Here is a 57,671-nt window from a genome sequence, read left to right as displayed (position 1 = left end):
AGTCTTGCTGTCTTATCTAAATGAATAGCTGATGTGAGCGAAAATCCTGTCAATACTCTGGCAGCCTGTTGCACATCTGTTTCTGTGTAATTGGTATAGTTTCCGGTGGCAATCTGTGGCCCTTTTAAAATGGTGAATAGTTCCAGAAATTCCCGCGCATAGTTTTGGTTCGGACTTGTATTTTGGTTGACATTATTATTTAAATAGGTCAACATTCTAGGGTTTTGTGTCACTCTTACGGCCAAATCTTTGAGACTTCCATTAACGTGAAATCTAAGAAGTTCTTTGTAGTCATAATTGGTCCAGAATGAGGTGTTGTCATCGGTTATAAACAGGAGATGAAGGAAAAAAGCAATTTTATGTTGTGCTGAAGGGTCTTTCAGCGCACTGTACAGCCACCAGTAAAGGTCATTCCTCACGTTGTTTGCTGTTGCCTGGGTGTCTGTAATGGTAGAATTCGCTGCTGTAGGAATAATCGTTTCTCCAATATTATTCAATGGAGATGGCGGATTGGGTGTAGTGAAAGTAAACAAAGCCATTATGGCTTCCGTAGGAGTTTTGGTTGAAAATTCTGTAATTTTTGCTTTCGTTATATTGTACGTCGTGCGTCTCAAAAGATGGTACGCATTTGAAAATCCAAGGACGTTTGTTTTGGGAGTAAGGCTTGGCATAATGGTACAAGTTTTTAGTCAAATATATGTTTTTTATTGAAATTAAGATAAATAAATTATTATTATCGTATGAATATGATAATTGTAATTGAAATAGACCTTCTTTAATAATAAATTTTTTGAAAGGGGGGATGTTTTATTTTTCTCCTGGAAGAAATTTTCTCTAAAAAAGAAGGTAAAAAAGCATCTGCATCAGCAGATGCTGAATAATTAAAGATTTTCTTTAATATAGTTAAACGCCGTGAAGTTTTTACTTTGCGGCGTTTAGCTTTATATAGAATGATGGAATTTATTCTACTCTTCCCCCGTAAGAGGAAATGGATTGTTCATGGCCTTTTCTTTTATTGTAGAAAGTATTTCAGAGGCATCCTGCTGACTATCCTGGGTTAATGAATTGTCATTTCCGGCATTGATTTCTATAAGCTTTAGTCTATTATCATGCTCAAAATAGCCAAGAAAAAGATAATATAAGCTCGGAATGGTTACGATAAAGAATTTCGAATGGATATCTTTTAACTGTTTCCTTAGAGAAGTAGCTTCTTTAATTAATGGAGAATCTCCAATACTCTTTACTTCCCATTTTTCATGGTTATCCAGACGAATGGTAATGGCCGATACCACTTCATTCTCATGAATTACAGGATACATTCTTTCATGAAGATCAATCAGGATATCGGAAGCAGAGCCATTTTTATTAAAAGTCAATAAACTGTCATATCTGATGAAATAGACTTCTAGATAATTTGAATCTGCCTGAAGCGAATCCGGATTACTTACCATTTTTCCTAATCCCATTTTTCTGTAATTTTTATCATCTGCCAGGTATAGAAATTTATTCAGTCCGTCGTTGACAGCTTCATCAGGATTGCTGAAAGGATTAGGTTTTATATTTGAATTTTTACTACTCATAGATGTATTGGGAATGAGGTTTGTATTTTTGTAAATATTATAAAAATCTTCTCCATGTCTATAGGTAGAACCTTGAACATAGGCGCTGTAAGATAACCACTTAAAAGTACCTTTTTGTGGCGGCCACGGGTCGTTCACGGCAACCATTTCGGAAAGCGATGAATATCCTATGGCTACCTGTACATGGCCTCCGCCTCCATTCCATCTCCAGGAGAAGGCAACCGGCATATTTGAATCGAACTGATTTTGAAGCTCATCAAAATACAAGGCATCACCCGGATTGGTAAGGTCGTAATTAAATCCCCAATGGTTAAAATCTGGCGACCCGCCACGGACACAGTTGGATGGAGTAGGGGTAATACAGCAATTGTTTAATCCGAAGCGATAATTGGCCTGTTCACATTGGCTGATATTGGTGCCCAAATATTTCATGATCATCTGCCCGCTGGCAGCCCAACACCAGCTGTTGGTTTCCTGCCCGATAATATCTACATCAAGTACAACGGTTTGTTCTGTTGCTGCGAGATATCCGTAAGTACCAAGATAAAGCTGGTAGTTTTCACTGTCAATTCTTATTTCATGGTTGCTCAATCCCGGAAGACCATAGACCACCATAATGTTACCGCTGTTACCGGATAACTGATAGGCGTATCCATTGGACGCTGCAAAAATCACATCTCCTTCAGATTTTACGGAAACAATGTTAAAGTCACAACCCGGAAGAGAGATATTGAGATTCAGGGTTGTATCTCCAAAGCTATTAAGTGTAACCAAGACAACATAACCGTTGGTTCCTGCAATAAGATAAGTGGAATTGAGTGCCAGACGGACTTCCTTATGATCCATTCCCGGAAGATTATTGCTGGCTATGAGATTCCCGTTCAATTCAAATTGATAAACATATCCATTTGAACCTGCGTAAATGTAATTATTATCGGACAGTACAGAAACGGTGGCATATCCGCTTCCCGGCAGAGAGATATCGATATTCCGATCAGTATTGTCAAAATCTGTAATCAAAACTAAGGTGATATATCCGTATATTCCAGCGACAAGATAGGTGTCGGTAGTGGTAAGACGTACTTCGTGGTTACCTCTTCCCGGAAGCGTATTGGTGGCAAGCAGTTCTCCGCTAAGGCTCAGTTGGTAAACGTATCCGTCTGAACCCGCAAAAATATAACCATTGCCTGCAAATACGGAAACGATGTTGGTATCACATCCGGGAAGCGAAGTGTTTATATTGGCATTCGTATTATCAAAATCTGACAGTGAGATCAGCACCACATATCCGGTGGTTCCCACGACAAGATAGTCATCGGTAATATCCAATCTGATTTCTCCATGGCCTCTTCCCGGAAGATTATTTGTTTTCAGGACTTTTCCATCCATATCCAATTGATAGACGAATCCATTGGAGCCTGCGTAGATGTAATTATTACTCACCAGTACAGAAACGATTTCGTTACCACATCCGGGGAGTGAAGTTTTCCACAAGTACTGCTGTGAAGGAGGTATGCCGTCTGTTACGGATATTTTTTCATCTGTTTTGAAAATTAATTTGCCGGAATTTGTCTCAGCCAAAGTTTTCAATACTGCTTTCTCAGCTTTTTGCTGAGTTTGTTCTTTTTCAATTTGTTTCATGATTAATATAGTTTTTAATGGTTGGTTAGATTATTTTCAATAAAAACTGTTTATTGTTTTCATTTTACAATATTAAAGTTATTAATATTTCTCCATATAATGATATAGTCAGTTGTTATATTTAATTATTTTGAATTGAATACTAGTGTGTTATATGACTTTTAGTATCTGGTTTTTAATATGGGAATTAAATAATCATTTTTTTATAAACAATGAAAAAGATAAAACAACAGCTTGTTTTTTTAATATTATTCAGTGAAGTATTGATAATGATGAGAAATAAAAAAACCGCTGTACATAAGCACAGCGGTTTTTATTTAGAGATTTTATTTTTTACCATTCAATATCGAAACTGTTAGTTTGATAATTTCACAGAATAAGAAGTTGAAATGAATTTAGTAGACTGGTACGAAGAATTACAAAGCATCCCGGATAGTTTATAATTCTGGTTTTTAGGAACCATGGTATATCCCACTTTACCGGAAGCTATGGGAATCTTTTTGAAAAATCCGTTTCCGCTTACGGTAAGAACCATATTGCATCGTGACTGATTTTCCACGGAAATTGAAGTTTTGGGGTTACCGGGAGAATCTGCGTTAAGAAGATCATTTAAAACATCCGCTGTTTCGGGCTTATAGGTTTTAATCAGCTCAGCATATTCTCTTTCTGTATTGGCTGAACTATTGCTTCCTGACCCGGAAGGGTAGGTGGTTCTCACAGGATAGCTGCCGTAGTTGGCATTACAGCTAATGAGAATAAGCGAGAGGGTAGAGCATACAAATAGCTTTTTCATACCGGTTGTTTTTATGATCTTTTCTTTTTTACTGATTTTGCCGGTACCTTTTCCTTCTGGCCTTCTGCCAGATCTTTTTCTGGTTGTGGCTTGTTAGGTATGCCGGGGTTTTCAATCACTACAAATATACTTTTTTTTATGTCTTTTGAAGACGCGTATTTAATATCGCAAACATTGCTGTTCAGCGTGTATGAACCCTTATTGAGAACGATAAAGTTTTCTCCATGGGCCGGAACAGCCAGGTTATAAAAATCCTTGCCTTCAATTTTCAGAATGATATTGCAGTCCGAATTATTTCTAAACAGCAGAACTGCCTCCTTTCGGGTGATGTCTTCATCAAACATGGCGTTCAGAAGCTTCACTGTTTTTTCTTTATGCTGATCAGACGTTTCCGCGAGAAGTCTTTTAAACTCTTCTGCATCATCGGAATTGGAATTCTTCATAAACCTCTTGGGGATATCCGTCATAACGGGTCTGGCCTCCATAGGTTTGGCTTTTGCGGCTCCTTTTGTCCATTCAGCATTTTTAAGAGCGATAAGCTTGGGCTTCAGTACGCTTCTTTTAGGATCTTCGGGATGTGCATTTTTGAGATAGTCTTCAATTTCCCTGATATTGGTGCTTTTTAGAATTTCTTTGCTGTTTTTCTGCGCAGTAGCGAAACCCGAAATCAGGAAAATGAAGAGAAAGGTCGTTAATTTTTTTTTCATCAAGGTGTTTATGTCATTAGCTTATGCGGAATTTTATATAAGTAATCGTTTTTCCTTTGGCTGAGAAGAGCTCTTCGTAGTATGTTTTTATATCTCTCAGGTGTTCTGTGTTCGGATCGTATTCCGGAGCGCCGTAAATATCATGGTGAGCCGTAATAATTTCATGTCCTGCTCCTTGTAAATAACCCAGTGTGTATCCGTGCAGGAATTCAGAATCTGTTTTTAAATGGATGATTCCGCCCGGCTTCAGGAATTTTTTATAACGGGCTAAAAAGTCAGGATGGGTAAGTCTGTGCTTGGTACGCTTGTATTTAATCTGTGGGTCAGGGAAAGTGATCCATATTTCATCTACTTCATTTTCTGCAAAAAAATGATCTACCAGTTCGATCTGTGATCTCAGGAATGCCACATTATTCATACCGTTTTCAACAGCTTCTTTAGCTCCGAACCAGAATCTGGCTCCTTTAATATCTATCCCGATGAAGTTTTTTTCAGGAAATGTTTTCGCAAGTCCTACAGAATATTCACCCTTTCCACAGCCTAATTCCAATACGATTGGATGATCGTTCTTAAAGAATTCCTCTCTCCATTTTCCTTTAAGCGGAAAGCCGTTCAGCGCATCTTCTCTGGTTGGCTGAATTACGTTTGGTAAAATCTTGTTTTCTGCGAATCTTGCTAATTTATTTTTGCCCATCGAGTCATTTATAAAATCCCGCAAAAATAGCAAATTTTATATAGATTACCTTGCCTTTTACGTATAAAAGACATGTACTGAGTATATTTATAGAACGTTTATGGAGCTGCAGAACTGCCCAGCGCTACCATAATTGCCTTCTGAATTGTTTTTTGCGAAGCATACTGCGCGCCACACACCAGACTGGTGAAAAGATACTGTCCCTTATCTATTACAATGGAGCTCTCATCATGAGCAGGAACGGCAAGCCGGTATTTGGTGGTTCCCACGCCTTCCATCCTTACAATGATATTGCAGTCCGATTTATTCTGAATAAGAACGATACTTTCCTTGCTGTTGGGATCATTATCGAATAATGAATTTAAAATTTTTACGGTTTTGTTTTGATGTTCTACAGGATTTACAGCCATCAGCATATTAAATTCTTCTGCTTCTGCATTAGGAATAGCTGCATTGGCCGTTGTATTCACAACAAAAGTATTTTGGGCATTACTTGGAGTATAGACTGCGGTAGACTTCTTGGCAGCGAGTTCTGCCTTGTATTTGGCGATTTGTTTCTGTTTGATAATGGCGTTCATTTCATCAAAGCTGATCTTTGTAGAAGGTCTTCTTTTCAGTAAAGCGAGCATTTCCTGCATGTCTTTTACCTTTTGATCCGCCGGGTGGGCATCCTTGATGTAAGCTGTCATCATTTCCATTACCCGGGGCTTCAATACAGATCTGCGGGGGTCGTCAGGATGAGCATCTCTTAGAAAAGCATTGATTTCGTAGATGTTTTTGCTTTTTAAAATATTACTGTAGTCTTTTCCCTTTTTTTGGGCAGACAGGCTACAAAACAATATGGAAGCAAAAAGTAAAAATATTTTTTTCATTGACAAAATATTAAGTAAAAGTTGGTGTTCTTTCTTAATTGGTGTTTGGCAATTAGTTTTTTCCTCTAAATAACGGGATACTTATGGTTTTATTTTAAACACTTGTTTGTGATATGAAATTTAAGAATATTTTAAATAAAAAAAGACATGTATACTATAAATTTTGAATGGTATACATGTCTTTGAAGGTTTTTAATATCGAAAAAACTATTTTACGATCTCCTGTAGATTCGAAGTTTTGAGCCTTTTCTGATAAATAGGAAGGTATTTTTCTATCGGTATTTTGATGGCTTCAAAATTGCCGGCCAGCACATAAGCTTCAATGTTTTCTGAAGTATAAACGAACTGAAGGAAATTATCAATCAGGTTTTCCGGGATTTTGAACTTGGTGAAATAATCTTTCCCCATATAATTTTTAATCTGCGTCACAGAATTGTTCATCCTTTCATAAGCCATATACCTTTGCTTTTTCTTTCTGTCGCCCGAAAGAATATCGTAAATACTCTCTAAGCTGAAGGTAAGCCCGCCATCTCTTAATCCTGCTACAGGAAGTTCCGGCGAAGTTCCGTCTCCTTTAGGTTCAGGCAGCCCGATTACTTTTTTTATGGCAAGTCCTTTATCTTCTTTTCTTATGGAATTAACGTCATACCTTAGATTTCCGGTAGGTTTGAATCTGGTCAGAACAATTTCCTGAATTTCATAATACGCAATTTTTAATTCAATTAAATTTTTCTGCTGCATCATTTGGGGCGTAAGTTTCACGTCTTTTCGCTCCGTTACAATAGAGGTAAAACGAATAACATCACCCGCAGCGGCAGGAATATTGTAGCTCCCGTTATAATCGGTAAGTACAGTTTTCTGGGTATTCAGATTGGTCACATAAACCTGATTGAGATACAGGATTGAGTTGTCTCTTAAAAATACCTCTCCGGAGTATATCTGTGCACTGATTTTCACCAGAAAAACCAGCATCAAAAGGGTAATTAGCTTCTTCATATAATTAGGGCAAAATTACGTAGAAATACAGCAATTCATGCCTATTAAGATCATAATCACAGGTTAAAGTTATATTAAACTTTAATACTAAACTGTTAATGAATGTTATAAACTTACATTAATAAGAAAGATACGGCGAATTTTTAACCGATAATATGCCTTATTTGTTTTTTACCAACAGCCAGCTAGAGTATTTTACAGAAGTAGAAGTTCCGTACTCTGTCCAGCTGATGAAATACCAATAAGTAGCTGTAGAAACAGGTCTTCCGCCTACTCTTCCGTTCCAGGTAAATCGGTTTTCCGGGCTTCCTCTGAAAATTTCCGCACCGTATCTGTCAAATATTCTGAATTCCAGATTGGTATTGGTCATTAAAGCAGAATAATCAATCTGTTCATTGTGTCCGTCAAGATTTGGGGTGATGGTATTAATCAGGTTAATGATGGCAAATTCTCTTGTTACTTCGTCACACAGTTTAGAATCGCGTACAAATACTTTGTACCTTCCTCTCGTCAGATTGTTGAAGACATTCGAAGTCTGCCAGTTGACGCCATCCAGGGAATATTCATAAGGAGGTGTTCCGCCGCTTGCTCCTATTGTTACTGTAGATCCGTTGATCTCAATAGAGCTGATGACTGGAAGCGGTGATTCTGTAACGTTCACATACTGTCTGTAAACACAGCCGTTGAAGGTAAGATCTACCCAATAGCTGCCTACCGGGACATTCGTAATGGCAGGGGTAGCTGCTCCGGTACTCCACAGATAGTTTTCAAATCCCGGACCTGCATCCAGATTGGTAGTTGCTTTAGGACAAATGATCTGATCTTTTAATATGTCTGATTTTTTAGGCGTTTTAACGGTAATTCTGATGGATCCTACTTCCGGACAGACTCCGTTTTTCTCAAACCGGATGTAATAAGTCTGTGTTCCTGTAATATTCGCTGTTGCGGCTATGGCGTTGCTGTCGTTTTGTGCGTCAGCTAAACTTATATGGAAGGTGTAGGTTACATTCGGGTCTGCTGTAAACTGCGGGATGAATTGGGCGAGGTTAACGGCTTTTATTCCATCCAGATCATCATCACATGCATTGGTGACTGCGGCATTTGTGATTAAAGGAATTCGGGGCCCGATACTGAACTGTAAAGGTCGTACAACAACAGCACAGCCATCCGGAGATTCTACCCGGATAAAAATAGTCGTAGCAGCGTTGTAGCTCCAGTTGTTAGGCAGCGTATTGGCATTGCCTGCGTTGGCATCAGCCAGTGTGGCATAGTATCTTACATTGGTAAAATATCCCGGATTATTAAGAACAATACCTGTTATATTGGACAATATCACCGTAACGGTTCCATCCATATTATCATCACAGAAAACACCGTTATAGTTATTCAGTACAATCGCAAGGTTGTATAATGAAAGGGTAATCTGAGCAATACTTTTACATCCTAAGCTATTTTTCACAACAGCAAACACAATAGTCCCATCCGGAGCATTATAGGCATTGGAATTGGTAATAAGTGCAGCCGCATTTTCCGTCTGGGCATCTATCAGGGTAGGATAATAAGTAATGGTGACCGGATTATTGTTGGTTACATTGGCTGTAGTAAGGTCAAATGTACCCTGACCATTAATATTACAGGCCTTTAAAGTAACATTGTTGACTGTAATGGATTGGATATTAATGGTAACAGTTACGGTTTCACAATCTGTAAAGACAGGATCATTCCCACAGAATGTATAGCTGAAGGTATCCGTTCCGGCGGTTCCCGGGTTTGTAACCGTATAGGTGATAATGCCGGTTGCAGGATTTATTACTGCGGTTCCCAGTGTAGGAGCTGTAACAATAGCTACGGTAGCAGGTACCGGGGTTTGGGCAGAGCTGCTGAATGCAGGCGTGATGGTCTGCGTGGCACAAACAGGATAGGTAGCTGTACTTAGTTTGGTACAGTTAAGAACTTTAAACTGTTCCGTAACCAAAGGTGCGCAGCTTCCCATAGTTACTGAGCAGGTATAAAATCCGGACTGCGTAGGCGTTATGGATGATCCGTTGGCTCCCGGAATGATGTTTCCGTTCACAAACCATTGATAGGTATCATAAATAATCGGGTCAACCGTAAGTACAATGCCCGGAACACAGTCTCCTCCTGATCTTAAAATAACAGGCTGTGTGGGAAAACCGGCAAAAAAACCTCCGTATCCCACCGCATCACTTCCCGCATTGATCCCTGCGGTAATGGCTTTATCCGAAACTACAGTGATGGTTCCGGTTACATTGGGAATTCCATAAGTAACCCAATTGGTGGTTCCTGTCATATTGAACGGTCCTGTTGCAGCGGGCGGAACACCTCCGTTGACTGTAACATTCGCGCCTCTTTGCGTAATAAGATTGAGCTTGGTGGGAATATTCAGGATTCCACCGGGATTGATATTGGAATGAACAAAGTTTTCATTGATGAGACCCAATTCATTGATTTGTTTGGGAAGATAACAGTTGAGGGCAGGAATAAAATTGAATCCTCCTGTGGCTACTTCACTTCCCGAAGCAGAATCTCCGGCAAGAACCTGATAAACGTAAGCATTCTTGGTAGTTCTTAAATAGAGGTTATAATGAGTTCCCCCCTGCAATTTATATTTAGAGTCGGGAACAACGAAATATTGTCCGGTATTTAAAGTTGTAAGAGGAGGAATTTCATCGTTAACAAAAATCTGGGTATTATCCTCTGTAGCAATGATAATGGCACCTTCCATATTAGATCCGATGCTCCCGTTTCCTTTTACAAGCGCGAATTCTGTTCCCAGTCTTTCCACAGGAACAGCCTGATCCATTAAAATATCAGAGCTCGTAGGATAATCTCCGGCATACTGACCGTTGAAATTTCCATTGGTAACATTGACGGGTTTATTGGCTGTGACTTTAGCCCCTATGAAACCATCAAAATTGTCTGCAATGTTGCCTCTGCCATCTATGATATAAGATTGCCCTTTATTGAGGGTGAAGGTCATATTAGGGTTTGCGGCTCCGGTTGTTCCGTTCGAGAACTGTACCGTTGGTTTATAGCCGCTTACGGTTACTGTGGTATTGTCTTCTGTAGCCAGAACGCTGGCCATAAAATTTAAAATTCCGTTGTTGACACTAATGGGTACATTGGCAACATGAAAGTTTTTCCCCGTGGAAGGTATTCCTTTTGAAGTGATGATTTCCGCATGATTAAACACAGAAAATCTAAGATTGGCATAAAAAGGAAATTCAGCTTTGAGATATAATCCTTTCGTGGTAGGAGTGAACAAATCTGCCTGATCAGTAGTGATGATGTAACTTCTTAATACATCAAATTTCTGGGGACTGTTTTTACTGATGTTGACTGTTCCGATAAGGACATTGTTGTTGTAAATATTAACCGGAAAAGGGGTCGTTCTATTGGTAGATAGATATAATTTCTGATACGGATTCGGACTTCCGCTCCTGTCCATCATAGGAGCAAACCAATGCTCTCTGTCCAGCTGGGCAAAGGTAAAGGTGAAAATACAAAATATAAATAAAAAAGATAGAGTTTTCTTCATTCAGGGTCTGAGTTTAACACAAATTTAATAATAAAAAGTATTCATGGCTTGAAAAAATAATAAAAAAACCGCGATAAAAAAATCGCGGCCGTAAAATTGATATGATAAGATTATTATTCTCTGCTTTTAACGATGATCCAGCCTGTATATTTTACCGGAATCTGCTTGCCGTTGGGCTCATTCCAATGAATCTCAAACCAATAGTTGCCGGTAGGTACTTTTTTGCTTCCGCCTAAAGTTCCGTCCCATTTGTAGTCATTGGATTTATCTCCCTGGAATATTTTGCTTCCGTAACGGTCAAAAATACTGAACTCAAGATTTTTTTTGCCGGATAAAAGGGAATAATCGAGTACATCGTTTACCCCGTCTCCGTTCGGAGTAATTGCATTAATCAGATTCGGAATGGTAATTTCCACTTTGATAGGCTCACAGTTGTAGTTGTCCTTTACATAAACGGCAGATATTCCTCTGGCTACATCTTTAAATATATTGGAAGTCTGCCATTGAATATTATCAATTGAGTACAAATAAGGAGGAGTTCCGCCTATTGCATACACAGTAACGGTGGTATTTGAAATTTCTATGTTTGAAACAACTGGCTGCTCCGTAGCATATACTTTTACATGCTGAAGAGTGACACAGTCCCCTGTTTTAAGTTTTACCCAATACGTTCCTACACCGGCATTCTGGATAGCCTGCGTTGTAGCACCCGTGCTCCATTCATAGCCATTGAATCCAGGTCCTGCATCAAGTGTTGTCTTATCTTCTACACAAATGATTTTGTCGACAAGTACGCTGGATTGTACAGGCGGAAGAACGGTAAGTGTGACTTCTGCAATTCTGTAACATCCGTTAGCATTAATCACTTTTACATAAGCAACTCCTGTAGGGGCTGTATAGTTGGTAGGGTTTAAAATTTCGTTAGTACTGTTGTCCGCATCGGTAGGAGAAGGGTAGTACTTTTTAGTGACACCTGTCTGCGTCGTTACAGCGGCATTGGTCAGGTTGAATAATCCTGTAGCATGATTTGCTTCCAGAAAACAAGCTCTTAAAGATGCATTGTTTACAATCGGGCTTTCAGAAACTGTTAAATTCAGGGTTACTAGCTCACAATCCGTAAAGTTGGGATTGTTTCCACAGAATTTATAAACAAAAGAGTCAGGGCCTATATAATTGTAAGCAGGAGCATAGCTGATTACACCGGTCACTGGATCTATCACAGCATTACCGTTGAGAGGTGGAGTAATAATAGTTACAGTGCCGGGTACTACAGATTGTGTAGAATTGGTAAAAGTGGGTACAATTAATTTTACTCCGTCACATACCGTTTGGTTCAGAGTAGTTTCTGTAAGGCAGGTGTATACTTTATATACCGGAGTAACGATAGGAGGGCATGAGCCTACAGTAATCTTTACGGTATACTCACCTGATTGGGTAGGCGTGAAAGAATTGGTTACCGCTCCGGGGATAGGGGTGTTGTCTCTGTACCATTGATAAGAATCAAAGCTGTCATCTAATTCCAGCACAATTCCGGGAATACAATCACCAGTCTGTTTGGCAATGACAGGGATTGAGGAAAAGCCTGCAAAATATCCGCCATACCCTACAACACCGCTTCCTCCGGAAATTCCTGCAGTTACTGCTTTGGATGAAGTGATCGTAACATTTCCTGTCACATTCGGAACGGAATACGATACCCATGACGTGGTTCCTGATACAGGATATGGTCCCTGTACAGCAGTAGGTGTAGCCCCATTTACCGTAACTGCGGCTCCTGTTTCTGTCAGGATATTCAGTTTTACGTTATTGGTTGTGGGAGGCAGAATATTAATGTTTCCAATTTCGTCAATTTTTCGGGGTAGGTAACAGTTCAAAGGAGGAATATAGTTGAATCCTATTGTTGCGTTACTTGTGGCAACACCTGCCAATAGCTGATAGACATATACATTTTTTGTGGTCTTGATGTACATATTGTAATGGCCGTTACCCTGATTGATGTAATTGGTGTTGCTCAGTGCGTTCACTCTGTAGCTGTCTCCTTCATTAAGGGTTACCGCTGGCGTTGCACCATTGTTGATATATACCTGTGTTCCGCCTTCGGTGGCAACAATCAGAGCATCTTCCATTCTCTCACTGATATCGCCATTTCCTTTTACAACAACAAATTCATTTCCCAATCTGTCTGTAGGCACAGACTGGTCCATAACGATATCAGATCCGTCGAAGAAACTGCCCGGAGGAATTATCGCAAACTGGCCGTTGAAATTACCGTTGGTTACGGAAATCGGTTTGTCGGCTTCTATTTTAGCTCCGATAAAACCATTTTTATTGGGGGCTTTATCACCGGTTCCTTCAATAATATAAGATTGGCCTTTGTTCAGCGTGAAGGTAAGAGTAGGATTGGTAGCACCTGTCCATCCATTGCTGAATATGATGTCCGGAGAATAATCCGAAACGGTAACCACCGTATTGTCCTCGGTCGCCATAATACCTGATGTAAAATTCAAGGAAACGATAGGATTTTCTATAGGAGATACTACTGCGTAGAATTTCTTACCAATTCCGGCCTTACCTTTAGAAGTAAGAATTTCGCCGTGGCTGGTTACGGAAAACCTGTAAGTTGCAAAATAAGGTTTTGTCCCTTTTGTGTACAATCCTTTATTGACAGGCTTGAACATTTCGGAAGTATTGCTGGTAACCATACTTCCTAAAGGGATCTGAAAAGTTTGAGGAGCTCCTTTAGCTACCGTTACGGTTCCGAGCAGGATATTGTTGCTGTAGATTTCCACAGGAAACGGAGTAGTGGAATCTGTTGAAAAATACAGCGCCTGCTGAGGAGAGCTAACGTTGGTGCTTGTTGCTGCCATAGGAGCAAACCAGTGTTCTGTATCTCTTTGGGCAAATAACAGATTACTTGATGCAAAGAAAAAAAGAAAAGTAAGTAAAAAATTTTTCATTGATACGGGAATTAGGATTCCAGCAAAAATAACAGAATATTTTAAGAAGGATTGTAAAATATGCAATAAATATTCATTTTAAGGCAAAAAAAAACCGCGATATCAAATCGCGGTTATCTATTTTACTAATCAGGGTAGGTTATTCGATATTTTTAACTAAAATCCATCCTGTATATTTGATTGGCGTTTTTTCCTTATTGGATTCATTCCAGTTGATATGATACCAATATGTTCCTGTAAGAAGTTTCTTGTCATAATGTTTTCCATCCCACTTGTAATTGTTGAACTTATTTCCGGTAAATACCATATTTCCGTATCGGTCATAAATTACAAAAGAAAGGTTTTCTTTATATGCCAGCTCACTGTAGTCGATAAAGTCATTTCTATTATCCCCGTTAGGAGTAATGGCATTAATCAGGTTAGGAATAGTAACTTCTACCGTTGTAGGATCACAGTTGTAAGCGTCTTTTACATAGAAAGTATGCTGTCCTCTAGTAAGTCCTGTAAATACATTGGAATCCTGCCAGTTGGCCTGAGTATCTACCGCATATTGATAAGGAGCTTTTCCACCGTCTACAATAACTGTTGCTGTTGTATTGGAAATTTCAATTTTAGTAATTACCGGGTCTTCAGCTTTTCTTACTCTTACAGTCTGTTTAAGGAAACATCCGTTTTTACCCAGAATTACAGAGTATTCTCCAACTCCTACATTTTGAATAGCAGGCGTAGTTGCTCCGGTGCTCCACAGGTATGAATCATATCCCGGACCTGCATTCAGATTGGTCTTGCTGTCTACGCAGATAATCTGGTCAACAAGGACAGGAGATTTTTTGATCGGAAGGGCAATCAGCTCTACTTTTGCATTGGCTGTACATCCTTCAGCGGTTGTTATTTTTATATACACATATCCTCCGGCAGACGGATAATTATCAGGAGTGGTAATCTCATTGGTTCCTGCAGTAAGGTCAGCAAGTGTAGGATAGTATTTTTTTACAACCGGATTAAAGTCTGTTACACTGGCTTTTGTAAGATCAAAATAAGCATACGGATCTACATCATACTGACATGCCTTAAGCATTGCATCTCTCACTACGAAAGGTACTACAGTAAGGTTCAGGGTAATCTGCTCACAATCTATAAACTCAGGAGCATTTCCACAGAACTTATAAACAATTCTATCCGGGCCTAAATAATTTGCATTAGGAGTATAAGTAATAGTTCCGTTTGCATTAACTACTGCCGTACCGTTGGTAGGTGCTGTAACAATAACCAGCGTACCCGGAACAGGAGTTTGTGTAGAAGAGGTAAATGCAGCGGTAATCACTTTAGTAGAACATGCATTCAATGCCTGTGTAGTCAGTTTTAAACAGGTAAATACTTTATAAATTGGCGTAGTAACCGGCGGGCATGTACCCATAGTTACTTTTACAGTATAGTTTCCTGAGGTAGTAGGTGAGAATGTATTGGCTACCGCTCCGGGTATAGCATTTCCGTTTACATACCACTGGTATGTTTCGTAACTGTCGTCAACTTCCAGTACAATACCGGGTGCACATTCACCTGTTTTTTTCGCAATAACAGGAATTGAAGAGAATCCGGCAAAATATCCACCATATCCTGCAGTACTGTATCCTCCATTAACCCCTGCAGTTACAGCTTTGGTTGATGTAATAGTGAGGTTACCTGCTATTCCTTCTATGGCATAAGTTACCCATTGGGTATTTCCTGTAAGAGGATAAGGTCCCTCTGCTACTGCAGGAGGGTTACCGTTTACCATGACAACGGCACCTGCTTCAGTCAGGATATTAAGTTTTAAGCTGATGGTTGAAGTAATCCCCGGCATTTCATTAATCTTACCGATTTCATCAATTTTCCTCGGAAGGAAACAGTTTAATGGTGGTATATAGTTAAACCCGCAAGTCGCATTATCGTTATTTATGGCAACAAACTGATATAGGTATACATTTTTATTCGTAGAAATATACATATTGGAATGAGCTCCTGCACCGGGTTGCGTGATGTAATTAACTTCGTCAATTCTATACCAGGCACCCGCAGCAAGTGTTGCAGCAGGAGTTGTAGAACCGTTTATATATACTTCTGTATTGTCTTCAGTTGCGATAATAATTCCTCCTTCCATATTGGCAGCGGGTTTCGTAGACTTGGTTTTTACGATAGCAAAAGTGTTTCCGAGTCTTTCAGTAGGAACAGACTGATCGAGTACGGCATCTGATCCTCCCGGAGAATCTACTCCGAAGTTACCGTTACTGCTTCCGTTGGTAAGGGTTACAGGCTTGTCTGCTACCACTTTGGCTCCGATAAAGCCGGATAGGTTGGCCGCCGTAGTTCCGGGACCTGCAAAAATGAACGACTGCCCTTTGTTTAAAGTAAACGTTTGGGAGTTTCCTGTAGGAGCCCCTCCATAAAATACGAGTCCGGTGGCATTCCAGGTTACGGTTACGTTGGTATTGTCCTCGGTGGCCATAATCCCTGCAGTGAAATTATAGTTACCGGTATAGGTAGCTGATGCAGGTGTATTAGGACTGGATGCTACGTAGAACTGTTTACCGATACCGGCTTTTCCTTTACTGGTAACAATTTCTCCGTGAGAAAACTGTGCTAGTCTTAAACTGCAATAAAAAGGTTTATCTCCGTTAAGGTACAAACCTTTAGTAGTTACTTTAAATGCGTCAGCCGCCGCCGTAGCCGTTATAAAATTGGCATTAGGGGTATAAGTTACCGGGTTACCCTTACTTACGGTAACTGTGGTTAACAGAGCATTATTATTGTATATTCTTACATCAAACGGAGTCACTGAATCTGTAGACAAATACAGGGTATTAGTATAAGCTGTTACAGTGTTATAATATGGCGCAATCCAATGCTCCGTATCTCTTTGGGCAAAGAGCGTATTAATGGTTAAAAAAAACAACACAAAACTGAGTAGATATCTTTTCATTCGTATAGGAATTAGGATTTCTACAAATTTAAAATAATATTTGAAATAGTGTTAAATAAATATGACAAAAGTTAAAAATTATTCACGATTTTTAATTAAAAGCCATCCAGAGTACGAAACTGGTAATTTTGTATCAGGCTCAGTCCATGTGATTACATACCAATAAGTTCCCGTAGGAAGGTTCCTTCCGTTTACTTTTCCATCCCACATATAATTTTTATCAGAAGACTTGTAAACAGGGGCTCCGTAGCGGTCAGCAACCTCTATGCTTACATTCTGTTTGATCCTTAAATCAGAATAATTAAGAACATCATTAAGCCCATCCCCGTTGGGTGTAATGGCATTCACCAGATTCAATACCAAAAATTCTTTGGTCACTGGCTGGCAGCCGTCTGAACCCAGTACATATACTTTATGGATACCTCTTGAAAGCCCCATGAAAATATTGGAAGTCCGGTAATTGATTCCATCCAGAGAATATTGATAAGGAGGAGTTCCGCCCGTTACATATACGGTTGCATTAGATCCGGACATCTCTATTCGGGTAATGGTTGGAGCCTGAGCAGTTGTTACACTTACATTCTGGCGGTATACACACCCGTTGAACCCAAGATCTACATAATAATTTCCAACGCCTACCGTAATACTCTGTGTGGTAGCACCATTACTCCACAGGTAAGATGTAAATCCAGGTCCTGCGTCAAGGATCACTTTTTCATCTGAACAGACTACCTGATTGAAAAGTCTGGTGGATTTCTTTGGTGTTTTTAAAGTCAGTTTGAGAACCCCCGTGTTAGGACATCCTGTACTGCTTTGAAATCTTACATAATACGTATGGACAGAAGTGATATTCTGATTAGCAGAAATAGGATTTGTTCCGGCTTGAGCATCTGCCAGCGAAGCATAGAATGAAAGAATTACCGCTGGATCTGTAGTGAATAAATTTTTATAGTCATTAAGATTGGCCGGTTCAGATCCGCCGAGATCATTATCGCAGACATCTGCTGAAACAGAACTGCTAATCAGCGTGATTTTATTTCCGATGGTAAAATTGATCTGCCCGAATGCCGGAGGACAGTCGTTGGTATTGCCTGAAACTCTTACATAAACCGTTGTATTGGTATTGTATGTCCAGTTCATAGGAAGCGTATTGTTGTTTCCTGCAGTGGCATCTGCCTGAACAAGGTAATATTTTACAATGAAATTATTTGCATTGGTGACAATCTGAGGGGTTACGGTAGCAAAGTTTACACTGATAATTCCATCAAAATTATCATCACAGAAATTTGCATTGAAGTTGCTGGTATTGATGTTCGGGGAAGGATTCAGCGTTAATGAAATCTGTGCCGTTTTAGAACAGCCGAAAGCAGAAGTTACATTCGCATAAATAGTTCCCGCAGGGCCAGAATAAGTAGCTGGATTGGTAATTTGCCCTGTTAAATTGGCATTCGTATAATAAGTAGCTGTTGTTCCCGTATCCGGACTTAAAACGGCAGAGGTAAGATTAAATGTTCCGTTTCCGTTGGCGTTAGCACACGAAGACAGACTTGCATTCTGGGTCTGAAGAACATCAATATTCACTACCACTTTGAAATATTCAAAATCTGCAGGATTTCCGTTTCCGTCAATATAATAGATGAAAGAGTCCGTAGTATCGGTTGTAAGCCCTGCATTGGGAGTATAAGTAATTTGCCCTGTCACCGCATCTACCGTGGCCGTACCATTGGTGGGCGGAGAAATAATGCTGGTATGGGAAGGAACAATAGCCTGTGAAGAACTTGTGAAAGCCGGAGTAATCACTTTTGTATTGCACGATCCGATATTGTAGGTCGTAGTAGATATCGGTGGACATAAAGTGTACTGGTATTCGGAAGTTAATCTGGATTCGCAGTTGTTTTTGGTAATAAAGCAGGTGTAGGTTCCTGCACCATATAATTCTGGATTGATAAAATAAGAAGTAGCTCCCGGAATTAAAACTCCATTGAAATACCATTGATATGAGTCATAGCTGTTGTCTACTTCAAGACGGATTCCTGCATAGCAATCTCCTGTTTTGGTAATGGCAGGTACCGAAGAAAACCCGGCAAAATAGCCTCCATAGCCTACAGCACCGTTTCCGGCTGCAATTCCTGCTGTAACAGGTTTGGTAGAATTGACAGTGATATTTCCGGAAACATTCATCACGGAATAAGTAACCCAGCCCGGATTTCCGGTTACAGGAAAAGGACCCGTAGCTGGTGCCAGAGGATTTCCGTTCAGAGTTACCGCAGCACCCGTTTGTGTGATGATATTGAGTTTAGTATCATAATAAGTGGTTCCTATTCTGTTAATGAACCCTATTTCATTGATTTCCTGAGGTAAAAAGCAGCTTAACGGCGGGATGAAATTCATTCCTCCTGTCTGATACACTGTATTTCCTGATGTTCCAGCCAAAAGCTGATATACATAAACATTCTTATTGGCAGAGATATTCATATTATAATTTCCGTTCCCCTGGTTGATATAGTTGGTCCCTTCTATCAAATAATATCCTCCCTCATTAAGATTGACACCGGCCACAGGATTTCCGTTAACGATAAGCGTGGTATTGTTTTCTGTAGCAACAATCAGGGCCTTTTCCATTCCTGAGTTGGAAGGACCGTTTCCTTTTACCATGACAAAGTCTTTTCCTAAACGATCCACAGGAACCGCCTGATCCATCAGGATATCTACATTGCTGTTGTTCTGAGTAGTATAAAGACCGTTGAAGTTTCCGTTGGTTACCGACACGGGTTTATCCGCAACAAGCTTTGCCCCTAACAATCCCTTTCTGTTGCTGGCTCCGCCCATATCACTTATGACATCCATGATATAAGACTTCCCTTTATTGATGGTGAATGTTCTGGCGGGCATCACACTGCCGTTAGAGAAGACAATGTCAGAATTATACCCGGATAAAGTAACCGTAGTATTGTCTTCCGTGGCAGTTACTCCTACGGTAGAATTTACATAGTCTTTTGGATAGGTAGTAGGAGCTGTTCCAATGAAAAAAGTTTTTCCGATACCTGCCAGTCCTTTAGATGTAATGATTTCAGCCTGGCTCGGAACCGAAAACCTGAAGTTGGCAAAGAATTTTTTAGGACCTTTTACATGCAGACCCATATTGTTCTGGGTAAAAAGGCTGCCTGCAGAAGAAGCAATCATGTAACTGCTTGGAACGGTAAGCTGTACAGGATTTCCTTTACTTACCTGTACGGTGGAAAATACCGTGTTGTTATTGGAAACCTGTACGGAAAACGGGACTGTTTCGTTGGTAGACAGGTATAAATAACATTGGGGTGCTCCCTGAAGAGAACTTGCAGACATTGGAGCAAACCAGTGCTCGGTATCCAGCTGCGCATTAACGGTTAAAAAAAGAAAAGCGCAGATCGCGAGTAGAAATTTTTTCATGCTTTATTATAAGGGGCAGCAAATTTAAACATTAATAATCAATTTTTTAATTAAAATATTTCACAAATCTGCGTTTGTGCTGATGTTGTTAAATATTTAAAATTGGCTTCATATTATCTTAACAACCCGGGGCATGAACCATAAAAAAATCCCGGTGAAATTTCACCGGGATCCATATTTTAATCTGAAAGATGATTAAGCCAGGCTTACTCTTACAAATCCTGTTACTTTAAGATCAGCATTTACAGATTTTACATAGTCAGCAACAGAAATAGAGCTGTCTTTGATGAAATCCTGGTGTACCAAAGTATTGTCTTTGTAGAATCTCTGCATTTTACCTTTCAAGATATTGTCGATAATGTTTGCAGGCTTACCTTCTTCAGTAAGTTTATGTCTTTCGATTTCTAATTCTTTGTCGATAGTTTCCTGAGAAACTCTTGTTTCGTCAAGAGCAATTGGGTTCATTGCAGCAGCCTGCATAGAAACAGCTTTAGCAACTTCAAGAGCTCCGTCTACTTTAGCAGAAAGAGCAGAAATAGCAGCAATTTTGTTTCCAGCGTGGATGTAAGCTCCAAGGAATGGTCCTTCGATTCTTTCGAAAGCACCGATCTCGATCTTTTCACCGATAACTCCTGTCTGCTCAATTAATTTGTCAGCAACAGTCATTCCGTGGAAATCTGTAGCTAAAAGCTCTTCTTTAGTAGCAGCGAAAATAGCCATTTCAGCCAATTCGTAAGCAAGCTCGATGAAAGCTTCGTTTTTAGCAACGAAGTCAGTTTCGCAGTTCAAAGAAATAACAACACCTAGAGTGTTATCTTCGTTTACTCTTGCGATTACTGCACCTTCACTTGATTCTCTGTCAGCTCTGTTTGCAGCTACTTTCTGTCCTTTTTTTCTAAGGATATCTACTGCTTTTTCGAAGTCTCCTTCAGCTTCAACTAAAGCTTTCTTGCAGTCCATCATACCTGCACCTGTTTGGTTTCTTAATTTTGCTACGTCTGCAGCAGCTGGTGTATAAGACATAATATCTATTATTTTTTATTTAAGATTAGTATTAATTTTTAGCTTAATTTTAGAGCAGTGCAAAGATAATGATTTTAATGATAAACTAAAAAATGACTTTTCACGTTATTGATATATTTAATACTATTTTAAAGACTTGATTAATGAAAAAAATCTTTCTCCTTCTGTTTCTATGCATTTTTGCTTTAGGTTTTTCACAAAAAAAGAAAAAATCGAAATCTAAGGCTGTTGTAGAAAAGGAAACGGTAATCATCTATACAGAGCAGGATGCTGAGGCTTCAAAAGAAGCAAGAGTGATTGCCGGTTTTCTGAAACAGAATCCCGGGCATGCCAAGTCGGATTATTTTAAAAGAAAGCTGATCGATATGATCATGGCTGATAATTCCCCTGAAGCTAAGCCGACGATTAAGCCTATCAGCAAAGAGAAGATTGAAAATATTGTTAAAAATAACGAGTTGAACAGCGGAAAAACACTGGCTACCAATACAGCTGCAACCGGAGCAAAACCTGAAAGAACTGTGAATTATGCTTCTGTAAGATCTGCCAACAAAAGCAGTGCAGGAAAGTCCTCTAAAGCTGAGCCCACTGATGAAGCCAAAAGAACGGCCGCCATGCTTACCCATCTTTTTAATAATGATACGAGTAAAAATGATGCCTATATTAATATCAAAAACAGATCAAGCTGTAATCTAGTTGTGAAAATAAGCGGCAAAAAATATTATAACCTGAGTGTTCCTGCAAAAGGACAGAATTTTATCCTGATAGATAAAGGAGAATATGTACTTACCACGATGGTATGTGATGCCAAATATTCTTCGCTGAAAAAGATTGATAAAGATATTGAGATTGCACTCAATGTATCTGAATAGAAAAAAAGAAGAAAACTATACATAAAAACGGTTAAGAAAATTTTCTTAACCGTTTTTATTTTATAATTGATAATATTTAATGGCAGCCGTATTTTGTTTCATTTTCTTCCAGTCGTTCCATTGATCAGAATAAGGATCATATCCACATTTTAATGGCTTTGAATAAAGATCATCAGGATTTTGCAGATAAGCCCTGCAGTCAAAACACAAATATTTGAATTGGCAATCTGAACAAATTTTTATGGAGTCTTTGGTTATAGATCCAAGCTGATCAAATTCTGTTGTAGAGATGATTTCATTCAAAGAAGATGTGTTTATATTTCCAAAGGTGTTTTCTAAGGAAGGACAGTTTTTAATATTTCCTTTTTCATCTACAGCTATTTTTTTATATAAACAGGAATTGCAGTTTTTGTTGTGCAGATATTGCGTCAGATTTATTTTAAAAAAAGCATCTGCATTGATATTGCCACAGTCATTGTTTGAATTGATGGTCTGAACTGTATATATTATATTCCGTTTTCCAATATCTCCGTAACCAATACTTTTTGCATTTCTTTCATTTAGCGGGGCAGAATGAATAAATAAATTACTTATGATGGGAAAATCTTCAATGATCTTCCAGTAATCTTTTTTTTTCAGTTTTTTATCAAAACGGGTAATCAGATTAATGCTGTTAATGAAGTTAAAAGTATACTTACTGATGGTCTTATCAAGTAAATCTTTATTAAAGTCTACAAACAGTCTCAGCTCAATATGTTTACATCCTAGCTGGTCAAGACTCATAATACAGTCTTTGAGCTGGGAATAGGAATAAGACCCGTCGAAAACTATTATGGCAGTATGAATTTTCTGCGAGCTTTCATATTGCTCATTAATATCCGGAAAAAGGGCAGGATTTTCTACGAATTGGGCATATTCATTTTCCAGCAGAAAGTCGGCAAGACTTTCAACATGATCCTTATTTTCAATATTATTATCCAGTACATGATCATAGGGAAGGGTCTCAAATGACTTCAGAATATCATAATATTGGGTAGAAAATTCAAAATAAGATTCTCTGGTAAGGTCCATGAACAAGCTGTTGACTGCTCCTTTTACAATGATACAATCTTTAAACAGGCTTAAATATTTCGGATTATTATTCATCATTTTTAATGAAGGAAAAATCTATTATTGTTGAAATGGGATATTCGGTTGCATAGTAATAATTATTGAAATTCAATTTTTCATTTTTAGTGTAAAATTTCTTCCCTTCATTATTATGATCTATTTTTTTAAACTTATTATGGGTGATATAATTTAAGAATAAAGGCAGGTCCTGATTATCCTTCAGTTTTAATTTTTGAATTCTCATTTTTTATTTTTATTAGTTCTAAGGCGACCAGTTTTTCCAGATTGTAGTTGCACGGGCGTGAAGTCATTGTGAACTGGCCGATTGGGTTAATCTCAAGAAAGAAATAAGTGTCATTACTGTCTACAACCATATCTGCGGAACCTGTATTTAAACCTATTTTTAAGAAAACCTTTTCAAGTTTGTATTTGATATCATCAGGGAGTTCAAAAGGCACACTTCTGTTAGGAATCTCACCGTCGTAATTTCTGAAATCAACCTGGGTTCTTTTATTTTTTTGAGAAAATATAGCCATTGAATAGAATGTTCCCCTTAAATAAAATATCCTTAATTCAAATTTTTTATTGATCTTTTCCTGTAATAATGATGGGGGGAAAACATCGGGGAAGTTTTTAATTTCTTTGGTAAGAATTTCATTGGTATAGGTGTAATAAGCATAATCCTGTGTCTGATAATATACACTTTCATAAATAGCTTTGGTGATCAGATCATGTTTTTCCTTTAGCCGGATCAGATCTTTTTTCTTGGTAACAATCCAGCTTTTAGGAATATCCAGGCCTATTTCGTTGGCAATATCCAAAACTTTTAATTTATTGAGAGAGGATTTTCTTTTATATCCCAGGCTTTTTTCTTTTTCTATCTTATCCTGCATATAGGATATAAGGGTAATGTATTCATCCTGAATATGCTTATTGAGTACATGCCCCTCCTGAAATAAATAATGATCATCATTTTTTGCGTATTTTATCTGGATATTTCTATCCAATCCGCCTCGTCTGTACCATACGGCATCTACGGTATTCAAATTTATGGTTTCGTCCTTTGTATTTATTGTAAGATAGATTTCTCCGTTTTTCAAGTCAATATAATCGATATCAACAGCATCTTCACGGTTGATTCGTATAAATTTTTCATTAAAACGATTCAGCCATTCACATACCATAGTAGTAGAGAAATCATGTAATGAGCTAAATATCAGGATCATAGTTTTTTTGGTGGGGAGTACCCGTCAATATATATTGTATAGGCTTTGGATGCAAACTGTCATTCAATCCTATCCAAATATTACATTTATACTATTTTTAAAAATAAACAAGAAAGCCCTCTTAAAAAAGAGGGCTGAAGTTTTTAAGCAATTAAGGTTTGCTGTGTAGGTTTCTGCGGTTGCGGTACATCATAATCTCTGTCAAGTGCACCACTGTCATTACCTTGGTCACTGTCAACACTACCAGATGTATTGGTTGTAACTCCTCCTGTAGAGGATTGTGCTGCTACACCTCCTAATAAGGTGTTCATTTTCTTAAGAGATAATTTTTTAATCTCAAATGCTTCAAGTTTTTTCATGATAAAATTGTTTTTGGATTTGTCTAGCTAATTTATAAAAAAAATGAAATAAAAAAGTTTTTTTTACAAAAAAAATCATTATAAAGAGAATAAATGTTTTGTATAAGCATTTAGTTTACAGCTATATGATTTAAAAAGTAACTCTATCAGAGGTGAATTTAAAGGATTTATTTTTTATCTTTACTAAAAAGCCATGAAAGAAATAATTGTATTTTTATTTGTACTATTGAATATTAACATTATGAATGGGCAAGAGAAATTTAACTGGGAAGAAAAGGAAAAACAGAGCCAGATAGACCAAATGCAGGATCTTAAAAATTGTGATGAAAATTTACTGAAAAAAGATATAGAAGGCTTAAACCGGGATCAGCATCCGATTCGTTTTAGTGCATTTCCTGTTTTACCGTATAAAGCAGGAATGATGACCCAGACCCATGTTATTAAACTAAAAAAAAATAAGCTGGCTGCTGTCTCTTTTTCTATTGAAAATAGCAATATCAACAGGTACTATATCAAAAATAAGTCGGATGAAGCCTTTTTTACGATTGTTTGCCTGGTTGATGAGAGTGTTAAAGATCCTTTTCAGAATGCTTCTGTAATTTCGAGAAATTATCCCAACTTTATAGGCCAGGGTGTCATTAATACTAATATAGAGCCTGTTGAATATATTTCTTTTATAACGGCAGACAGAAAGCAGTTTGCTATAGTTAATATGAGACTTTTTGATCTGGAAATGGGAAGGATTATCTTAATATCCCCTCAGAAAGGAGGTTTTATAAAATCCATGCAGATTAATGCTCCCATACTGGAATCATCAGAAGTGAGCGGATATATTCAAAACGTAATTCTGAAGAAAGATGATGTCACTCATTTTTTTGAATAAATAGTTGAAGACATTATCTTTTTTACGGCATAAAAAAAACGGTTAAGAAAATTTCTTAACCGTTTTTATTTTTATCCTTTAAACTGTCCCATGGCAATGAATTTATCCTGCCTTTGGGTTTCCAGTTCCTGTCCTGAGAATTTTGAAAAAGCTTTAATGTTCTGTAAAATTGAATTTTTCAGATTCAGATAAGCTGTTTCAGGATCATAATGAGCCCCACCAAGTGGTTCTTCTATGATACCGTCGATGAATTTTTCTCTTAAAGCATCTTTTGGAGTCAGGTTCAGCGCATTGGCTGCATCTTCCTTGTGATCCCAGTTTCTCCATAAGATAGAAGAACAGCTTTCTGGAGCAATTACGGTGTACCAGGTGTTTTCAAGCATGTAAACCTTGTTGCCTACACCTATTCCCAAAGCTCCGCCACTTGCTCCTTCACCAATGATATACGTGAAGATAGGCGTTTTAAGCTGAACCATTTCGAAAATATTTCTGGCGATGGCTTCACCCTGTCCTCTTTCTTCAGCTTCTAATCCAGGATAAGCTCCCGGGGTATCTACTAAAGTTACTACAGGAATATTGAATTTCTCAGCAAGTTTCATCAGTCTCAAAGCTTTTCTGTACCCTTCCGGATTCGGCATTCCAAATCTTCTGTACTGTCTTTCTTTGGTGGTTCTTCCTTTCTGAGTTCCTATGATCATTACTTTCTGACCGTCCAGTGTAGCCAAACCGCCAATCATGGCAGGATCATCTGCGAAATTTCTGTCACCGTGAAGTTCCAGAAAACTTCCTTTATCTACCATTCCGTTGATATAGTCTATTGTATAAGGACGATCCGGATGACGGGATAGTTGTACTCTCTGCCACGGGGTAAGGTTCTGGTAGATTTCTTTTTTCTTTTCCAAAATCTTGTCCTCAATCTGGCTGCATGCTAATTTTACATCAACACCACTTTCTTCTCCTACTAAAGAACAAGTCTGAAGTTGATCCATTAGATCTTTTATAGGAAGTTCGAAACTTAAATATTCCATTTCTTGAAGTAAATTAAATCTTTCAAATTTATGAAAAATTATGAAAAACTATTTAAAATTATTGATAGCATTGTTTATTCGGGAGATACTTTCCTCTTTTCCAATCAGTTCCATGATGTCCGGAACATCTGGTCCTTTCAGTTCTCCTACTAAGGAAAGACGCAGCGGCATCATCACTTTTCCCATTCCCAGGCCTTTGTTTTCCGCAAAATCGTGGACTGCCTGTTTGATGGTTTCTGAACTGAATTCAGTGTCAGAAAGATTCTCAGCTAATTCCCCTAAAACAGCAGAAGTTTCTTCGTTCCAGGCTTTTTTAGATGCTTTCTCGTCATAAGAAGTCGGTGCTTCGAAGAAAAATTTTCCGTTTTCATAAATATCTTTCGGGAAAGTAGCTCTTTCTTTCATCAGACCAATAATCTTGATGAGCTTTTCATCAGAAACAGCAGAAAGGTCAAGGTCTGTATTTTTTAAGATCTCAAGAAGTTCTTCATTGGATTTCAGTTGAATATACTGATGGTTGAACCATTCAGATTTTTCTTTGCTGAATCTGGCTCCCGCTTTATGTACCTTATGAAGATCGAATTCTTGGCACATTTCTTCCAGAGTCAGGATTTCCTTATCATCTGCAGGAGACCATCCTAAAAGAGCCACCATATTGATGAAGGCATCAGGAAGATAACCGTTTTCTCTGTACCCTTTGGAAACAATTCCTGTTGCAGGATCTTTGAAGTCCAGCGGAAATACCGGGAACCCGAATTTATCACCGTCTCTTTTGCTTAATTTTCCTTTTCCTTCCGGTTTTAGGATCAGAGAAAGGTGAGCAAATTGTGGCGCCTGCCAGTTCATTGCTTCGTATAATAAAGTGTGAAGTCCCAGAGAAGGCAACCACTCTTCACCACGGATCACGTGGGAAATTTCCATTTCGTGGTCATCAATAATGTTGGCGAAGTGATAAGTTGGCATTCCGTCATTCTTTACCAGAATTTTATCGTCTAATGTATTGGTGTTTACCGCAGATTTTCCACGGATAATGTCTTCAAGATTCAGGATTCTGTCCACCGGCATTTTGAATCGTACCACATACGGTGTTTTTTCATCCAGAAGTTTCTGCACTTCCTCTTCAGAAAGGGCAACGCTGTTTCTCAGTCGGTTTCTGGTTTTATTGTCATAAGAGAAAACATCTCCTTTAGCTTCAAATTCAGCACGGATAGCATCCAGCTCCTCCGGCGTATCAAAAGCGATGTAGGCATAGTCTGTTTTAAGGATCTGCTCGGTATATCTGTCGTAGATATCTCTTCTTTCAGACTGTCTGTAAGGTGCAAATTTTCCTCCTTTCTTAGGACTTTCATCAGGGATGATTCCGCACCATTCTAAAGCTTCTTCAATGTATTCTTCAGCTCCTTCTACATATCTTGCCGTATCTGTGTCTTCAATACGAAGTACAAATTCACCTCCCTGGTTTTTAGCAAAAAGATAATCATATAATGCGGTTCTTACGCCTCCCAAATGCAAAGGTCCTGTAGGACTTGGAGCAAAACGAACTCTTACTTTCTCCATTTCAATTAAAATTTTGGTGCAAATTTACTTAAAATTAGCTGAGTTCTGGTTAAGAATATTAGGATAATAGGGCTTGAAGCCTGAAGCGGGAGGCAGGAAGCTGTTATTTGGCGGTAATTTTTAACAATTACTTCAAAATTTGATGATCTGTCTTTAAAAATTAATAAAGCAGTACTGTATTTATGCTTTAGACTTTGATAACTTCCTTCTTCCAGCTTCAGGCTTCCCTCTGTTTTATTTACTTTTTAAGCAGCAGCAGTTTAAAGAATAAAACCGGATGTTTATATTTTATTCTGTATTTTTCTTTTTTCCATTCTGTCTGCAGCTTTTCTTTCTCAGTGGGTGAATCTGTTTCTGATAAAAGGATTTCATATTTGAAATGGATGAGTTTCAGGTTGTATTTTTTATACAGTTCCTGATCGGCTTTTATGTAATCAATGTATTTGTGAGTTACTTTTTCATAGGAATCTTTCATGAGCTTCCAGTTTCTTGAAAGACTGGTGGAAAGAATTCTGTAATAAAAAAGCTTTTTATCGATAAATCCGATTTTGTAGCCTTTGGAAGTCAGTCTTAGATTCATATCCCAGTCTTCCGTGTTGATATTTTCATCAAACGGATATTTCACGAGCATTTCTCTTTTTACAAATGTTCCTACGTTGGATGTTTTGTTTTCGGAAACGTTTTCATGAAAGAAATTGCTGAGACTTTCTATAACCTGTTTTTTCTCCTTTGGGGTGTAGGTATCGGTTGTTTTGTCTTCATCCTGGTAATATTTGTACCCGTCTGAAAGTATAAAATCAACTGGATTTTTCTGAATATAAGATACTTTTTCCGCAAGACTGTTTTCCGTATACCAGTCATCCCCTGAAAGCAGGGAAACATATTCTCCTGAAGCCTGGGTAATGGCAATATTGATATTTTTTGCCACCCCGAAACTTTCGGTATTCCGGATCATTTTATAATGCTGACTGAACTGTGAAAGTACCTTTTCTGCATTTTCAAATGTTTTATCTTTCGAAGCATTATCCAGCAGAATGATTTCATAATTGGGGTAAGTCTGTGAAATGGCAGACTGGCAGGCCTGCTCAATAAACTTTTCATGGTTCATGGTGATGATGATAAGACTTACAAGAGGTGAATTGTTCATTGTTTAATCAGTTAATAATTGTCGGGAAAGGAATAAATAGATTTTCCCGTCAGTATTGGGGAATGAAAATATAATAATCTTTTGAAATAAGACTATTGTAATCACAAATTCTTTTTCTCAGGACGATCTGTTTTTTAGTCTTATCCGTAAACGGGCAAAGCTTCACTATATTTTTACAGACTGCTTTTACTGCATCATACTGTATATTTTGGCCAATATAATATCCTCAACATTATTCACGGGAATACCACTTTGTCCATAAATAAAAAAGCTTTCATATCCTTCATAGTTCGGAATAGTCTTTTTTATATGCCATTGTACAGGAAGATAACTTGATACATCGTTGGAATATCCTAATACCGTTAATTTTAAAGGGTTATAATGATTGTACAGGTCAATAGCATACTGAGAGACCGCTTCCCGGCTCAGGGCTACGATATTCCAGTCGCCGATTTTTAAAATCTGGATATAGATGGTTGCAGATTTAGACAATGTCCCGGATGTATACTGGTGAATAATATTGTTGGCCCATCTTACATTTCTTTCAGATACCTGGTCGTATTTTCCGGTGTTGGCTTTTTTAATATTGACCGCTCTGTTAAAGCTGAAATTATTAAGCGGGACTGCAATTGAGTCAAGTTTAACCGTAATTTCTCCGGTAACAGGTGATGACGATAAGGCAAATAAATTACTGAAATCCTGAGTGAGTTTATTGGCAGTCTGGTCTGGAGTATCTGTTTTATAAGGATTGATATCACCCGCCCATCCCTGCATAAGCTGTACATTATTAATATTCTTTAATATGCCGAGTTTATCTCTTGTCGCTCCTACATAATTCGACGAAATGGAAACGAAATCACGGGGCTGATTATACCAGACAGGATGTGTACTTGCACTCAGAATAACACCGTTGGTCATATTGGTAGTGCTCTGTTTTGCAATAACCATTGTGATATTGTTATCTAAATCTTTGGAAATGTCTGCTCTGTTGTATCCTATATTGGTTTTGCCTTTTACGAAACTTAAATTGCTTTCGGTTTTATTGTTAATTGCATTTTGTGTAGCCGTTAAAACGGAATTTTTTACAATGTCAAGATATTTGGGATCCGGATTATGGTAAAAATCCTGAAGACAGGAATAGTTCTGAGACACGGGGGCATAATGAGTATGGGAGCAATTAATCAAAATAGCATCTTCATCAATATTGTATAAGTTTTTTATTTCGGTTTTTACTTTATGGGAAAAAGAATAATTGATACCGCATAAATCAAGGGTAATGATAAGGGCTTTTTTTGAATTTTTTTCAAAATAAGAGGCATATGCATAAATAGGGCTCTGGCTGTGCTGAGAATAATACAATTTGTTTTTGTTGGAAGTGGCGTACAATTTATTATTAACATAAGTAATGTTGGATAAATAAGAGCCGTAAGTGGTACGGTTAGGCGTTCCGATTTTTGACCAGCTCTCGTTGGATGATGAAGTGCCTCTTGTCCATAAATCATTGTCATATTTAGACAAAGCAATCAAATGAGTTCCATCATTGGTTAATGACCTTACAGAATTGGCTTTTCCAATGTTTTTCCAGGGAATATTAGACGGGCTCGTATCTCTTACCCAAAGCGTGTTGTTTTTCTTGGTTCCGTACAGCTTATTATTCAGAAGGGTAAGTCCGGTAGTTTCATAGGCAGATCCTATATTGGTCCATGGGCTGTCATTTTCATCGGCGTTTCTCATCCACAGTTTATTGTATTTGTCAGTGCCGTACAGCTTGCCGTTTCCATAGGCTAATGCTGTTACATAATAAGCCATTCCCATAGAAACCCAATTGGGCGTACCGGCGTTGATATCAGCTTGCCAAAGTTTGTTGTCACTTGTCGCCATATAAAACTTGGTATCGGAGGAACACATGGCCACCGCATTTTGTGCGATGCCTGCTTCCTGGAAGCTGATACTGAACCTTCCTTGTTTGGGATCACCAAAGCCGGCAAGAGGAGACGAAAGTATGGTAGAGTTAGGGTTGATAGACTCTTTTGAAAATCCTACTAAATAATTCTGTCCGAAGATGAAATTCTGAAGCAGAAATACCATTATAGACCCTGCAAAGATCTGCACTTTAGTGTTAGACATGGTTAATTTTCTTTTACAATTTTTTGTTCAAAAATTTCTTTATTGTCATAGGTTCCTTTAAGCAGATACATTCCGGCCGGAAGATCGGAGATATCAATGGCATTTACATCCGAATAGGTTTTCAGCAGCCTGTTATCCATACTCAAGACCTGAAGAGATTGGACGCTTTTTTCGGCATTAAGCTCTCCGGACGTTGGATTAGGGTAAAATAAGGGTTTGCTTTTTTCGGATACCGGTTTTCCTTTGACGGATACATTGTCTATATACCAGTTATTGCCGTCATCATCTTTTTTTACAAAAGCAATATAGATCTGCTTCTTGTCAAATTTCGAAATATTGATTCTTTTTAAACTGAAATTTTTACCAAATGAAGAATCGGTATAAGACGCCACGGTTTGAAACTGGTCACGGTCGAGTTGCGAATCTGTAGAAATTTTTATTTCGTATTTTGTAGTATTGCCCACAAAAGAGTTGTGTTGGGAAAAGACCAGGAAATTACCCTCATAATCAGTTAAATCTATTTTAGGACTAATCAGCCAATCCTCATTTAATTCACCCGAATTCTCATACCTTACAAAGAAACATTGATCTGAGCCGTCTTTATTCAGACTTTCCAGTTTCCAGTTATTAAAATCATCTCCCGCATCATTTTTTCCTCTGAGTATAGCCCATTCTTCCGGAGCCTTTGAAAGATGATGATTGTTGAAGTTATCAGAAAATTGTCCGTAAAAGAAAGAACTGAAGAATAAAAGACCCGTAAAAATCAATTTCATGCGTATGTTTTTTCTAAGTAACCGATTGATTTATAATTAAAATTCAGTCAAAAAAATAATATTGATGAATACTTTTTTTGAACTGCGAAATTTACATTAATTTTAAATACAACATACATAGAAATGTGGAGAAATTAAAAATAAAAGCAGAGGTGTTTTTTAATTCAATTGATTGAGAATTAAAGTGGTATGTATCTGTTTTTCTAAGTTTATTCTCAGCGGTATTCAGGTCGGTTATGGTGAGTTATTTTTTATAGTTACGGATGATTTTGAATTTCCGCAGCCGGTAAGTTGATCAGCTTATTCAGATACTGATCAAAAACCTCAGGGTCCAGTCTGTAATCTTCATGGAAGCCTTCATAATCCTGCGGGTAAATATAAAAATAAAGATCGAAATTCACTTCTTTCGCTAAGGTTGAGAAGATAGCAAAATCTCCCCACACGGAACTGAACCAGCTTAAACCTTTTGCTTTAGGATTCGCGAACAGAACATTAGTCCAGGCAGCACCGCTTGGACCTATCATATATTCGGCAGTGTTCACCAGATAAATCTGTTCGTGTATATTCAGATCTTCAAAAAAGACTTCCTCAAATCCATATTTTTTTGCTACTTCCAGAATTTCGTCTGCATTATATTTTCTGAACTGGGATCTTCTGGAAATAAATATCTTCTGAACAGGCTTAATGCGGACTTTAGTCATATCCAGATTCTCAAAAGCTGTTTTTCTGAGATATTGCAGAGATGTTTTCGACAGCTTGGCAAATCCGGCTTCATAGTCTACCCCCGGCATAATATTCGGAACTGCATAGTTGTTACTGGTGATGTGCCAAAGCTTTTTAAATTGATAGTAATTCTTGTTATGGTTGAGAAATATAACTTTATAATCTTTAAGGAAAAACATCAGAAGATCTTTCAGGTTTTCTACCTTCTGCACATCTTCGTCTATAACGATCAGCTTATTTTTGGCATCCGGAATGTATTTGAAAAACTCTACTTTAGACAGGATGTCTACCAGAAAATGATAATAATTAAAAGTAAAGGTTCCGCCCAGGAAAATAGCTTCCTCATCATAGTACACATTCTTATGATTTTTCACTTTGGCAAGCGTCATGGAATGCTGCATCAGATTATCCGTATTGTATACATACGTAATCCTGTCGTCATCATGCCATCTCTCATAAAAGATTTTCTCTTTTTTAAGATCCAGAAAATAGGTGGAATTAGGAATGCACAATACATCCTGTAATGCATAAATTTCTATAGCATTTTTCGGTGTTTTTACAGAAACCTGCGGTGCATCAAAAGTTTGGGGCAGAAAAAGTTCGGCCTCATTTTTCTCACTGATTTTAATTTTTTCTGCACAGTATTCAGAGGGTATAGAATCCAGCGGTAAAAAATCGGTTACCAGCCTCTTTGCTTTTCTGAAAAAAGATTTGATGTAATATTTTTTTCTAAGTGCTTTAAGCTGTACTTCTAAATTTTCAATTTGTTCCTTTGCATTCATATTCTAAAACTTAGGATGACCTAAGAAGTTCGGTCACTATTTCCGGTGATTACAGATCTGTTTTCTATATAATCTCCCGGTAATAGCTGATGGTTTCATCAACCATTTTATCAATGCCGAATTTTGATTCTATTAATTTCCGGGCATTAAGTGCTATCCTGCTTCTCAGTTCATCGTCTTCAAAAATGAGACTTATCTTTTCGTGGAAGTTGTCTTCCTCAGCAATAAGGCCGTTTTCAGGCTCCTGTATAATTTCTTTAAAGGAATCTATAGCAGAACATACTACCGGTTTTTGCATGGCCATTACTTCCAGCAAAGATAAGCTAAAATTTTCACCTTTGGAGGGGAAGCATACTGTCTCTGCTTTGCCTATCAGCTGTACAATCTCCGTCCCTGATTTGTTGCCATGAAAATGAATGGAACTTCTGATTTCATTATCCTGAATGTTCTCTGTAACGTATTCCGGATAATGGTTGGGATTTCCTATGAAATGGAGAGATGCGCCGGGTTTATTTTGTTTAAGTGTAATAAAAGAACGGATAAGCGTTTCCGCTCCTTTCTCAAAAGATACATTGCCCAAAAAGAAAACAGATTGAGGAATGATTTCCGTACTTTCATCAGGCTTATAGAATGTTTCATCAATACCGTTGTAGATGAGTTTAGGATTTTTAATCGCGAAAAGGCTTTTGTTGATCCTCTCATTGTATTGAGATATCGTAATAATGTTGTCCGATTTTTTTAAAGCTTCTTTCTCACAGAATACACGCCCTTTATGTACTTTTTTATATCCGAAATACTTTTCCAGCACAGACCAGGAACCGTGGCATCTGATTGTATAAGGAATTTCTTTGGGAATAGAAAGGGCCAGACCGTCGAAGTCGTGGGTTTCTGCAATATCAAAATGAAGGTGATTCTTTTTGATCCAGGAACTTATTTTATCCGAAATTATTCTTTTCTCGGAAAGATAGGTTTTGAAATGAATCTGCTCAAAAGCTTTCAGTTTTCCGGTAAAAGACCTTACCAGTTCAAGAAGAGGATTGGCATTGAAAATATCTTTGATAGAATGAATCTTTACTCCGTCTTCCTCTGCATCAAATGCATATTTTGAAATCAGGAAAACATGTACGGCTATTCCTTTTTTTACCAGTTCCGTACATAGATTTTTATAAAAAACGCCTGTGCCGCCTACTTTCGGCGTACGAGAACACTTATATTCCCGGGTTACAATAAGCACATTTTTTATTTCTTTCATGAATTAAGTTTAAATACAGTATCTATCCAGTGATCCAGTGTATATTTATGATAAACTTCTTCCGGCAGCTTTTCGTATGGCGTATTAAAAAAATCTTTTTTCACATTGCGGAAGTTCTTATCCAGCACCAAAATATTATGAGGATTATAAAAATCGTATGTTTTGATCGTAGGATTATCGGTAATGACCTTTTTTTCCAGAGCCATGGCTTCGAATATTCTGAAGCTGAGACCCGTCTGGTCGGCACGCATCAGATCAAGGATAACTTTGGTATTTTTATAGTAAGCAGGCAGTGCGTGGTGAGCAATTTTTTTTCTTCCGAATTTTAAAACATCAATATTCTTCTTATCGATAATCTGATTCAGCTTATTTTTCCAGCCTTTCTTTCCTACCATATACACCTCGAATTTTATTTTCATCGGGTTCAGCCTGTTGATCAGCAGATTCAGGGCGGAAAGCCTTTTCTGATCATAAGACGTGATGTAGAACAGATCCAGTTTTGGACGCTGCTTGGATGCCGGAACATGATCCAGATAATTATAATTGGTTATTTTTTCGAATCCGAAATTCTGTACATCATTGTCATCGAAAGAAAATATAGTATCGAAATAATGCAGAAGATGGGTCGCCGGGTTCCTGGCCATGCTGTCGTAAAGATAAGCTATATTCCTGTCTGCATATTCCCGTATTTTCTGATGAATGCTTTCTTCGATAGCTTCGGGGTTGATCACCAGAATCTGGTCCTGTTTTCCAATTTTTTCCAGAGATTCCAGTATGAAACTTTGTCTTTTATGATATTTAGGGTTTTTGCCCAGAAAAATCTTGCTGAACGTGTTTTTTATACGTTCTCCGGTATTTTTATGGGTAAAGGCTCCGATGTTGATATGGCATGCCTGAATGCCTCTATCACTCAGTTTTTCCACTATGTGCTCGTCATAATGCCAGAAATCGAAGCTGATTAAACAAATTTTCATACTGCAAAAATAAAAATTTCATATTTAAATTTATATTTTTGATGAAAAGCCTGACGGGAATGAAACAAAAAATTCTAATTGATGCCGAAAGATTGAAGTACCCGAAGTCGGGAATTGCCAACGTATGTATTTCATTAATAAAGGGTCTGGACGAGAAAAGCTCTGATTTTGATTATACTTTTTACGGACCAAAAAAAAATCTTCCAATAACGAAAAAAAACTTTAAAATTATCAATTGGAAGTTCTGGCAGAAGAAAATTCCATTCAATACCGGATCTTTTTCTCTTATTCATACCACACATCAGCTTTCAGATTATTTTCACAGCATAAAAAAAGGACAGAAAAAAGTAGTCACTCTTCACGATCTTAATTTTCTTCATGACAACAGTTCTGATCAAAAGGTGAAAAAAAGTACCAAACTTGTTCAGAAAAACATTGGAAATGCAGATGCGCTGGTCTGTATCTCAGAATTTGTAAAAGAAGATTTTCTTAAAAACAAAGCTATTTTTAAATTGAAAGATTCGGTAAAAGTAAAAGTAATCTATAACGGACTTACTTTTCCTGAAACAACTGAATTCAGGTCTGAACAAAAGTACAGTTTCATCGGAAGAAAATACATTTTGAATATCGGAGTGCTGTTTCCCAAAAAGAACCAGGAGGTTTTGCTGGATCTGATTTCAAAAAACGACAGGGATCTCGTATTGGTAACTTCTTCAGCAAAATCTGCCTACAAAGAGAGGTTTCTGGAGAAAATTAAAACATTGGGATTGGAAAACAGAGTTCATATTGTGGAAAATGTAGACAATAATGAGAAATATTATCTTCTTCAGCACTGCGAATCCTATTGCCATCCCTCACTGGCCGAAGGTTTTGGAATTCCGCCTGTGGAAGCCATGTATTTCGGAAAACCTGTTTTTTTAAGTAAGCTGACCAGTCTTCCGGAAATCGGAGGAAATCTGGCCTTTTATTTTGATGATTTTTCAGCAGAACATATGCAGCAGATATACGCTTCGGGGATGCAGGCGTATGGTTCCAAAACAAATGAATATGCTTCGCAGCTGAAAGAGAGAGCCCTGAAGTTTGGGTATCTTGAAATGGCAGATGCCTACGAAAATCTTTACCGTGAGCTCCTGAATTAAAGTTTAATCTTTCCGAGTCTCAGTTTCCATTTAAATACGCTGAAACTGTCACCTCCTTTGATATCAATTCTTTTGATCTCGAATTTGTTTTTCCAGGGATAATAATCAATATTGTTTCCAATTCGTACTGCAGAAGTGATGCCTGCATTTTCCAATAAGGAGAAGAATTGTCTTTTGTGCTCTCCTTTTTTTGGGAATTTACCGTAAGGATAGGCGAGTACCTTGGTGAAAGGAATTTTCCTCTCTTCCAGTGTTTTGATATTTTCATAGAGATCATCTGCTGTTTCCTGCAGCGAAATTTCTGAATAATTCTTATGGCCATGGCTGTGCAGGGCAACTTCAACATATTTGGGATTAAGAGATTTGATTTCTTCAAACGTCATCATTTCACGGTTTTGCTCCTTCTCATTTTTAAGAATCAGCCCGGTTGGGATGAAAATCGTGGCTTTCAACTGGTACTTTTCCAATAATGGCACCAGGTATTGCAGATTGTTGAGGTAGCCGTCATCAAAAGTTAGAATAAGCTTATTTTTTAAATGTTTTTGGGTATTGAGCTCATCAAAAAATAAGGCGTTGTAATTGTTTTTAATGTACTGGAACTGTACTTCGAGATCTTCTGTAGATACCGTTAAAAAATCTTTCCCGGAGATGTTTTTCTTCGGTAGAACTTTATGATACATAAGAATGCGGACACTTTCTGCTTTGGAAAATCCAAGTGTCCTTTTAACAAATCTAAACATGGTTATCTGAATTTTGGGACCTGATCATTTTTACCGGATTGATATCTGTAAAAGTTTCTTATGATCCATTTAATTCTATTTTTTTATTTACGGGCTAATTGATTACTAATGTATGAGTCTATATAAAAAGAGATCTGTTACAACATTCAAAATTAATTAAATATTGAATGCAGTCGCTTAAAAATACCTTAAAATGAGGTTCATACTAATGTATAGCCAGATTCAAAGCTAAATAAAGATCTTTTAATAAGGACAATAAAAGGATAAACAGAGGGAATCGGACTATCTATAACCATTTGTTCTCATGAATAAGAGCGGGCTAATACAGGGAATAAAAGAAGCAGCCGGACTGACAATAATGAATTGGCAGTCCGGCTGTTTTTATTTTTAAATCCAAAGATGATTATTTGAACTTGAGAATTTCGTTGATTTTAATATATTTCAGGAACGTATAAAATGCCCCGGTGATTGAAATATAAAATCCGGCCACTCCATCCAGAAAACCCAGTTTGAAAAAGTAGGTTTTCATAAAATCGTAGAAAGGAGAAAAGATAATTTTAAAAAGAGATACCGATTTTCCATTGGAAACCTTTTTTTCTGCCATCAGCTGAGTGTAGTTATTGATTTTGTCAATATGATGGGCGATACTTTTATAGGTGTAGTGGTTGATATTTCCGGGTAATTTCCCTTTTTTATCTTTTGTAATAAAACATTCATGCACCAGATCGTCAGAATATTTTCCGTGACCTTTTTTGAAGAACCGCTCTCTCCATACATTGCCCCAGCCTCCATACCGGATGGTTTTCTTCAGCAGAATATTGTTGAAGTGAATCTCGTATACTTTGTAAGAAGGATCAGAGCTTTTTAAAATTTCTTTAATGGCATGTACAGCCGTTTCGTCTGGAACTTCATCGGAATCTAAAAACAGGATCCATTCTCCCGAAGCTTCAGACAGGGTATAGTTTTTCTGACAGCCGAAGCCGAGAAATTTTTTTTGAATAAATTTTACTTTCGGAAATCCACGACAGATTTCTTCCGTTTTGTCTGTGGAAAAAGAATCAACGACAATAATCTCATCGGCTATCTCATGAACGCTTCTGATACTTTTCTCAATGATTCTTTCTCCATTTAAAACAATATAACAGACTGATAACTTCATTAACGAAATTCTGTGATAGTTTTTTCAATGATTCTGACGCAGTCTAAAAGCTGCTCTTCTGTAATAACCAAAGGTGGTGCCAATCTGATGATATTTCCGTGGGTAGGTTTTGCAAGGAGACCGTTTTCTTTAAGCTGTAAACATAAATTCCAGGCGGTAGAGCTGTCCGGTGTGTCATTGATCAGGATCGCATTCAATAAACCTTTTCCTCTTACTTTGGTGATAAGGTCGTTCTTTTCAATAATCTTTTCAATTTCAGATCTGAAAAGCTGCCCAAGCTGTTCTGCTCTTTCAGATAGTTTTTCATCAGCTACTACATCCAATGCGGCTACGGCAACTGCACAGGCAATCGGGTTTCCACCAAATGTAGAACCGTGTTGTCCCGGTTTGATTACATGCATGATCTCGTCATTGGCCAATACTGCCGATACGGGATACATTCCTCCGGAAAGGGCCTTTCCTAAGATCAGGATATCCGGCTGTACATTTTCGTGGTGGCATGCAATCAGTTGTCCTGTTCTTGCAATACCGGTCTGAACTTCATCAGCAATGAAAAGTACATTGTGTTTTTTACAAAGCTCCGAAGCATTTTTCAAAAAGCCTTCGTCCGGTACATAAACTCCTGCTTCCCCCTGAATAGGTTCTACTAAGAATGCAGCGATATTTCCCGCTTCTCTGTTAAGTACTTCTTCTAAAGCTGCTGTATCATTATAAGGGATTTTGATGAATCCCGGTGTGAATGGACCGTAATTTTGGTTCGCATCAGGATCATTTGAGAACGAAACAATAGTAGTTGTTCTTCCGTGAAAGTTGTTTTCACAAACAATAATCTTAGCGGCGTTTTCTGAGATTCCTTTTACTTCGTAGCTCCATTTTCTGGCTATTTTTACAGCAGTTTCTACGGCTTCAGCTCCGGAATTCATAGGAAGAACCTTATCAAATCCAAAAAGAGTCGTGATTTTCTGCTCGTATTCGCCTAATTTTGAGTTGTAGAATGCTCTTGAAGTCAAGGCCAGTTTTTGAGCCTGATCTACTAAAGCGGCTACAATTTTCGGGTGGGAGTGCCCCTGGTTCACAGCAGAATATGCTGAAAGAAAGTCATAATATTTTTTGCCTTCCACATCCCATACAAAAACGCCTTCTCCGCGATCAAGAACTACCGGAAGAGGGTGATAGTTGTGTGCTCCATGTTTGTCTTCAAGGTCAATAAAATACTGTGAGTTTTTTGCTGTTGCTGCTGTTGACATATGTTTTGGTTTTCGACAAATTTAAGCATTATTAATGAGATGCATGAACAAAAACGTAATACAGTACACGACCATAATTCAAGTGTATTTTAAGCTATGTCTGGGGTGTTTTAGAAAATATTTCTTTTGGTGATCAGGTGAAGCAGGTTTTATATCTTTCGGGGAGAAGGATATTAATTTTTGATTACGATGTTGGAATTATCCGCAGTTGTGCTTTATATCATACTGCTTATTTCCCTGTATACGATCTGATCTCCGTTCCGCAGGATGAATTCTGCTTTCTTCTTTGTGTATTGCTTTTTGGGGGAGTTGTATTCCATTTGTATGGTAAGTTCAGCCTGATACTGTTCTGCTCTCTGAAGATACTTCCTGTTGAGCTCTTCTTTTATATGTTCTGGAGCAGTGCTTTCTGATCTGAAAAAAGCATCAAAGCCATATTCTCTCTGTTCAGCTGTGAGGTTTCCTCTACAGTCTATATTCCCGATTCCTTTGATATTCCAGCGGATGGATTCTTCACTGTCTCCGCCGTTGTCTGCATAAGAAGGAGCAAAAAGGAGCAGGTTCCAGAAAGGCTCTTTAAATTGATTCTGGTAATAGGTACTTTCATCTTCCAGTGCTGAAAGATAGAAATTCCTGAAGATTTCCGCATTCTGATATTTTTCCTGAATAGAAGCTGTTTTCTGTTTCCATTCTTCCACATACTTTTTATGATCTGCAGCACTGAGAAAACTGCCTTTTTCATCCACTTTTATGGATATTGGATAAGATTTTTCTTCCAGCTCATGAAGGATTTCCATAAAATGGTTTTCGGAGGGAAGGGGAACGTCTTCAGTCTTTTCAATCTGCCAGTTTTTGGTGCCATCTTCGTTTTCCGTTTCCTGTATGCTTACTTTACAGGAGGAATGGAAGCCTTTTGTTTCTGCAAAATGTACTTCCAGCAAATTTTCCACATGGTAGAGGTGGTTTCCTGATAAATATTTCTGAAAAGGTTGTACTCGGTTTTCTTCCATGCCGTTTTAATTTTTTACTTAGTGATCTTGTTAAGTGCCTGCATTTTTCCCAAATATCAATCCATAGTTCTTGTGTTCCTCAGGCTGATCCCGGAATATGATGTACAGAAATTGTATCTGTATTTTCTTTCGTTTTATAATGGTTGTGAGAACGAAAGCTGTTTCTCTATTCCATAATTTTTAGCAAAAAAAGACAGAACAGCATCCCTAATACGGGTGTACCATTCTGTCTGCTGTTTGTTGTGAATGTAAGAAATTACATTATTAAGAAGTAGGCCATTCTGCTTTATAAGAAGAATTACCAAGGTCGATAAGTTCTGCACTTACGATGAAGCTGATGTACATGCTGTTTTCATCTACTGCGTCAAAGTCTACTTCGTGCTGGATTACATATCCGTTTTCCCACTTCAAAGTAGTCAGTGTGCCTTCTTCGTGAGATTTGTTGAATGTTACTTCACCTGTTGTAGGCTTGTATTTTCCGTTAAGAAGACTTTCCAGAATGTCTGATTTTTCAGTTGCTTCTACTGTGATTTTGATCAATGCATTGGAAGGATCTGATGCTACTCTTCCTGATACGTCTGTAGAACGGGATACACTGTAGTTAAGTTTTAATAACTTCTGTCCTTCACCGCCGTTGAATTTTAGAATTCCTCTTGAATTTCTTTCTGCCATGATAAGTAAATTTTAATTGTTAATATTGTGTGATTTGTAGTTTTATATCACCAAAAATAGAAGTAATTATACGATCAAAAAAAGATTTTTGAATAAATTTAAAAAAGTGTCGTAATTCTGCGACTAACAAGTGTTAGGTTTTTATGTTTATTGAAAATCAGAGAATTATGAATTTTGATGGTAAGGATTTATGAAGTCCCGATGGAGTGGGAGGTACAGAAGATTGGTAGAAGACCGGCAGCTTTTTTTGACTGCTAAATCAAGAGTCGAAATATGGAGACATAAAAAAACTGCCTCATTTTGGGGCAGTTTTATATTGATTTGTAAATAATCTTAGTGATTATCATATTTTCTATCCATTACAAAATCCTCCATGAATTTTGTAGTGTAGTTTCCGGACAGATAATCTTCATTATCCATCAGTTGTCTGTGGAAAGGAATGGTTGTTTTTACTCCTTCAATATAGAATTCTTCCAATGCACGTCTCATTTTGGCAATAGCTTCCTCACGGGTCTGAGCCGTAGTGATAAGCTTAGCGATCATAGAGTCGTAGTTGGAGGGAATCGTATAACCGGAGTACACGTGAGTGTCCACTCTGATTCCGTGTCCGCCAGGGATGTTTAATCCTGTGATTTTTCCCGGAGATGGTCTGAAGTCAGCATATGGATCTTCAGCATTAATTCTGCACTCAATTGAATGTAGTTTAGGATAGTAGTTGATTCCTGAGATAGGGGTTCCTGCAGCAAGAAGAATCTGTTCTCTGATCAGGTCATAATCAATTACCTGTTCAGTAATCGGGTGTTCTACCTGGATTCTTGTATTCATTTCCATGAAATAGAAATTTCTGTGCTTGTCTACAAGGAATTCAATAGTTCCTACTCCTTCATATCCAATGAATTCTGCGGCTTTTACAGCGGCTGCACCCATTTTCTCACGAAGCTCGTCTGTCATGAAAGGGGAAGGTGTTTCTTCCGTCAGTTTCTGGTTTCTTCTCTGTACAGAGCAGTCTCTTTCAGAAAGGTGGCATGCTTTTCCGTATTGGTCACCGGCAACCTGAATCTCAATATGTCTAGGCTCTTCAATCAGTTTTTCCATATACATTCCTCCGTTTCCGAAGGCTGCTACAGCTTCCTGAATGGCAGATTCCCAGTGATCTTTAAGGTCCTCAGCTTTCCATACGGCTCTCATTCCTTTTCCACCACCACCTGCAGTCGCTTTGATCATTACAGGATATCCTGTTTCTTCAGCTACTTTTACAGCATGTTCGTAAGACTCTATCAGTCCGTCTGAACCCGGTACACATGGCACTCCTGCTGCTTTCATGGTTGCTTTGGCATTGGCTTTATCCCCCATTTTTTCAATCTGCTCCGGAGAAGCACCAATGAACTTGATGTTGTTTTTCTGGCAGATTCCTGAGAAATTAGCATTTTCAGAAAGGAATCCGTAACCCGGATGGATAGCATCAGCATTGGTAATTTCTGCTGCAGCAATAATGTTAGGGATTTTAAGATATGAGTCTTTACTCATAGCAGGACCAATACATACCGCTTCATCAGCAAATCTTACGTGAAGACTGTCTTTGTCTGCAGTAGAGTATACCGCAACGGTTTTGATTCCCATTTCTTTGCAGGTACGTAAGATACGCATTGCAATTTCGCCACGATTGGCTATTAATATTTTTTTGAACATCTTCTTCAATTTGAAAATTAGATAATTTGAAAATTAGATAATGTTATTTTGAATGCAGAATAAAGTCTAACATCTAATGTCTAACATCTAACTTCTAAATTAAGATGGATCTACTAAGAATAAAGGCTGATCGTATTCTACCGGAGTAGCATCATCTACAAGGATCTTCACGATTTTTCCGCTGATTTCAGAATCGATCTGGTTGAATAACTTCATTGCTTCAATTACACAAACTATTTTCCCTACAGAAACTTCATCACCTACGTTTACGAATACATCTTTATCTGGAGATGGCTTTCTGTAGAAAGTACCAATCATTGGAGATTTAATAACCACATACTTGCTGTCATCAGATGCTGCTTCAGCTTTTTCAGCCGGAGCTGCCGCTGGAGTTGCTGCTGCTACAGGAGCCGGAGCTGCTGCCTGAGGAGCTGTATGATAAACCGCTGGCTGTGCATAAACCGCATCGCTACCTGCTAATGGAGTTTTGATGGTGATTTCGAAATCTTTAGTTTTGTATTTTACTTCTGAAACTTCAGCCTTAGATACAAACTTGATAAGATTTTGTATGTCTTTAATGTCCATAAATTTGATATTTGATTTTGTTCCAAAGATACCAAAAAAACATAAAAAACAACAAAAAACCGCCCAATTTTATCAAAATTGGGCGGTTTTTGTATTAAAATAAGGCTTTTTCAGTGAAAAGCGACTCTTAGTTTTCTTCTGTAGTTGCTACTTCTTTTTCCAATACTACTTTACCTCTGTAGTACAATTTTCCTTCATGCCAGTGAGCTCTGTGGTAAAGGTGAAGTTCACCAGTTGTTGCATCTTTCGCTAATTGAGGAACTACTGCTTTATAATGAGTTCTTCTCTTATCTCTTCTTGTGGACGACTGTCTTCTCTTAGGATGTGCCATTTTGAATAACTTTTTTAATTGATGAGCGATGAGATTCATCATCTCATCATATTTAAATTATTTTATTTAATTATTGTCTTTTAACTTTCTCAGTGCGTCCCATCTCGGGTCGCTTTCATGTTCTTCATCTTCCGGTTCCTCAATATCTTTTGGACTGAACCTGTTCAGAATTTCCAGATCTTCATCGCTTACGTTCGGTGAAAGTTTTTTCATCGGTATAGAAAGCTGTACGTTTTCATAGATAAGCTGTGCCACATTGAAGGCATGATCTGAGGCTGGAATGGTAATGACATCTTCATTGCTGTCATCATATTCTTCACCAAAATTCACCAGAATCTTGATTTCGTTTTCAATAGGATAGCTGAATTCTTCATTCGTGATATCACAAACGAGATCAACAGTTCCGTTTACTTTAATCTCAAATTCTAAAAAGGTAGTATGCTTTTCAAGAAAAACATCTGCTGTTATTTTAGGATTTGTAAATTCCTGTTCAGTGTCAAATAATTGAAAGAACGTTTTATCTATCTCAAATTTGAACACGTGCTTTCCGTTTTTGAGCCCGGAAAAGCTTACGTCATAGTTTCTTAACTTGTCCATAAAATGAGTGTGCAAAAATATGCAATTTTTTTATAATAACAAATAAATTCCATAACAAATTAATTTAAAATTTGTTTTCTAGGGTTATGCTTCCTGTTCATCAGGCAGATCTTCATCTACTCCGTTGTCCACAGCCATTTTTCTAGGCTGCATTCTGTTGTTCATCAGATCGTTATATTCACTTCTGTTTTTGAAAATCTTAATAGCGGTGAAAATAGCTTCTGTAAAACTTTGAGCATCAGCGATGTTTTTTCCGGCAATATCATAGGCAACTCCATGGTCCGGAGAAGTTCTGATGAACGGAAGTCCGGCTGTGTAATTCACACCTTCCTCATAAGCTAAAGTTTTAAAAGGAGCCAGCCCCTGATCATGATACATCGCTAAAACAGCATCAAAGTTTCTGTATTTTCCAGGCTGGAAGAAACTGTCTGCCGGGTAAGGCCCAAAAGTAAGCACTCCATTGTCTGAAAGCTCTTTTATGGCAGGTTCTATAATCTCAATTTCTTCTTTTCCGATGACGCCTCCGTCTCCTGCATGAGGATTCAGTCCCAATACCGCAATTTTAGGTTTCTGGATACAGAAATCTTCAATCAGGGTCTGGTTCAGCGCTCTGATCTGCTTTTTTATTTTTTCTTTGGAAATATTTTCTGCAACGTTGGCAATCGGGATGTGGTGGGTGGAAACGGCAACCTTCAAATCTTCAGTTACCAGGAACATTAATCCTTTTTTACTGAACTTTTCTTCAAAATATCCCGTGTGCCCGGCATGTTTAAAGCCCATTTTTACCATTTCATCCTTATTGATTGGTGCGGTTACAAGCACATCAATATCCCCTTTCATCAAAGCTTCCGTAGCCAGTTCCAGAGAGTCGATGGCCATTTTTGTGGATTCTTCAGTTGGAACACCCAATTCTACGTTGACGTTATCTTTGGTTAAGTTCACCATATTAAGTTTTCCTGCCTGAGCCTGGGATGCTTCATTCACATAGTTGAAATTCAGATTCAGCTTGAAAATATTTTTCTGGAAGGTAAATAACTTTCCCGAGCCAAAAATTACCGGAGTGAAAAAATCCGTAATGGTTTTGTCTGTCAGAGACTTCATGATGATCTCCGGACCAATGCCGTTAAAATCACCTATTGAAATTCCTACTCGTACTTTATGGTTTTTTGGGCTCATTTTGATTATCTTTGAACATTATAATTTACAAATTTAGCAAAAAATAATATGTTCACAGGAATTATTGAAGCAGTTGGCGTTATTGAAAAGATTGAAGAAAAAGGAAGCAACATAGATTTCACCCTAACATGTCCTTTTACTAACGAACTGAAAATAGATCAGAGTCTTGCTCATAACGGATGCTGCCTGACCGTAGTTGAGATTAAAGGGGATCATTATGTAGTAACAGCCATCAATGAAACATTAGAAAAAACCAATCTTGGAAAATGGGAGGTAGGTTCCGTTGTCAACCTTGAAAGATGTATGAAAATGGATGGAAGACTGGATGGACATATTGTACAGGGACATGTGGATAAAACCGGGGAAGTATCGGGAATCGAAAATAAAGACGGAAGCTATTTTATTACGATAAAATATGAAGATGGAGGTAGCTTTGTAACGGTTCCGCAAGGTTCAATTACGGTAAACGGAATCAGTCTTACCGTGGCAAAAAGTGAAGATACACAGTTCTCAGTGGCTATTATTCCTTACACGTGGGAGTTCACCAATATGCAGCATCTTAAAATCGGAGATAAAGTTAATTTAGAATTTGATATTATTGGTAAGTATATTGCTAGGTTAATTAAAAAGTAGGATGCCGATTAATAAATATAAAGGATATAGTTTAAGAAACCGGGTGTTTTTCGGTTTCTTGCTTGTATGTTTTTTAAGTGTTGTTGCTACCTCACTCGTTCCCTATTTTGTTTTAAGGAATAACTCTATGCAGCAGAGTAATATCGATATGCAGGAGAAAACCAATGCCGTAATGAGGTATCTGGATTATGCGGTCAGCAGAACGCTTGTGAAAACCGAAGATCTGCCGCAGGTATTGGGGAATAAAATTTTTGAAATAGCCGATATCAACCAGCATGATATTGTTATCTATGATCTGAAAGGAAGTTATCTTCTTTCCAACAAAGATGAAAGTCTTATTGATCAGAAAACGATCCCCATCAATATTGTTAATAAAATTCTGGCTACCGATTCCAGGGTTGATATCAAAGGGTACGACAAAACCAAAGATGCAGGCCGTACCTCGTCTTATCTCCTTTTAAAAAATAATGAACTGGAGCCTGTAGGAATTGTATACATTCCTTTGTATCACAATGAATCTGCCTATCTTGATGTACTTCATCAGTATGTAAAATATATTCTTCTGGTCGATATTTTCCTTATCTTATTCAGCATCTGGATCAGTTGGGTGACTTCTAACAGTCTTGCGAAGAATATCACTAAATTTTCAGATATGATTACACGTATTACATTGTTTGAAAATGAAATGCGTCCCATCAGATACTATAAAAATGACGAGCTTAATGCTTTGGCAAGAGCTTATAACAGGATGATCCTGCAGATTCAGGACCAGAAAGAAAGACTTCGTTTCAAAGCATCCGAAGAGGCCTGGAGAGAAATGGCAAAACAGGTGGCGCATGAGGTTAAGAACCCGCTTACCCCAATGAAGCTGACCATCCAGAATTTTGAAAGGAAATTTGATCCGGAAGATCCGAATATCAAAGAAAGGGTAAAACAGATGAGTAAAACCATGGTAGATCAGATCGATCTGATTGCAACGGTTGCTTCAGCTTTCTCCGAATTTGCAAAACTCCCTGAGAAAAACAACGAAGTCATCAATCTGAATACCGAAGTGGAAGATATTCTGCGTGTCTTTAATGACGACAGTATTTTCATGCATTCCAATAAATCCAATATTATGATCAATATGGACAGGATTTACCTTTCCAGGATCATCACCAATCTTGTGACCAATGCGAAGCAGGCTCAAAGTGATCAGCGTAAACTGATCATCAATGTAGATGTAGAACAACATCAGAGAAGGGTCATGATTTCCGTACAGGATAACGGGATAGGGATTTCGGAAAATATGTACGAAAGGATATTTGAGCCTAATTTTACCTCTAAAAACAGTGGGATGGGACTTGGTCTTTCCATGGTAAGAAAAATGATTGAGGATTATAAAGGAGAGATTGCCGTAAGATCTGAAGTAGGGAAGGGATCTACGTTTACCATTACATTGCCTACGAATTTATAGTGAAGCCTTTTACATTTAAACATTTCGAAATTCAGCAGTCAAAAGACGTCTTCCGCGTGGGTACAGACGGAGTTCTGCTTGGTACATTATGTAATGTTGAAAATGCTTCGGGTGTTCTGGAAGTGGGTACAGGAACAGGACTGATCTCATTAATGCTGGCGCAGAGAAACAGCCATGCTTCTTTTCTGGGTCTGGATATCAATGGAGAAGCTGCGCTACTCACCAAAACAAACTTTGAACATTCTCCTTTTTCGTCAAGACTGAAAAGTATCCACCAGGATCTTAAAACTTTTGAAACGGATAGAAAGTTTGATCTGATTGTTTCAAATCCTCCGTACTTTGAAGAATCGGGTTCGGATAAAGATAAAATTGCCCGCCAGACAGTGGAGCTTAATTTCCTGCAGCTTATCTCGGCTTCTGCTGAGTTGCTTTCTGATCAAGGTATTTTATCGGTGATTATTCCTGCGGAAGCGGGGGAGGATTTTACGGAAATAGCCTTGCAGAACAGTTTATTTCTCAAAAGAAAAGTAAACATCCAGGGCATTGCAGGCTCAAAAACGAAAAGATTAGTTCTGGAGTTTTCTTTGCTGGAAAATTCACCGGAAATCTCTGATTTTGTCATAGAAAAAAGTCCGAGACAATACTCGGACCAATATCTTGAACTCACTAAAGAGTTTCATGTTTTTAAAGAATTTAGAAACTAGAGATTAGAAGTCAGAAGATTCTGAACTTTTAATCTTTTCATTTTTATTCAAATAATTCTGCGGTATCCAGTACGGAAACTTTTCCGTCTTCACATCTGATGGCTTCACCCGGGAAGTTCTGAATCATGTGATAGTCATGGGTTGCCATTACTACAGCAGCGCCGTTTTCAAGAGCTACCTGCTTCAGAAGGGTCATAATTTCGTTGGATGTTTCCGGATCCAGGTTTCCTGTAGGCTCATCGGCAAGGATAAGGTCAGGATGGTTTAGTAAAGCTCTGGCAATAGCCACACGCTGCTGCTCACCACCGGAAAGTTCATGAGGCATTTTGTGTTTTTTGCTTTTCATGTTTACGCTTCCCAAAACTTCATTGATGCGGTCTTCCATTTTTATTTTATCGTTCCAGCCTGTAGCTTCAAGAACGAATTTTAGATTTTTCTCAACCGTTCTGTCGGACAATAACTGGAAATCCTGAAATACGATTCCTAATTTTCTTCTCAGATTAGGAATATCTGAAGGTCTCAGTTTGGCAAGTTCAAAGCCTACTACAGCTCCGTGCCCTGATGCTAAAGGAATGTGTCCGTAAAGTGTTTTCAGAAGGGAACTTTTTCCGGAACCTGTCTTTCCGATAAGGTAACAGAATCTGCCTTTCTTGATGTTTAGATTAACATCAGTAAGAACAGTAAAGTTTTTTTGCGCAATTTTTGCGTGCTGTAAGCTTATAATATTATCTCCTGAGATATTGGTATGCGGCATAATTCAATTTTATCGTACAATTTCTGAAATATTTTTTCAGATCTTAAAAATAGAAAAAAGAAGCTTAAAAAAGGTAAACTTTGGGAAATTTTAACAACAAAAAATGCCTGAAAAACTTCTTTTCAAGCATGATTTGTATATGATAATTCGAGATATTATCTCTTAGCGCGTGAAGCACTAACAGTTAAACTCTTTCTGCCTTTAGCTCTTCTTGCTGCCAAAACTCTTCTCCCGTTTGGCGTAGACATTCTTTCTCTGAAACCGTGCTTGTTTCTTTTCTTTCTCTCTGATGGTTGGAATGTTCTTTTACTCATTACTATATATTTAAATCGTAATTAATCTATTAATTTTCAGGTTGCAAAGATATAGAAATTTTTAAAAGTTACAAACTTTACTAATCTTTTTTTAGAAATTATTTGAAATGTTTTTTATTCAATACTTGATAAACCATAACTGGAAATGAAATTCCGCGTTCAGAAATAATATTGAAATGATTTATTTAAAAGCTCTATCTTTGGAAACTCAAATTTAAAGAAAAATAAACACACGATGTTTACACCAGCAGAACTTTCAGATATCAAGACGTTACTTACGCCTGAAAACAATATAGTTATTCTTACTCATTATAATCCTGATGGAGATGCTATAGGTTCCAGTCTCGGGCTGAAACATTATCTGAAAGCAAAAGGAATTTCTGCAGAAGTGATTGTTCCCAACGATTTTCCCAAGTTCCTGAAATGGATGCCGGAATCTAAAAAAGTGATTATCGGAGAATATAAAAGAAAGTATGCATCTGATCTGATTAACGGGGCGGATGTGATTTTCTGTCTTGATTTCAATTCTCCTTCAAGAATAGGAATATTGGGCGACTGGCTTACGAAGGCCACGGCTAAAAAAATTCTGATCGACCACCACCAGCAGCCGGAAGCATTTGATTTTGTATATTCTGATACGATAATTCCTGCCACTTCCCAGATGATTTATCATTTTATAGAAGCCATGGAGGATGAATCTTTGGTCAATCAGGATATCGCGGAGTGTCTTTATACCGGAATTATGACGGATACAGGAGGCTTCCGTTTCCGTTCCACGAGTGCAACCACACACAGGATTATTGCCAATTTAATCGAAAACGGAGCTGATCCTTCAATAATCACTTCAAATACCTGGGACACGAATACGGTTTCCCGCCTTCATCTTCTCGCTCTTGTTTTGGGAAGAATAGAAGTAGTGAATGATGGTAAAGTAGCCATATTGTCTCTTACAAGAAATGAATTAAAAGAATTTGGTTTCCAGAAAGGCGATACGGAAGGTTTTGTGAACTACGGATTAAGCATTGCAGGTGTAAAAATGGCGGCATTCTTCATGGAAGATCTGTATGATGATTTTATTAAAATTTCTTTCAGAAGTAAAGATGATGTGGATGTGAACCAGTTTTCCAGAAAGCACTTTAACGGAGGCGGACATATCAATGCCGCTGGTGGAAAATCTTATGGCTCTTTAGAGAATACGATTGAAGATTTTAAACGATTTGTAGAAAGTTAGAAATTTATTAAATCGTAAAGATTTGTTTGATAGTTTGTTTTATATATAAATTTATTGTACTTTGGGTACTAAATTAATGATAAAACAAATTATTTCATGAAAACAAAACTACTCGCGTTGTTGTGCGCTTTACCTATTGCTGCACATGCACAATTTTTTCAAAATTTCGATGCCGGCACTACTACTCCTGCCGGATGGAGTGTAATTAACGGAGGAGATACCAATGGATTTATTTTTGGTCCGGGAGCTCCGAGAAGTACCTATTCCCTGCCCAATGCTGCGCAGATCAATTACAGTACGGCTGCTCACGATGATTTTTTAGTGACTCCAGCCATTACTGTCGTAGCTGGGGTGAATGACAGACTAACCTATTTTGTAAAGAACCAAGATCCTAACTATGTTGAAAACTATGCTGTTAAATTGTCCACTACGACTGCTACTGCAGCTGCGTTTACCACTGTACTGACCGCAAACGCGCCAGCTCCGAGCAAATGGACCTTCTTTTCTGTAGATCTTTCCGCTTATGTAGGGCAGACGGTATATGTAGGCTTCCAGGCCACTTCTACAGACATGTTCAGATTATTGTTTGATGATATTTCAACTGATACTGCACCTACCGTAGTACCTAACTGTGTTGCGTCTTTAGTTTCGCCTGCTAATGGGGCTACCGGGGTGAATCCTAATGCAGCCACATTAACATGGACTGCACCAGCTTCCGGAGGAAAAGTTGATAGCTATGATGTATATCTGGATACCAACTCTAATCCAACAACGCTGGTAGCAAGCAATTATTTATTTGCTGATTTTTCTAACCTGCTTGGAAATACAACGTATTACTGGAAAGTTGTAGCTAAAAATGCGGCAGGCGTTGCTGTGGGATGTCAGACTTCCAGCTTTACGACCAGAGATGCATTTGCTCCTTACTGTTCTGGAAACCTTAGGTTTACAGATGGGGTGGAACCTATCACTTCTGTGCAGTTGAGAAATATGACGAATACTTCTTCAGAAGTGTTAACAAGCCCGGCTCATGAAAACTTTACAGATAAAAATGTATCTGTGGAACAGGGAGCCACGTATCCGATAACTTTCAAAGGAAACACGGACGGAAATAGTACCAATAGATTTATAGTATATATAGACTGGAACCAGGATGGGGATTTTGCGGATACAGGAGAAGCGTTCTTTGGAACGGCTGCTACAGCAGTTACACTGGTGAATTCTACAGGTGTTGATGCCAAAACGGCAACCGGAAATATTGTGGTTCCTGCTACGGCTACATTAGGAAAAACAAGAATGAGAGTGAAGAAGAACTTTGGAAGCACTATATATTTAAGTCCATGTTATTCTTCAGGAACTTCACTTACCTCAACTTCAGGAACAGCTGGTTATGGGCAGGCTGAAGATTACCTCATTACTATTGTTCCAGCCGGAACATTGGCCGTAAATGAAACCAATGCTCAGGCAAAATTAGCAGTATATCCGAATCCGATGAAAGATGTTTTAAATATTTCAACATCAGGCAGAAAAGTAACAGAAGTAACATTCTACTCTGCTGAAGGAAGATTGGTTAAATCTGTTAAGGAAAATGTATCTGTAATCCAGACTGGTGATTTGAAATCAGGGGTATATCTTGTAAAAGTTAAAACAGAAGATTCCGAACAGACATTTAAGGTAATTAAAGAATAATACAATTTTAAATAATCTATTATAAAAGGCTCTCGTTTTGGGAGCCTTTTATATATCCTTTCTCCTCCAGTTCTTCACAAGTATAATCATATACTTCCTGGAACATAGCATCCAGATTTTTCTTACTGAACAAACTGAATTTCGTCATTTTAGGAGGATCTAAGAAAATATCACAGGATTTTACTTTAGAATAAACCGATTTAGCAATGGCTAAATGGAGAATCCTGTCAAATTCTTTCATCAGGCTCATTTTCTTTAATTCGTCATAGCTTATTGAATTAACGTGTGAAGCGATGAGAAAGTCACATTTGTTAATAATAGGTTCAATGGGAAGGTTGTCCAGAACACCTCCGTCAACATATATTTTTTCACCTATTCTTACAGGCGGGAGAATAAAAGGAACGCTTGATGAAGCCAGAAGAGGACTGAAAAGCTCTCCTTCCGAGAAGAAATCTACAATTCCATGAGTCATTTCCGTAGCCGTAACGTAAACCGGAATTTTTAAGATCTTAAAATCATTCTCAGGAAAATGATCATTGAACAGCTTTAAAATAAAATTAGAGCTGAAGATCCCATTTTTAGAAAGCTTCAGGTAAGATCTGGAGAAGAATGTAGTGTTTCTTACGATATCCATCATCTCGTCCGGTGATTTTCCGAAAGAATAGAATGCCCCGACAATGGAGCCTGCGCTGGTTCCTGAGATAATATGCGGCTTCAGATTGTATTCTTCCAGCGCTTTCAATACTGCAATATGGGCTATTCCACGCATTCCTCCACCGGAAAGCGTAAGGCCGATGACCGGCGGTTTCTTTTTTTTGAAAGAGAATAAACCCATTGAGATAATTATTCCTTACTAAGATACAAGAATTTTTGATACGAAGCAGCTGAGATGCGTCATAGCAAAAGCTTTTAAAGCACTAATTTTTTTGGAAGATTGTGAAGAAGTTCCGTATTGATAATCTCGGCACAGATACCCGGTTTTTCCCAGTGTCCGTTGTGCCCGCAATCCAGAATATACGATTTGATATTCGTTCTGTCCGGAAGATGTTTGATCATGGTATCTGTCTTTACAGCATTGTCATGTTTTCCGGCCAAAACTAAAATTTTAGCTTCAAGATTTTCCATGATATGCTTTTTATCTGTTCTTGCCACCATTCCTTTTACACAGGCCAGTGCTCCCAGATTATTGGTAGAAAGGGCTGTTTCGAGAGCTATTTCAATTTTACCTTCAAGGATATCCCTCTCATTGGGGTTGAAAAGATTCGGTATTCCGGCTCTGACATAATGGGCAAAGGCATCTTTGATAATTCTGTAGCTTTTGATCCGCTGCTGTTTCTTTTCTTCATCATCTGCAAAATAAGTGGAGAAAAACAGAGTAAGACTTTTAAGGGTTTCAGGATATTTTTCTGCAAAGGCCAGCGAGGTGTAGCCACCCATAGAATGACCCAGCAAATGGACTTTGCTCAGTTTTTCATGATCTAGGACCTTTTTTACTTCATCAGCCATAAGTTCCATCGTGTGGACTTCTGCTAGAATGTCGGACTGTCCATGGCCGGGAAGATCTATTTTCAGGAGGGAGAAATTCTCGGAGAGATGAGGTTCCATATCCTTCCAGATAGAAAGGGTTTCCATAAAACCGTGAAGCAGTACCAGGGTTTCTTTCCCTTTTCCTTTTCTTTCGAAGTTCAGCATAATCTTAGATGTTTCTTCAAATTTAAATAAAAAAAGAGCATTGTAAAAATGCTCCTTTGTATTATTGGGTAAGTTCAGTGTAAACTTTCTCTTCCCAGGGTTTTATATCTGTAATGCCATATCTTTCTTTTTTAGAGATCGCAATATTATCCAGAATATCTACGAAGTTTTTGTAGTTGGCATCATCGGTTGGTTTTACAATCACGGTGAAGTTTTCAGGTACCGGAGCTTTTTTATAAGCTTCAGAAATGATTTTTGAAATTTTCACACCGCTGAAATCCGTCTCTTTCAGATTTTCTGAATTGAGATCCGTCTCATTGCTCTGGTGGTAAAATACCCTGTTGTCTTTTCCCAGGATAAATGTAACTTGATTTCTTTGGTCTACGACAGGTCCACTTGGAGGTGTTCCTTTTGCCGGAAGCCCCAGATCCATCACATTAGGTTTTGTAAAATTGGTGGTGAACATAAAGAAGGTGATCAGCAGGAATCCCAGATCCACCATCGGGGTCATGTCTACTCTGATTAATTTTTTCTTTTGTTTGCCTCCCTGTTTTTCTTGTGCAATTACTTCAGCCATAACTCATAATTTTAAATGTTAAACGAATTTTAATAAAGACTGAACTTTTGATCTTTATTTAGAGGAATCCATACAAAGTTTATACCTTAATTTAGTAATTGATAATTATTTTGAAAAATATTTGAATTTTAACATTTGAATTACTGTGGTGGTTTTTTATTCTCTATTATTTTTTGAAATTTTAAGATAATTCTGTTATTTGCTGATGATGAGTTTTTCGGATAAAATGATTTCATCCTTATAAAATACCTGAATGAGATAGGTGCCGTTGGTAAATGCTCTGACATCTATTGCCGCCTTTTGTTCACTGTATTTCCGGGTAAATAATTTCCTTCCGGACATATCGGAAATACTGATTGTTGTTTCACCAGGCAAAGGACTGATATACACAAAATCTTTTCCGGGATTTGGATAGATATGAGGCTTATTCATAAGTTGAGATTCCGCAGTACTTAATTGGGCGGAGCTTAATTTGACGATCCAGGCGTCACTGTTTCCGTAGTATCCCGTAATGTTTCCGTTTGCAGAAAACCCCATACCTGCGAGTATATACCCGCCATCAGCGGTCTGTTGAATGGAATAGGCTTCATCATAATCACTCCCACCCAATGATTTCTGCCATTGTATGTTCCCTGAAGGATCTAATTTCAGGATCCAGTAATCAAAACCTCCATGATTTCCCGTAACATCTCCGTCAAAAGAAGAAGTTCCCCCTGCTACAATATATCCTCCGTCAGATGTTTGTTGGGTAGAGAAAGGGTGATCGCCGCCGCTGCCCCCATAATATCTTTGCCATAATGTGTTTCCGTTAGCATCTAATTTTGCCACACAATAATTGGATACTCCGAAAACTGTAGGAATTTCAGAGTTTACAGAATTAGATAAGCCGGCAACAATATATGCTCCCTCTGATGTTTGTTGGATAGACTGTGCAGAATCAGCGAGATTACCCACCAATGTCTTTTCCCATTGTATAGTTCCTGAGGCATCTAATTTAACGATCCAAAAATCTTCGTTTCCATGATTTATACTAACATCTCCATTGGTAGAACTGGCAGCCCCTGCCATAATGTATCCTCCGTCGGAAGTCTGTTGGATTGAATTGGCCCTCTCGTAAGAACTTCCACCCAGTGATTTCTGCCACTGCATGGTTCCTGATGTATCTAATTTTACGATCCAGCAATCGGAAATCCCATGATTCCCTGTAACATCCCCGTCGGTAGAATAAGACTCTCCGGCAATAATATACCCTCCGTCAGAAGTTTGCTGAACGGAGTTGGCTACATCTTCTTTACTGCCACCCAATGATTTTTGCCATTGTAAGTTTCCTGAGGCATCTAATTTCACAATCCAGTAATCGGCATTTCCATGATTTCCAGTAACATCCCCGTCGGTAGAAAAAGACTGTCCGGCAATGATATATCCTCCATCAGAAGTTTGCTGAATAGAATTTGAACTCTCATAAAGAGTTCCTCCCAGTGATTTCTGCCATTGTATCATTCCTGAAGGATCCAGCTTTACAATCCAGTAATCTTGATATCCATTGCTTCCATGATTTCCAGTAACATCTCCGTCGGTAGAAGAAGATTCTCCAGCCATAATATATCCTCCATCAAAAGTTTGCCGAATAGATTTTGCGAGATCTCCATTACTTCCGCCCAATGATTTCTGCCATTGTATAGCAGGTGCGGTCTGCGCTGGCATAAAGGAGTACATGATTAGGGAAAATAAAAAAGTAAATTTGAAATAGTTCATATGTAATTGTAATTGAGTGGCTCAGGGTGTAATTTAATAAAAAAAAGGAAGTATTCTCAAATGAATTAGTAAGTGTGGATATTTTTCTAATAAGTGCACAAAAAAGCCCTATCAAAATCAATTGATAAGGCTTTATGATGTTGAGATTAAATCTTACTTTATTGTTTTGTAATAATTAACACCACATTCCAGGAACTTTTTGAAATCCTCTTTCGGCATATATCCGGACACAGGAGTGTTGATTACTTTTCCATCCGGTGTGATCAGAACGTAGTGCGGCTGGGAATTGTTATTGAAATTCACCTGCTGGAATAAGCTCCATCGGTCACCGATTGTTTTAACCTTTTTAATCTGCCCGTCACCAAGATCTATTTTCGTTTTCTGGTCTTCAGGAAGCTCTTCTTTATCATCTACATATAAAGAAGCGAGTACTACATCATTTTGAAGGATCGGTAAGATATCCGGCTCACTCCATACGAATTCCTCCATTTTCCGGCAGTTTTC

Annotated in this window: 47 protein-coding genes and 1 pseudogene (1 of these 48 running past the window's edge); 8 read left to right on the top strand and 40 right to left on the bottom strand. The window is 38.0% G+C overall.

What is annotated here, in order from left to right; translation table 11 throughout:
* The 12 genes from ACM46_RS19295 to tsf all read right to left on the bottom strand — a co-directional run.
* On the bottom strand, positions 1 to 671 hold the 5' end (the start) of the coding sequence (locus ACM46_RS19295; protein ID WP_048508337.1) for a DUF1800 family protein. It extends 964 nt beyond the left edge of the window; the window shows 671 of its 1,635 coding nt (coding positions 1-671); it begins with the start codon at positions 669 to 671; its stop codon lies off the left edge, out of view.
* Positions 672 to 965: 294 nt separating this feature from the next.
* On the bottom strand, positions 966 to 3,221 hold the full coding sequence (locus tag ACM46_RS19290) for a papain-like cysteine protease family protein (RefSeq protein ID WP_048508336.1): 2,256 nt from the start codon (positions 3,219 to 3,221) through the stop codon (positions 966 to 968).
* 355 nt (positions 3,222 to 3,576) lie between these two features.
* Positions 3,577 to 4,014 (bottom strand): DUF6759 domain-containing protein, encoded by a 438-nt coding sequence (locus ACM46_RS19285; RefSeq protein ID WP_048508335.1) that lies wholly within the window; start codon positions 4,012 to 4,014, stop codon positions 3,577 to 3,579.
* Between the two features lie 11 nt (positions 4,015 to 4,025).
* Entirely contained in the window at positions 4,026 to 4,721 is a 696-nt protein-coding gene (locus ACM46_RS19280) for a DUF6759 domain-containing protein (RefSeq protein WP_048508334.1), read from the bottom strand.
* Positions 4,722 to 4,737: 16 nt separating this feature from the next.
* Positions 4,738 to 5,415: a tRNA (guanosine(46)-N7)-methyltransferase TrmB gene (gene trmB / locus ACM46_RS19275; RefSeq protein ID WP_048508333.1), complete on the bottom strand. Its 678-nt coding sequence runs from the start codon at positions 5,413 to 5,415 to the stop codon at positions 4,738 to 4,740.
* A gap of 98 nt (positions 5,416 to 5,513) precedes the next feature.
* Entirely contained in the window at positions 5,514 to 6,287 is a 774-nt protein-coding gene (locus ACM46_RS19270; RefSeq protein ID WP_048508332.1) for a DUF6759 domain-containing protein, read from the bottom strand.
* 207 nt (positions 6,288 to 6,494) lie between these two features.
* A complete protein-coding gene (locus ACM46_RS19265; RefSeq protein ID WP_048508331.1) occupies positions 6,495 to 7,283 on the bottom strand; it encodes a hypothetical protein in 789 nt (262 codons plus the stop codon).
* A gap of 160 nt (positions 7,284 to 7,443) precedes the next feature.
* Complete coding sequence (locus tag ACM46_RS19260; protein WP_048508330.1) at positions 7,444 to 10,842, bottom strand: T9SS type B sorting domain-containing protein; 3,399 nt, start codon at positions 10,840 to 10,842, stop codon at positions 7,444 to 7,446.
* Between the two features lie 113 nt (positions 10,843 to 10,955).
* A complete protein-coding gene (locus ACM46_RS19255; RefSeq protein WP_048508329.1) occupies positions 10,956 to 13,799 on the bottom strand; it encodes a T9SS type B sorting domain-containing protein in 2,844 nt (947 codons plus the stop codon).
* 139 nt (positions 13,800 to 13,938) lie between these two features.
* Positions 13,939 to 16,758 carry a T9SS C-terminal target domain-containing protein gene (locus ACM46_RS19250; protein ID WP_048508328.1) on the bottom strand — a complete coding sequence of 940 codons (2,820 nt, stop codon included), beginning with the start codon at positions 16,756 to 16,758 and terminating at the stop codon, positions 13,939 to 13,941.
* Between the two features lie 78 nt (positions 16,759 to 16,836).
* Positions 16,837 to 20,187 (bottom strand): T9SS type B sorting domain-containing protein, encoded by a 3,351-nt coding sequence (locus ACM46_RS19245; RefSeq protein WP_048508327.1) that lies wholly within the window; start codon positions 20,185 to 20,187, stop codon positions 16,837 to 16,839.
* A gap of 195 nt (positions 20,188 to 20,382) precedes the next feature.
* The gene (gene tsf, locus ACM46_RS19240; RefSeq protein WP_048508326.1) at positions 20,383 to 21,210 is read right to left on the bottom strand and encodes a translation elongation factor Ts; all 828 of its coding nucleotides are present in this window, start codon (positions 21,208 to 21,210) and stop codon (positions 20,383 to 20,385) included.
* A gap of 143 nt (positions 21,211 to 21,353) precedes the next feature.
* On the opposite strand from tsf, the gene ACM46_RS19235 reads away from it, so the two are divergent.
* Positions 21,354 to 22,079, top strand: a complete 726-nt coding sequence (locus ACM46_RS19235; protein ID WP_048508325.1) for a DUF6759 domain-containing protein — start codon at positions 21,354 to 21,356, stop codon at positions 22,077 to 22,079.
* A gap of 60 nt (positions 22,080 to 22,139) precedes the next feature.
* Here the strand turns inward: ACM46_RS19235 and gwsS are convergent, their stop codons facing one another.
* From gwsS to ACM46_RS23425, 3 genes are all read right to left on the bottom strand, one after another.
* Positions 22,140 to 23,228: a grasp-with-spasm system SPASM domain peptide maturase gene (gene gwsS, locus ACM46_RS19230; protein WP_083997468.1), complete on the bottom strand. Its 1,089-nt coding sequence runs from the start codon at positions 23,226 to 23,228 to the stop codon at positions 22,140 to 22,142.
* A gap of 173 nt (positions 23,229 to 23,401) precedes the next feature.
* Positions 23,402 to 24,415 (bottom strand): grasp-with-spasm system ATP-grasp peptide maturase, encoded by a 1,014-nt coding sequence (gene gwsG / locus ACM46_RS19220; protein ID WP_083997467.1) that lies wholly within the window; start codon positions 24,413 to 24,415, stop codon positions 23,402 to 23,404.
* Positions 24,416 to 24,558: 143 nt separating this feature from the next.
* On the bottom strand, positions 24,559 to 24,726 hold the full coding sequence (locus ACM46_RS23425) for a hypothetical protein (RefSeq protein ID WP_157859465.1): 168 nt from the start codon (positions 24,724 to 24,726) through the stop codon (positions 24,559 to 24,561).
* Between the two features lie 241 nt (positions 24,727 to 24,967).
* Here ACM46_RS23425 and ACM46_RS19210 point away from each other — a divergent pair, with 241 nt between their 5' ends.
* Entirely contained in the window at positions 24,968 to 25,657 is a 690-nt protein-coding gene (locus ACM46_RS19210; protein WP_048508320.1) for a hypothetical protein, read from the top strand.
* Between the two features lie 71 nt (positions 25,658 to 25,728).
* On the opposite strand, the gene ACM46_RS19205 is transcribed toward ACM46_RS19210, so the two are convergent.
* The 8 genes from ACM46_RS19205 to ACM46_RS19170 form a co-directional block, all read right to left on the bottom strand.
* A complete protein-coding gene (locus ACM46_RS19205) occupies positions 25,729 to 26,685 on the bottom strand; it encodes an acetyl-CoA carboxylase carboxyltransferase subunit alpha (protein WP_048508319.1) in 957 nt (318 codons plus the stop codon).
* A 48-nt stretch (positions 26,686 to 26,733) separates the two neighbouring features.
* Positions 26,734 to 28,242, bottom strand: coding sequence for a glutamate--tRNA ligase (gene gltX, locus ACM46_RS19200; protein ID WP_048508318.1), 1,509 nt, complete (start codon positions 28,240 to 28,242; stop codon positions 26,734 to 26,736).
* Positions 28,243 to 28,480: 238 nt separating this feature from the next.
* A complete protein-coding gene (locus ACM46_RS19195; RefSeq protein WP_048508317.1) occupies positions 28,481 to 29,389 on the bottom strand; it encodes a glycosyltransferase family 2 protein in 909 nt (302 codons plus the stop codon).
* Between the two features lie 186 nt (positions 29,390 to 29,575).
* Positions 29,576 to 31,516, bottom strand: coding sequence for a PQQ-binding-like beta-propeller repeat protein (locus ACM46_RS19190; RefSeq protein ID WP_048508316.1), 1,941 nt, complete (start codon positions 31,514 to 31,516; stop codon positions 29,576 to 29,578).
* 2 nt (positions 31,517 to 31,518) lie between these two features.
* Entirely contained in the window at positions 31,519 to 32,289 is a 771-nt protein-coding gene (locus ACM46_RS19185) for a T9SS-dependent choice-of-anchor J family protein (protein ID WP_048508315.1), read from the bottom strand.
* Between the two features lie 257 nt (positions 32,290 to 32,546).
* On the bottom strand, positions 32,547 to 33,794 hold the full coding sequence (locus ACM46_RS19180) for a glycosyltransferase family 61 protein (RefSeq protein WP_048508314.1): 1,248 nt from the start codon (positions 33,792 to 33,794) through the stop codon (positions 32,547 to 32,549).
* Positions 33,795 to 33,858: 64 nt separating this feature from the next.
* Positions 33,859 to 35,046, bottom strand: a complete 1,188-nt coding sequence (locus tag ACM46_RS19175) for a glycosyltransferase family 4 protein (RefSeq protein WP_048508313.1) — start codon at positions 35,044 to 35,046, stop codon at positions 33,859 to 33,861.
* Entirely contained in the window at positions 35,043 to 36,020 is a 978-nt protein-coding gene (locus ACM46_RS19170; RefSeq protein WP_048508312.1) for a WaaS/CpsH family glycosyltransferase, read from the bottom strand. Before ACM46_RS19170 ends, ACM46_RS19175 begins: the two co-directional genes overlap by 4 nt.
* 59 nt (positions 36,021 to 36,079) lie before the next feature.
* On the opposite strand from ACM46_RS19170, the gene ACM46_RS19165 reads away from it, so the two are divergent.
* Positions 36,080 to 37,159, top strand: a complete 1,080-nt coding sequence (locus ACM46_RS19165) for a glycosyltransferase family 4 protein (protein WP_048508626.1) — start codon at positions 36,080 to 36,082, stop codon at positions 37,157 to 37,159.
* Here the strand turns inward: ACM46_RS19165 and ACM46_RS19160 are convergent.
* The 10 genes from ACM46_RS19160 to pdxA all read right to left on the bottom strand — a co-directional run bounded on the left by ACM46_RS19160 (position 37,156) and on the right by pdxA (position 46,365).
* Positions 37,156 to 37,899 carry a polysaccharide deacetylase family protein gene (locus tag ACM46_RS19160; RefSeq protein WP_083997466.1) on the bottom strand — a complete coding sequence of 248 codons (744 nt, stop codon included), beginning with the start codon at positions 37,897 to 37,899 and terminating at the stop codon, positions 37,156 to 37,158. The two genes, ACM46_RS19165 and ACM46_RS19160, sit on opposite strands and share 4 nt — an antisense overlap.
* Before the next feature lie 403 nt (positions 37,900 to 38,302).
* The gene (locus ACM46_RS19155; protein WP_048508310.1) at positions 38,303 to 39,058 is read right to left on the bottom strand and encodes a glycosyltransferase family 2 protein; all 756 of its coding nucleotides are present in this window, start codon (positions 39,056 to 39,058) and stop codon (positions 38,303 to 38,305) included.
* On the bottom strand, positions 39,058 to 40,305 hold the full coding sequence (gene rocD, locus ACM46_RS19150) for an ornithine--oxo-acid transaminase (protein WP_048508309.1): 1,248 nt from the start codon (positions 40,303 to 40,305) through the stop codon (positions 39,058 to 39,060). The genes ACM46_RS19155 and rocD overlap by 1 nt, the downstream gene beginning before the upstream one ends.
* Before the next feature lie 215 nt (positions 40,306 to 40,520).
* Positions 40,521 to 41,315, bottom strand: coding sequence for a hypothetical protein (locus tag ACM46_RS19145; protein ID WP_048508308.1), 795 nt, complete (start codon positions 41,313 to 41,315; stop codon positions 40,521 to 40,523).
* A gap of 264 nt (positions 41,316 to 41,579) precedes the next feature.
* Positions 41,580 to 41,987, bottom strand: a complete 408-nt coding sequence (gene tssD / locus ACM46_RS19140; RefSeq protein WP_048508307.1) for a type VI secretion system tube protein TssD — start codon at positions 41,985 to 41,987, stop codon at positions 41,580 to 41,582.
* A 333-nt stretch (positions 41,988 to 42,320) separates the two neighbouring features.
* Positions 42,321 to 43,676, bottom strand: coding sequence for an acetyl-CoA carboxylase biotin carboxylase subunit (gene accC / locus ACM46_RS19135; protein WP_048508306.1), 1,356 nt, complete (start codon positions 43,674 to 43,676; stop codon positions 42,321 to 42,323).
* Between the two features lie 99 nt (positions 43,677 to 43,775).
* The gene (accB, locus tag ACM46_RS19130; protein ID WP_048508305.1) at positions 43,776 to 44,261 is read right to left on the bottom strand and encodes an acetyl-CoA carboxylase biotin carboxyl carrier protein; all 486 of its coding nucleotides are present in this window, start codon (positions 44,259 to 44,261) and stop codon (positions 43,776 to 43,778) included.
* A 127-nt stretch (positions 44,262 to 44,388) separates the two neighbouring features.
* Positions 44,389 to 44,592, bottom strand: coding sequence for a 50S ribosomal protein L32 (gene rpmF, locus ACM46_RS19125; protein WP_007843326.1), 204 nt, complete (start codon positions 44,590 to 44,592; stop codon positions 44,389 to 44,391).
* 66 nt (positions 44,593 to 44,658) lie between these two features.
* Complete coding sequence (locus tag ACM46_RS19120) at positions 44,659 to 45,189, bottom strand: YceD family protein (RefSeq protein ID WP_048508304.1); 531 nt, start codon at positions 45,187 to 45,189, stop codon at positions 44,659 to 44,661.
* Between the two features lie 84 nt (positions 45,190 to 45,273).
* A complete protein-coding gene (gene pdxA, locus ACM46_RS19115; protein ID WP_048508303.1) occupies positions 45,274 to 46,365 on the bottom strand; it encodes a 4-hydroxythreonine-4-phosphate dehydrogenase PdxA in 1,092 nt (363 codons plus the stop codon).
* Positions 46,366 to 46,413: 48 nt separating this feature from the next.
* Between pdxA and ACM46_RS19110 the strand changes: the two genes are divergently transcribed.
* Genes ACM46_RS19110 through ACM46_RS19100 form a run of 3 tightly spaced genes read left to right on the top strand, consistent with a single transcriptional unit; the run spans position 46,414 to position 49,158 of the window.
* Complete coding sequence (locus tag ACM46_RS19110) at positions 46,414 to 46,998, top strand: riboflavin synthase (protein ID WP_048508302.1); 585 nt, start codon at positions 46,414 to 46,416, stop codon at positions 46,996 to 46,998.
* 1 nt (position 46,999) lies between these two features.
* The gene (locus tag ACM46_RS19105; protein ID WP_048508301.1) at positions 47,000 to 48,454 is read left to right on the top strand and encodes a sensor histidine kinase; all 1,455 of its coding nucleotides are present in this window, start codon (positions 47,000 to 47,002) and stop codon (positions 48,452 to 48,454) included.
* Positions 48,454 to 49,158: a tRNA1(Val) (adenine(37)-N6)-methyltransferase gene (locus ACM46_RS19100; protein ID WP_048508300.1), complete on the top strand. Its 705-nt coding sequence runs from the start codon at positions 48,454 to 48,456 to the stop codon at positions 49,156 to 49,158. Before ACM46_RS19105 ends, ACM46_RS19100 begins: the two co-directional genes overlap by 1 nt.
* A gap of 43 nt (positions 49,159 to 49,201) precedes the next feature.
* Here the strand turns inward: ACM46_RS19100 and ACM46_RS19095 are convergent, their stop codons facing one another.
* Together ACM46_RS19095 and rpmH are read right to left on the bottom strand one after the other, a co-directional pair.
* Positions 49,202 to 49,912: a cell division ATP-binding protein FtsE gene (locus tag ACM46_RS19095; RefSeq protein WP_048508299.1), complete on the bottom strand. Its 711-nt coding sequence runs from the start codon at positions 49,910 to 49,912 to the stop codon at positions 49,202 to 49,204.
* A 155-nt stretch (positions 49,913 to 50,067) separates the two neighbouring features.
* On the bottom strand, positions 50,068 to 50,226 hold the full coding sequence (gene rpmH / locus ACM46_RS23035; RefSeq protein ID WP_040997588.1) for a 50S ribosomal protein L34: 159 nt from the start codon (positions 50,224 to 50,226) through the stop codon (positions 50,068 to 50,070).
* Positions 50,227 to 50,461: 235 nt separating this feature from the next.
* Between rpmH and ACM46_RS19090 the strand changes: the two genes are divergently transcribed.
* Positions 50,462 to 51,457, top strand: coding sequence for a DHH family phosphoesterase (locus ACM46_RS19090; RefSeq protein ID WP_048508298.1), 996 nt, complete (start codon positions 50,462 to 50,464; stop codon positions 51,455 to 51,457).
* 96 nt (positions 51,458 to 51,553) lie between these two features.
* Positions 51,554 to 53,143, top strand: a complete 1,590-nt coding sequence (locus ACM46_RS19085; RefSeq protein WP_083997465.1) for a T9SS-dependent choice-of-anchor J family protein — start codon at positions 51,554 to 51,556, stop codon at positions 53,141 to 53,143.
* A gap of 19 nt (positions 53,144 to 53,162) precedes the next feature.
* Here ACM46_RS19085 and ACM46_RS19080 read toward each other — a convergent pair whose 3' ends face one another.
* The 5 genes and pseudogenes from ACM46_RS19080 to ACM46_RS19060 all read right to left on the bottom strand — a co-directional run.
* Positions 53,163 to 53,978: a patatin-like phospholipase family protein gene (locus ACM46_RS19080; RefSeq protein ID WP_048508296.1), complete on the bottom strand. Its 816-nt coding sequence runs from the start codon at positions 53,976 to 53,978 to the stop codon at positions 53,163 to 53,165.
* A gap of 74 nt (positions 53,979 to 54,052) precedes the next feature.
* The gene (locus tag ACM46_RS19075; RefSeq protein ID WP_048508295.1) at positions 54,053 to 54,835 is read right to left on the bottom strand and encodes an alpha/beta fold hydrolase; all 783 of its coding nucleotides are present in this window, start codon (positions 54,833 to 54,835) and stop codon (positions 54,053 to 54,055) included.
* A gap of 61 nt (positions 54,836 to 54,896) precedes the next feature.
* On the bottom strand, positions 54,897 to 55,412 hold the full coding sequence (locus ACM46_RS19070; RefSeq protein ID WP_048508294.1) for a biopolymer transporter ExbD: 516 nt from the start codon (positions 55,410 to 55,412) through the stop codon (positions 54,897 to 54,899).
* A gap of 195 nt (positions 55,413 to 55,607) precedes the next feature.
* Entirely contained in the window at positions 55,608 to 57,116 is a 1,509-nt protein-coding gene (locus ACM46_RS23030; RefSeq protein WP_241486058.1) for a T9SS type A sorting domain-containing protein, read from the bottom strand.
* 204 nt (positions 57,117 to 57,320) lie between these two features.
* A pseudogene (locus ACM46_RS19060) lies at positions 57,321 to 57,671 on the bottom strand (thioredoxin family protein); the annotation flags it as partial.

This window comes from Chryseobacterium angstadtii (genome assembly GCF_001045465.1).
Taxonomy (GTDB): Bacteria; Bacteroidota; Bacteroidia; order Flavobacteriales; family Weeksellaceae; genus Chryseobacterium; species Chryseobacterium angstadtii.
Note: the sequence above shows the minus strand (reverse complement) of the source record. Positions and strands in the feature narration are given on the sequence as shown.

Excerpts from the sequence above, each read along its gene's own strand:
- ACM46_RS19285 (WP_048508335.1), bottom strand. The coding sequence starts at position 4,014 with ATGAAAAAGCTATTTGTATGCTCTACCCTCTCGCTTATTCTCATTAGC.
- ACM46_RS19070 (WP_048508294.1), bottom strand. The coding sequence starts at position 55,412 with ATGGCTGAAGTAATTGCACAAGAAAAACAGGGAGGCAAACAAAAGAAA.
- ACM46_RS19210 (WP_048508320.1), top strand. The coding sequence starts at position 24,968 with ATGAAAGAAATAATTGTATTTTTATTTGTACTATTGAATATTAACATT.
- ACM46_RS19170 (WP_048508312.1), bottom strand. The coding sequence starts at position 36,020 with ATGAAAATTTGTTTAATCAGCTTCGATTTCTGGCATTATGACGAGCAC.
- ACM46_RS19105 (WP_048508301.1), top strand. The coding sequence starts at position 47,000 with ATGCCGATTAATAAATATAAAGGATATAGTTTAAGAAACCGGGTGTTT.
- ACM46_RS19075 (WP_048508295.1), bottom strand. The coding sequence starts at position 54,835 with ATGCTGAACTTCGAAAGAAAAGGAAAAGGGAAAGAAACCCTGGTACTG.
- rocD (WP_048508309.1), bottom strand. The coding sequence starts at position 40,305 with ATGTCAACAGCAGCAACAGCAAAAAACTCACAGTATTTTATTGACCTT.
- ACM46_RS19160 (WP_083997466.1), bottom strand. The coding sequence starts at position 37,899 with ATGTTTAGATTTGTTAAAAGGACACTTGGATTTTCCAAAGCAGAAAGT.
- ACM46_RS23425 (WP_157859465.1), bottom strand. The coding sequence starts at position 24,726 with ATGAACACCTTATTAGGAGGTGTAGCAGCACAATCCTCTACAGGAGGA.
- ACM46_RS19260 (WP_048508330.1), bottom strand. The coding sequence starts at position 10,842 with ATGAAGAAAACTCTATCTTTTTTATTTATATTTTGTATTTTCACCTTT.
- gwsG (WP_083997467.1), bottom strand. The coding sequence starts at position 24,415 with ATGATCCTGATATTTAGCTCATTACATGATTTCTCTACTACTATGGTA.
- ACM46_RS19090 (WP_048508298.1), top strand. The coding sequence starts at position 50,462 with ATGTTTACACCAGCAGAACTTTCAGATATCAAGACGTTACTTACGCCT.
- ACM46_RS19205 (WP_048508319.1), bottom strand. The coding sequence starts at position 26,685 with ATGGAATATTTAAGTTTCGAACTTCCTATAAAAGATCTAATGGATCAA.
- ACM46_RS19195 (WP_048508317.1), bottom strand. The coding sequence starts at position 29,389 with ATGAACAATTCACCTCTTGTAAGTCTTATCATCATCACCATGAACCAT.
- ACM46_RS19245 (WP_048508327.1), bottom strand. The coding sequence starts at position 20,187 with ATGAAAAAATTTCTACTCGCGATCTGCGCTTTTCTTTTTTTAACCGTT.
- ACM46_RS19175 (WP_048508313.1), bottom strand. The coding sequence starts at position 35,046 with ATGAAAGAAATAAAAAATGTGCTTATTGTAACCCGGGAATATAAGTGT.
- ACM46_RS19280 (WP_048508334.1), bottom strand. The coding sequence starts at position 4,721 with ATGAAAAAAAAATTAACGACCTTTCTCTTCATTTTCCTGATTTCGGGT.
- gltX (WP_048508318.1), bottom strand. The coding sequence starts at position 28,242 with ATGGAGAAAGTAAGAGTTCGTTTTGCTCCAAGTCCTACAGGACCTTTG.
- ACM46_RS19110 (WP_048508302.1), top strand. The coding sequence starts at position 46,414 with ATGTTCACAGGAATTATTGAAGCAGTTGGCGTTATTGAAAAGATTGAA.
- tssD (WP_048508307.1), bottom strand. The coding sequence starts at position 41,987 with ATGGCAGAAAGAAATTCAAGAGGAATTCTAAAATTCAACGGCGGTGAA.
- gwsS (WP_083997468.1), bottom strand. The coding sequence starts at position 23,228 with ATGATGAATAATAATCCGAAATATTTAAGCCTGTTTAAAGATTGTATC.
- ACM46_RS19185 (WP_048508315.1), bottom strand. The coding sequence starts at position 32,289 with ATGAAATTGATTTTTACGGGTCTTTTATTCTTCAGTTCTTTCTTTTAC.
- ACM46_RS19145 (WP_048508308.1), bottom strand. The coding sequence starts at position 41,315 with ATGGAAGAAAACCGAGTACAACCTTTTCAGAAATATTTATCAGGAAAC.
- ACM46_RS19120 (WP_048508304.1), bottom strand. The coding sequence starts at position 45,189 with ATGGACAAGTTAAGAAACTATGACGTAAGCTTTTCCGGGCTCAAAAAC.
- ACM46_RS19180 (WP_048508314.1), bottom strand. The coding sequence starts at position 33,794 with ATGAATGCAAAGGAACAAATTGAAAATTTAGAAGTACAGCTTAAAGCA.
- ACM46_RS19290 (WP_048508336.1), bottom strand. The coding sequence starts at position 3,221 with ATGAAACAAATTGAAAAAGAACAAACTCAGCAAAAAGCTGAGAAAGCA.
- pdxA (WP_048508303.1), bottom strand. The coding sequence starts at position 46,365 with ATGAGCCCAAAAAACCATAAAGTACGAGTAGGAATTTCAATAGGTGAT.
- ACM46_RS19085 (WP_083997465.1), top strand. The coding sequence starts at position 51,554 with ATGAAAACAAAACTACTCGCGTTGTTGTGCGCTTTACCTATTGCTGCA.
- trmB (WP_048508333.1), bottom strand. The coding sequence starts at position 5,415 with ATGGGCAAAAATAAATTAGCAAGATTCGCAGAAAACAAGATTTTACCA.
- ACM46_RS19080 (WP_048508296.1), bottom strand. The coding sequence starts at position 53,978 with ATGGGTTTATTCTCTTTCAAAAAAAAGAAACCGCCGGTCATCGGCCTT.
- ACM46_RS19095 (WP_048508299.1), bottom strand. The coding sequence starts at position 49,912 with ATGCCGCATACCAATATCTCAGGAGATAATATTATAAGCTTACAGCAC.
- ACM46_RS19270 (WP_048508332.1), bottom strand. The coding sequence starts at position 6,287 with ATGAAAAAAATATTTTTACTTTTTGCTTCCATATTGTTTTGTAGCCTG.
- ACM46_RS19235 (WP_048508325.1), top strand. The coding sequence starts at position 21,354 with ATGAAAAAAATCTTTCTCCTTCTGTTTCTATGCATTTTTGCTTTAGGT.
- accC (WP_048508306.1), bottom strand. The coding sequence starts at position 43,676 with ATGTTCAAAAAAATATTAATAGCCAATCGTGGCGAAATTGCAATGCGT.
- rpmF (WP_007843326.1), bottom strand. The coding sequence starts at position 44,592 with ATGGCACATCCTAAGAGAAGACAGTCGTCCACAAGAAGAGATAAGAGA.
- ACM46_RS19250 (WP_048508328.1), bottom strand. The coding sequence starts at position 16,758 with ATGAAAAGATATCTACTCAGTTTTGTGTTGTTTTTTTTAACCATTAAT.
- ACM46_RS19165 (WP_048508626.1), top strand. The coding sequence starts at position 36,080 with ATGAAACAAAAAATTCTAATTGATGCCGAAAGATTGAAGTACCCGAAG.
- ACM46_RS19265 (WP_048508331.1), bottom strand. The coding sequence starts at position 7,283 with ATGAAGAAGCTAATTACCCTTTTGATGCTGGTTTTTCTGGTGAAAATC.
- accB (WP_048508305.1), bottom strand. The coding sequence starts at position 44,261 with ATGGACATTAAAGACATACAAAATCTTATCAAGTTTGTATCTAAGGCT.
- ACM46_RS23030 (WP_241486058.1), bottom strand. The coding sequence starts at position 57,116 with ATGCCAGCGCAGACCGCACCTGCTATACAATGGCAGAAATCATTGGGC.
- tsf (WP_048508326.1), bottom strand. The coding sequence starts at position 21,210 with ATGTCTTATACACCAGCTGCTGCAGACGTAGCAAAATTAAGAAACCAA.
- ACM46_RS19255 (WP_048508329.1), bottom strand. The coding sequence starts at position 13,799 with ATGAAAAATTTTTTACTTACTTTTCTTTTTTTCTTTGCATCAAGTAAT.
- rpmH (WP_040997588.1), bottom strand. The coding sequence starts at position 50,226 with ATGAGTAAAAGAACATTCCAACCATCAGAGAGAAAGAAAAGAAACAAG.
- ACM46_RS19190 (WP_048508316.1), bottom strand. The coding sequence starts at position 31,516 with ATGTCTAACACTAAAGTGCAGATCTTTGCAGGGTCTATAATGGTATTT.
- ACM46_RS19155 (WP_048508310.1), bottom strand. The coding sequence starts at position 39,058 with ATGAAGTTATCAGTCTGTTATATTGTTTTAAATGGAGAAAGAATCATT.